Annotated in this window: 52 protein-coding genes (2 of these 52 cut by a window edge); 30 read left to right on the top strand and 22 right to left on the bottom strand. The window is 67.8% G+C overall.

Annotated features, from left to right (window positions below):
- Window positions 1-1,665 carry the 3' portion of an exo-alpha-sialidase gene (locus tag ACIBG5_RS38205; protein ID WP_396396702.1) on the top strand. 141 nt of this gene lie to the left of the window's left edge, so 1,665 of the gene's 1,806 nt are visible here — the last part of the coding sequence; its start codon lies beyond the left edge, outside the window; it ends in the stop codon at window positions 1,663-1,665.
- Between the two features lie 2 nt (window positions 1,666-1,667).
- Here the strand turns inward: ACIBG5_RS38205 and ACIBG5_RS38200 are convergent, their stop codons facing one another.
- The 4 genes from ACIBG5_RS38200 to ACIBG5_RS38185 are packed head-to-tail and all read right to left on the bottom strand — an operon-like array spanning window position 1,668 to window position 5,108.
- Window positions 1,668-2,483 carry a hypothetical protein gene (locus tag ACIBG5_RS38200; RefSeq protein WP_396396700.1) on the bottom strand — a complete coding sequence of 272 codons (816 nt, stop codon included), beginning with the start codon at window positions 2,481-2,483 and terminating at the stop codon, window positions 1,668-1,670.
- Window positions 2,477-3,622, bottom strand: a complete 1,146-nt coding sequence (dgoD, locus tag ACIBG5_RS38195) for a galactonate dehydratase (RefSeq protein WP_396396698.1) — start codon at window positions 3,620-3,622, stop codon at window positions 2,477-2,479. Before dgoD ends, ACIBG5_RS38200 begins: the two co-directional genes overlap by 7 nt.
- Entirely contained in the window at window positions 3,619-4,359 is a 741-nt protein-coding gene (locus ACIBG5_RS38190) for a FadR/GntR family transcriptional regulator (protein WP_396396696.1), read from the bottom strand. The genes dgoD and ACIBG5_RS38190 overlap by 4 nt, the downstream gene beginning before the upstream one ends.
- 11 nt (window positions 4,360-4,370) lie before the next feature.
- Window positions 4,371-5,108, bottom strand: a complete 738-nt coding sequence (locus tag ACIBG5_RS38185; RefSeq protein ID WP_396396695.1) for an SDR family NAD(P)-dependent oxidoreductase — start codon at window positions 5,106-5,108, stop codon at window positions 4,371-4,373.
- 205 nt (window positions 5,109-5,313) lie between these two features.
- Between ACIBG5_RS38185 and ACIBG5_RS38180 the strand changes: the two genes are divergently transcribed.
- The 7 genes from ACIBG5_RS38180 (at window position 5,314) to ACIBG5_RS38150 (ending at window position 16,146) form a co-directional block, all read left to right on the top strand.
- Window positions 5,314-6,597: an ABC transporter substrate-binding protein gene (locus ACIBG5_RS38180; protein WP_396396693.1), complete on the top strand. Its 1,284-nt coding sequence runs from the start codon at window positions 5,314-5,316 to the stop codon at window positions 6,595-6,597.
- The gene (locus tag ACIBG5_RS38175; protein ID WP_396396691.1) at window positions 6,594-7,544 is read left to right on the top strand and encodes a carbohydrate ABC transporter permease; all 951 of its coding nucleotides are present in this window, start codon (window positions 6,594-6,596) and stop codon (window positions 7,542-7,544) included. Before ACIBG5_RS38180 ends, ACIBG5_RS38175 begins: the two co-directional genes overlap by 4 nt.
- Window positions 7,541-8,362 carry a carbohydrate ABC transporter permease gene (locus tag ACIBG5_RS38170; protein ID WP_396396689.1) on the top strand — a complete coding sequence of 274 codons (822 nt, stop codon included), beginning with the start codon at window positions 7,541-7,543 and terminating at the stop codon, window positions 8,360-8,362. Before ACIBG5_RS38175 ends, ACIBG5_RS38170 begins: the two co-directional genes overlap by 4 nt.
- Before the next feature lie 2 nt (window positions 8,363-8,364).
- Window positions 8,365-10,398 (top strand): alpha-galactosidase, encoded by a 2,034-nt coding sequence (locus tag ACIBG5_RS38165; protein WP_396396733.1) that lies wholly within the window; start codon window positions 8,365-8,367, stop codon window positions 10,396-10,398.
- A gap of 32 nt (window positions 10,399-10,430) precedes the next feature.
- Window positions 10,431-12,506 (top strand): NPCBM/NEW2 domain-containing protein, encoded by a 2,076-nt coding sequence (locus ACIBG5_RS38160; RefSeq protein WP_396396688.1) that lies wholly within the window; start codon window positions 10,431-10,433, stop codon window positions 12,504-12,506.
- 291 nt (window positions 12,507-12,797) lie between these two features.
- Window positions 12,798-14,564 (top strand): bifunctional metallophosphatase/5'-nucleotidase, encoded by a 1,767-nt coding sequence (locus tag ACIBG5_RS38155; RefSeq protein WP_396396686.1) that lies wholly within the window; start codon window positions 12,798-12,800, stop codon window positions 14,562-14,564.
- A 43-nt stretch (window positions 14,565-14,607) separates the two neighbouring features.
- On the top strand, window positions 14,608-16,146 hold the full coding sequence (locus ACIBG5_RS38150) for an alpha/beta fold hydrolase (RefSeq protein ID WP_396396684.1): 1,539 nt from the start codon (window positions 14,608-14,610) through the stop codon (window positions 16,144-16,146).
- 20 nt (window positions 16,147-16,166) lie between these two features.
- Here ACIBG5_RS38150 and ACIBG5_RS38145 read toward each other — a convergent pair whose 3' ends face one another.
- From ACIBG5_RS38145 to ACIBG5_RS38105, 9 genes are all read right to left on the bottom strand, one after another.
- A complete protein-coding gene (locus ACIBG5_RS38145; protein WP_396396682.1) occupies window positions 16,167-16,736 on the bottom strand; it encodes an OsmC family protein in 570 nt (189 codons plus the stop codon).
- Between the two features lie 13 nt (window positions 16,737-16,749).
- A complete protein-coding gene (locus tag ACIBG5_RS38140) occupies window positions 16,750-17,919 on the bottom strand; it encodes an NAD(P)/FAD-dependent oxidoreductase (protein ID WP_396396681.1) in 1,170 nt (389 codons plus the stop codon).
- A 124-nt stretch (window positions 17,920-18,043) separates the two neighbouring features.
- Window positions 18,044-19,441 carry a GH1 family beta-glucosidase gene (locus ACIBG5_RS38135; protein ID WP_396396679.1) on the bottom strand — a complete coding sequence of 466 codons (1,398 nt, stop codon included), beginning with the start codon at window positions 19,439-19,441 and terminating at the stop codon, window positions 18,044-18,046.
- A gap of 25 nt (window positions 19,442-19,466) precedes the next feature.
- Window positions 19,467-20,471: an ABC transporter ATP-binding protein gene (locus ACIBG5_RS38130; protein WP_396396678.1), complete on the bottom strand. Its 1,005-nt coding sequence runs from the start codon at window positions 20,469-20,471 to the stop codon at window positions 19,467-19,469.
- The gene (locus tag ACIBG5_RS38125; RefSeq protein ID WP_396396676.1) at window positions 20,468-21,496 is read right to left on the bottom strand and encodes an ABC transporter permease; all 1,029 of its coding nucleotides are present in this window, start codon (window positions 21,494-21,496) and stop codon (window positions 20,468-20,470) included. The genes ACIBG5_RS38130 and ACIBG5_RS38125 overlap by 4 nt, the downstream gene beginning before the upstream one ends.
- 3 nt (window positions 21,497-21,499) lie before the next feature.
- A complete protein-coding gene (locus ACIBG5_RS38120; RefSeq protein WP_396396675.1) occupies window positions 21,500-22,480 on the bottom strand; it encodes an ABC transporter permease in 981 nt (326 codons plus the stop codon).
- Complete coding sequence (locus ACIBG5_RS38115; protein WP_396396673.1) at window positions 22,477-23,514, bottom strand: ABC transporter ATP-binding protein; 1,038 nt, start codon at window positions 23,512-23,514, stop codon at window positions 22,477-22,479. Before ACIBG5_RS38115 ends, ACIBG5_RS38120 begins: the two co-directional genes overlap by 4 nt.
- A 69-nt stretch (window positions 23,515-23,583) precedes the next feature.
- Window positions 23,584-25,266 (bottom strand): ABC transporter substrate-binding protein, encoded by a 1,683-nt coding sequence (locus ACIBG5_RS38110; RefSeq protein WP_396396671.1) that lies wholly within the window; start codon window positions 25,264-25,266, stop codon window positions 23,584-23,586.
- Between the two features lie 164 nt (window positions 25,267-25,430).
- Window positions 25,431-26,444 carry a LacI family DNA-binding transcriptional regulator gene (locus ACIBG5_RS38105; RefSeq protein ID WP_396396669.1) on the bottom strand — a complete coding sequence of 338 codons (1,014 nt, stop codon included), beginning with the start codon at window positions 26,442-26,444 and terminating at the stop codon, window positions 25,431-25,433.
- 231 nt (window positions 26,445-26,675) lie between these two features.
- Here ACIBG5_RS38105 and ACIBG5_RS38100 point away from each other — a divergent pair, with 231 nt between their 5' ends.
- The gene (locus ACIBG5_RS38100) at window positions 26,676-27,869 is read left to right on the top strand and encodes an ROK family protein (RefSeq protein WP_396396667.1); all 1,194 of its coding nucleotides are present in this window, start codon (window positions 26,676-26,678) and stop codon (window positions 27,867-27,869) included.
- On the opposite strand, the gene ACIBG5_RS38095 is transcribed toward ACIBG5_RS38100, so the two are convergent.
- Window positions 27,866-29,089 carry a ricin-type beta-trefoil lectin domain protein gene (locus tag ACIBG5_RS38095; RefSeq protein WP_396396666.1) on the bottom strand — a complete coding sequence of 408 codons (1,224 nt, stop codon included), beginning with the start codon at window positions 29,087-29,089 and terminating at the stop codon, window positions 27,866-27,868. The genes ACIBG5_RS38100 and ACIBG5_RS38095 overlap by 4 nt on opposite strands.
- Window positions 29,090-29,322: 233 nt before the next feature.
- Here ACIBG5_RS38095 and ACIBG5_RS38090 point away from each other — a divergent pair, with 233 nt between their 5' ends.
- The 4 genes from ACIBG5_RS38090 to ACIBG5_RS38075 all read left to right on the top strand — a co-directional run bounded on the left by ACIBG5_RS38090 (window position 29,323) and on the right by ACIBG5_RS38075 (window position 33,856).
- Window positions 29,323-31,209 (top strand): ricin-type beta-trefoil lectin domain protein, encoded by a 1,887-nt coding sequence (locus ACIBG5_RS38090; protein WP_396396664.1) that lies wholly within the window; start codon window positions 29,323-29,325, stop codon window positions 31,207-31,209.
- Entirely contained in the window at window positions 31,209-32,579 is a 1,371-nt protein-coding gene (locus tag ACIBG5_RS38085; protein WP_396396663.1) for a ricin-type beta-trefoil lectin domain protein, read from the top strand. The genes ACIBG5_RS38090 and ACIBG5_RS38085 overlap by 1 nt, the downstream gene beginning before the upstream one ends.
- A 92-nt stretch (window positions 32,580-32,671) precedes the next feature.
- Complete coding sequence (locus ACIBG5_RS38080) at window positions 32,672-33,502, top strand: MerR family transcriptional regulator (protein ID WP_396396662.1); 831 nt, start codon at window positions 32,672-32,674, stop codon at window positions 33,500-33,502.
- A gap of 3 nt (window positions 33,503-33,505) precedes the next feature.
- Window positions 33,506-33,856, top strand: a complete 351-nt coding sequence (locus ACIBG5_RS38075; RefSeq protein WP_360444649.1) for a VOC family protein — start codon at window positions 33,506-33,508, stop codon at window positions 33,854-33,856.
- On the opposite strand, the gene ACIBG5_RS38070 is transcribed toward ACIBG5_RS38075, so the two are convergent.
- Window positions 33,853-34,635, bottom strand: a complete 783-nt coding sequence (locus ACIBG5_RS38070) for a hypothetical protein (protein WP_396396661.1) — start codon at window positions 34,633-34,635, stop codon at window positions 33,853-33,855. The two genes, ACIBG5_RS38075 and ACIBG5_RS38070, sit on opposite strands and share 4 nt — an antisense overlap.
- Window positions 34,636-34,732: 97 nt before the next feature.
- On the opposite strand from ACIBG5_RS38070, the gene ACIBG5_RS38065 reads away from it, so the two are divergent.
- On the top strand, window positions 34,733-35,353 hold the full coding sequence (locus ACIBG5_RS38065; RefSeq protein ID WP_396396660.1) for a hypothetical protein: 621 nt from the start codon (window positions 34,733-34,735) through the stop codon (window positions 35,351-35,353).
- 1 nt (window position 35,354) lies between these two features.
- On the opposite strand, the gene ACIBG5_RS38060 is transcribed toward ACIBG5_RS38065, so the two are convergent.
- Entirely contained in the window at window positions 35,355-35,660 is a 306-nt protein-coding gene (locus ACIBG5_RS38060; RefSeq protein ID WP_360444641.1) for a metalloregulator ArsR/SmtB family transcription factor, read from the bottom strand.
- A 26-nt stretch (window positions 35,661-35,686) separates the two neighbouring features.
- Window positions 35,687-36,262 carry a TetR/AcrR family transcriptional regulator gene (locus ACIBG5_RS38055; protein WP_396396658.1) on the bottom strand — a complete coding sequence of 192 codons (576 nt, stop codon included), beginning with the start codon at window positions 36,260-36,262 and terminating at the stop codon, window positions 35,687-35,689.
- A 33-nt stretch (window positions 36,263-36,295) separates the two neighbouring features.
- Here ACIBG5_RS38055 and ACIBG5_RS38050 point away from each other — a divergent pair, with 33 nt between their 5' ends.
- From ACIBG5_RS38050 to ACIBG5_RS38035, 4 genes are all read left to right on the top strand, one after another.
- Window positions 36,296-37,045, top strand: coding sequence for an SDR family NAD(P)-dependent oxidoreductase (locus ACIBG5_RS38050; RefSeq protein WP_396396657.1), 750 nt, complete (start codon window positions 36,296-36,298; stop codon window positions 37,043-37,045).
- 102 nt (window positions 37,046-37,147) lie between these two features.
- Complete coding sequence (locus ACIBG5_RS38045) at window positions 37,148-37,825, top strand: DedA family protein (RefSeq protein ID WP_396396656.1); 678 nt, start codon at window positions 37,148-37,150, stop codon at window positions 37,823-37,825.
- 57 nt (window positions 37,826-37,882) lie between these two features.
- Window positions 37,883-38,497: an NADPH-dependent FMN reductase gene (locus ACIBG5_RS38040; protein WP_396396654.1), complete on the top strand. Its 615-nt coding sequence runs from the start codon at window positions 37,883-37,885 to the stop codon at window positions 38,495-38,497.
- A 28-nt stretch (window positions 38,498-38,525) separates the two neighbouring features.
- A complete protein-coding gene (locus tag ACIBG5_RS38035) occupies window positions 38,526-39,371 on the top strand; it encodes a class I SAM-dependent methyltransferase (RefSeq protein ID WP_396396653.1) in 846 nt (281 codons plus the stop codon).
- On the opposite strand, the gene ACIBG5_RS38030 is transcribed toward ACIBG5_RS38035, so the two are convergent.
- From ACIBG5_RS38030 to ACIBG5_RS38020, 3 genes are all read right to left on the bottom strand, one after another.
- Window positions 39,306-41,792 carry an ABC transporter permease gene (locus tag ACIBG5_RS38030; RefSeq protein ID WP_396396651.1) on the bottom strand — a complete coding sequence of 829 codons (2,487 nt, stop codon included), beginning with the start codon at window positions 41,790-41,792 and terminating at the stop codon, window positions 39,306-39,308. The two genes, ACIBG5_RS38035 and ACIBG5_RS38030, sit on opposite strands and share 66 nt — an antisense overlap.
- Window positions 41,789-42,592, bottom strand: coding sequence for an ABC transporter ATP-binding protein (locus tag ACIBG5_RS38025; protein ID WP_396396650.1), 804 nt, complete (start codon window positions 42,590-42,592; stop codon window positions 41,789-41,791). Before ACIBG5_RS38025 ends, ACIBG5_RS38030 begins: the two co-directional genes overlap by 4 nt.
- A gap of 79 nt (window positions 42,593-42,671) precedes the next feature.
- Window positions 42,672-43,268 carry a TetR/AcrR family transcriptional regulator gene (locus tag ACIBG5_RS38020; RefSeq protein WP_396396648.1) on the bottom strand — a complete coding sequence of 199 codons (597 nt, stop codon included), beginning with the start codon at window positions 43,266-43,268 and terminating at the stop codon, window positions 42,672-42,674.
- Window positions 43,269-43,374: 106 nt separating this feature from the next.
- Between ACIBG5_RS38020 and ACIBG5_RS38015 the strand changes: the two genes are divergently transcribed.
- From ACIBG5_RS38015 to ACIBG5_RS37995, 5 genes are all read left to right on the top strand, one after another.
- Window positions 43,375-44,370, top strand: coding sequence for a hypothetical protein (locus ACIBG5_RS38015; protein WP_396396647.1), 996 nt, complete (start codon window positions 43,375-43,377; stop codon window positions 44,368-44,370).
- 183 nt (window positions 44,371-44,553) lie between these two features.
- The gene (locus ACIBG5_RS38010; RefSeq protein ID WP_396396646.1) at window positions 44,554-45,942 is read left to right on the top strand and encodes an extracellular solute-binding protein; all 1,389 of its coding nucleotides are present in this window, start codon (window positions 44,554-44,556) and stop codon (window positions 45,940-45,942) included.
- A 27-nt stretch (window positions 45,943-45,969) separates the two neighbouring features.
- Window positions 45,970-46,911 carry a carbohydrate ABC transporter permease gene (locus ACIBG5_RS38005; protein ID WP_396396644.1) on the top strand — a complete coding sequence of 314 codons (942 nt, stop codon included), beginning with the start codon at window positions 45,970-45,972 and terminating at the stop codon, window positions 46,909-46,911.
- The gene (locus ACIBG5_RS38000) at window positions 46,908-47,735 is read left to right on the top strand and encodes a carbohydrate ABC transporter permease (RefSeq protein WP_360444606.1); all 828 of its coding nucleotides are present in this window, start codon (window positions 46,908-46,910) and stop codon (window positions 47,733-47,735) included. The genes ACIBG5_RS38005 and ACIBG5_RS38000 overlap by 4 nt, the downstream gene beginning before the upstream one ends.
- A 147-nt stretch (window positions 47,736-47,882) precedes the next feature.
- Window positions 47,883-49,391, top strand: a complete 1,509-nt coding sequence (locus ACIBG5_RS37995) for a carboxylesterase/lipase family protein (RefSeq protein ID WP_396396643.1) — start codon at window positions 47,883-47,885, stop codon at window positions 49,389-49,391.
- 12 nt (window positions 49,392-49,403) lie between these two features.
- On the opposite strand, the gene ACIBG5_RS37990 is transcribed toward ACIBG5_RS37995, so the two are convergent.
- Complete coding sequence (locus ACIBG5_RS37990; protein WP_396396642.1) at window positions 49,404-50,300, bottom strand: helix-turn-helix domain-containing protein; 897 nt, start codon at window positions 50,298-50,300, stop codon at window positions 49,404-49,406.
- Between the two features lie 150 nt (window positions 50,301-50,450).
- Between ACIBG5_RS37990 and ACIBG5_RS37985 the strand changes: the two genes are divergently transcribed.
- Window positions 50,451-51,446: an aldo/keto reductase gene (locus tag ACIBG5_RS37985; protein ID WP_396396640.1), complete on the top strand. Its 996-nt coding sequence runs from the start codon at window positions 50,451-50,453 to the stop codon at window positions 51,444-51,446.
- Between the two features lie 50 nt (window positions 51,447-51,496).
- Window positions 51,497-52,312, top strand: coding sequence for an aldo/keto reductase (locus ACIBG5_RS37980; protein ID WP_396396638.1), 816 nt, complete (start codon window positions 51,497-51,499; stop codon window positions 52,310-52,312).
- Here ACIBG5_RS37980 and ACIBG5_RS37975 read toward each other — a convergent pair.
- Window positions 52,302-53,309, bottom strand: a complete 1,008-nt coding sequence (locus ACIBG5_RS37975; RefSeq protein ID WP_396396637.1) for a hypothetical protein — start codon at window positions 53,307-53,309, stop codon at window positions 52,302-52,304. The genes ACIBG5_RS37980 and ACIBG5_RS37975 overlap by 11 nt on opposite strands.
- 145 nt (window positions 53,310-53,454) lie before the next feature.
- Between ACIBG5_RS37975 and ACIBG5_RS37970 the strand changes: the two genes are divergently transcribed.
- The 5 genes from ACIBG5_RS37970 to ACIBG5_RS37950 all read left to right on the top strand — a co-directional run.
- Window positions 53,455-54,033, top strand: coding sequence for a dihydrofolate reductase family protein (locus ACIBG5_RS37970; RefSeq protein ID WP_396396636.1), 579 nt, complete (start codon window positions 53,455-53,457; stop codon window positions 54,031-54,033).
- Window positions 54,034-54,166: 133 nt separating this feature from the next.
- On the top strand, window positions 54,167-54,592 hold the full coding sequence (locus ACIBG5_RS37965; protein ID WP_131516222.1) for a CBS domain-containing protein: 426 nt from the start codon (window positions 54,167-54,169) through the stop codon (window positions 54,590-54,592).
- Window positions 54,593-54,631: 39 nt separating this feature from the next.
- Window positions 54,632-55,519, top strand: coding sequence for a DUF4190 domain-containing protein (locus ACIBG5_RS37960; protein ID WP_396396634.1), 888 nt, complete (start codon window positions 54,632-54,634; stop codon window positions 55,517-55,519).
- 25 nt (window positions 55,520-55,544) lie between these two features.
- The gene (locus ACIBG5_RS37955; RefSeq protein ID WP_396396632.1) at window positions 55,545-56,255 is read left to right on the top strand and encodes a septum formation family protein; all 711 of its coding nucleotides are present in this window, start codon (window positions 55,545-55,547) and stop codon (window positions 56,253-56,255) included.
- 27 nt (window positions 56,256-56,282) lie between these two features.
- A protein-coding gene (locus tag ACIBG5_RS37950) for a hypothetical protein (RefSeq protein WP_396396631.1) crosses the window boundary here: on the top strand, window positions 56,283-56,680 show its 5' portion. Its footprint extends 280 nt past the window's final position; only the first 398 of its 678 coding nucleotides appear in the window; it begins with the start codon at window positions 56,283-56,285; its stop codon lies beyond the right edge, outside the window.

Genomic DNA, 56,680 nt, shown 5'->3' with positions numbered 1-56,680 from the left:
TACCGCATCCCCGCGATCGTGAAGACCAAGGCGGGCACACTGCTCGCGTTCGCCGAGGCCCGCCGGTCCTACTGTGCCGACTCCCAGGAGATCGACCTGGTCCTGCGCCGGTCCGAGGACGACGGCCGCACCTGGTCGGCGGCCCAGACCGTACTGGCCGGCACCGACTCCGACCCGAACGCGGTCGCCACCCGGGGCAACCCGGCGCCGATCGTCGACTACGAGACCGGCCGCATCGTCCTGCTCACCACGATGGACCCCGGTACGACGACGCGCCCGCGGACGCCGTACGTGCAGTTCAGTGACGACGACGGGAGGACGTGGAGCAAGGCCAGAAATATCGGTGATCAAATCGACGATCCGGCCTGGGGCTGGTACGCCACCGGGCCGGTGCACGGGATCCAGTTGACCCGCGGTGCGCACGCCGGACGGCTGGTCGCCGGGACCAACTACGACAACGGAGCCGGTAAGAACGCTGGCCAGTTGGTCTACAGCGACGACCACGGCGACACCTGGCACAAGGGCGCGACCGACCTGCGCTCCGACGCGACGCCGCAGGAGATCAGCGTTGTCGAGAAGGTTGATGGCGGCATCTATGCCGGTGCCCGGAACAACGCCGGCAGTGCGGGAGCCAGCCGAATGTTTGCGGTGAGCAACGACGGTGGTCAGACCTACGCGGCGCCGTACGCGACGATCCCCGGGCTGACCACGCCGACCGTGCAGGGCTCGCTGCAACGGTTGCGGGCGGTCGATCGCGGTGACAAGTACAACCGGATCCTGTTCGCCGCCCCGGCTGATCCGGAGCGCCGCCGGTACATGACGATCCGGTCCAGCTTCGACGAGGGCAAGACCTGGCAGTCCGTTGCCGACGGCACCAGGATCACCAGCGACTGGTCCGGGTACTCCGATATGGCGATCCTCGACACCGGCGAGATCGGCCTGCTGTACGAGGGCGGTGCGGTCGACGCCCGTGATCAGATCCGCTTCGCACGCTTCACCGAGAACGACATCGGTCACCCGGACGCGCCGCTCGGCACGACCACCCCGGACATCTCGGGTCTCGGCAACAACAGCTACCTGCGCGGCGGCACGACGTCGGTCGCCGGCAAGTTCGGCCAGGCCCTTGACCTGGACGGCGTCGACGACGCCATCCAGCTCCCGTTCGCCGAATCGCTCGCGGTCGGCGCCGGCGACTTCACCGCGATGGCGTGGATCAAGTACGGCGCCGGTACGGCGAACCGGGCGATCTTCTGGGGCTATGGGATCAACGAGTTCTCTCAGTTCTGGTTGCGCGCCGAGCCGGGGGACAACCGGATCCGCGGTTTGATCACCACCGGCGGCCAGACCGCGTCGGTCGCGACGACCAAGTCCTACAACGACAACACGTGGCACCACGTCGCCCTGCAACGCAAGGTCGGCACACTGTCCATCTGGGTCGATGGAACCCAGGCAGCGTCCGTCGCTGCGCCCACCGGTTCGGTTAGTCCGGGTCGGCCGTTCAAGATGTACGTCGGCCAGCGGCTCGACGGCGCGCATCACTTCGACGGCTCGCTGGACGAGGTTCGTATCTACAAGCGAGCCCTCACCACGACCGAGCTGAACAGCATCCGCACGACCAACAGCACCACGGTTCCGAACGCCGTACTCGATCTGCCGCTCGGGTGACATCAGACCGGCCTGGCGGAGGCGGTCAACCGCCAGGCCAGCTCACCGCTCGCGGGGACGACGGCAGCGTCGTCCGGCCCAGCCTCGGCCAGGTCGAAGACGCGACCCAGCATCGGCTCCACCCCCAGACTCCGGTACGGCGCTTCGTCGGGGAAGCCGGCGAGGTTGCGCCACAACGCGGTCGAGACCGGTTGCCCCGGGCAACTCAATGTCCAGGTGAGCTCGGAGCCGCGGTCCATGATGCTCACGGTCGGGCAGTCGACAAGGATGGCCCCGACAGCCGTTGCGTCGGATGGTCCGTAGGTGCCGAGGTCGATCCCGCCTGGCCGCGGCCAGGTCGCGGTGATCCACGGCGCGTTGGCCGGCCAAGGGGTTGGCAGCAGGCCGGCTGCTTCCGGGTACAGGCGACAGTCGGAGCCGGGCGGCGCTGAGATGGTGGCGCCGACAGCGCAGTCGAGAAGGGCGTGAGCCGCCCAGATGAAGCGGAAGCCTGGTGGGGCTTGCAACCTGTAGCCGACGGCAACAGTCTCCGCGTCACCCGTGAACGTTCGAGTCAGGGTGGTGCCGGCGTAGGTGACGGAGGTTTCCCAGGGCTGGTTCCACAGGCCGCCGTGGTCAGGGTTTCCACGGACGGTGGGGAAGCACTCGTCCAGCCCGCCGGCGTCGGTGAAGGCCTGGTGTCCTGTCCGGGGACCGGTCAGGAGGCCGGGGCCGGACCAGAGCCACTCGCGCCCGGCGAGCCGGAGCGAGGTCCAACGGCCGCCGTCGGCGCCGTCGACCGACACCGAACCGACGGAGTCGGTGTGCTCGCTCACCATTCGGCGAAGGAGCCGTCTGGGTGGGTCCAGACGGGGTTACGCCAGGCGTGGCCGGTCTGGTCAGCGGCGCGGACGGCGGCTTCGTCGACCGTGATTCCCAAGCCAGGCAAGGGATTCCACTCCGCATGACCGTTGACCCACGTGAACGGAGTCGGGTCCGTGACGTACGAGGTGAGGTCGCTAGCAACGTTGTAATGGATGCCCCGGCTCTGCTCCTGGATCAGGAAGTTCGGAGTCGCGAACGACACCTGCAGACTCGCCGCAAGCGAGATCGGCCCGAGCGGACAATGCGGCGCCAACAGAGCGCCATGCGCGTCGGCCAGCACCGCGATCCGGCGCAGTTCGGAGATCCCACCCGCGTGGGAGACGTCCGGCTGCACGACCGCGATCCCAGCGTTCAACGGTGCGACGAATTCGGACCGGTGATACAGCCGCTCGCCCAACGCCACCGGGACCGTCGAGCTGCCGACGACCTCCGCCAGATGCACCATGTGCTCCGGCAGCACCGGCTCCTCGACGAACATCGGCTGCAGTCCCTCGACCGCGTGCAGGATCCGCCGGGCCCCGGCCACCCCGACCCGGCCGTGCAGGTCGATCGCGACATCGCGCGAGTCGCCCAGGGCCTCCCGGGCAGCGGTCAGTCGAGTGACAATGCCGTTGATCTCGGCAACCGACGGCGACGGCTGGATCTGTCCACTGCCGTTCATCTTCACCGCGGTCATGCCGGCCGCGATCTGCTCGCCGATCTGATCGGCGATCGCGGACGGCTCATCGCCACCGACCCAGGCGTACACCCGGACCCGATCGCGCACCCGTCCACCGAGCAGCGATGCGACCGGAGCGCCGTACACCTTGCCGGCGATGTCCCACAGGGCGTGGTCGATGCCGGCAACCGCGCTGCTCAGCACCGGACCGCCGCGGTAGAAGCCGCCCTTGGTCAGCACCTGCCAATGCCGCTCGATCTGCAGCGGGTCCTGGCCGATCAGGTACTCCGACAGTGTCTCGATCGCGGTCCGGACGACCTCGGCGCGTCCCTCGACCACGGGTTCGCCCCAGCCGACCACGCCGTCGCTCGTCTCGATCCGGCAGAACAGCCAGCGCGGGGGGACCAGGAACGTCTCGATCCTCTCGATCTTCACGCGCGCCGCCCACGCGGCTTCGACCCACGCGGGGAGGATCCGCGGACCTCGGTGAGGTCCTCGGCCGCCTTCGCCAGCAGTTCGCGCATCGCCTGCTCGGCGGCGACCGGGTCGTGCGCGCGGACGGCGTCGACCACGCGGCGGTGGCTCGGCAACGGATCGTCGGACGGTTTCACCTTGTGCACCAACCGGTCGCGGTCAGCCAGGCCGGTCTCCATGATCACTTCCATCTTGGTCAGCAGTTCGTTCCCCGTCGCCGCCAGCAGCGCCCGGTGGAACGCGAGGTCGGCGATCGCCGCGGCGAGGTCGTCGGTCGCCGACGCCATCTCCTCGAGCGCGGCGTCCAGGGCGGTCAGGTGTGAGTCCTCGGCCCGCAGCGCGGCCAGCCGGGCGGCGGCCGGTTCCACGATGCCGCGAACCTCGTGCAGTTCCTCCAGCAGTTCGGGCCGTACGTCGTCGTCGAAGTGCCAGCGGATCATGTCCGCGTCGAGCAGGTTCCAGTCCGACCGCGGCCGGACGAACGTGCCGCGCTTCTGCCGCGCGTCGACGAGACCCTTGGCGGTCAGCACCTTCAGCGCTTCGCGGACCGCGGTCAGGCTGACACCGAGGTCGGCCTGTAGGTCCGGCACGTTGATGGTCGAGCCCTCCGGGATCTGCCCGGACAGGATGCGCTGCGCCATCACCTCGACGATCTGGCCGTGCAGTCCTCGCGTCACGCCGCGCTGAATCCCCGTCACACCGTTCTCCCTCACGCCGAGTCCTTCACCGCGGACCAGCCGCCGTCGACTACCAGCGTGGTGGCAGTCACGTACGACGCCTCCGACGACAGCAGGAACGCGACTGCCTGAGCTACTTCGTCCGGTTGCCCGAGCCGGCCGACCGCCGTCGCCTTCGCGCTGCGTGCGCGGCTCTCGGCGTCGACACGGTCCCACATCGCTGTCTCGACCGGGCCCGGAAGCACGGTGTTCACCCGGATCGAACCGCCGTACTCGACCGCGAGCTGCCGTCCGAGTGCGACCAGGGCACCCTTCGTCGCCGCGTACGCGGGATGGCCGGGGAGGCCGGCAAGTGCGTGCACTGAAGACATCAGTACGACGGACCCGCGGCCGGCCGCGAGGTCGTCGTACAAGGTTTGGAAGCCGAGGAAGGCGGCAGTCAGGTTCACGTCGAGCTGTCGTTGCCAGGACGGCGGCGACAGTTCGTGGGCGGGCTTCACGTCGACGAAGACGGCGTTGCTGACGAGGCCGTCGATCGGAGCGAGCTCGTCGCGGCCGCGGGACCGGACCTCGGCCCACGTGTCCGGCGACGAGACATCACCGATCACGGCGATCGCCTGGCCGGGCACCTCTTTGCACGGTTGTACGTCGACCTGGACCACGGACGCGCCCTCGGCGAGGAAGCGCTCCACGCAGGCCGCACCGATCCCGGACGCGGCACCGGTCACCACGATCACCCGCCCACCCAGCCGCACGTGCGCCTCCTCCACAGCCCAGCTCCACCCAAGCACGCCGGGCAGAGCTTTCCAACGATGAACGAGGCACCAGTTGACCGTGATGGCGATGCCAGGTCAAGCGATTTGCTCGTAATTTACGAATTAATATTGACACCTGCGACCGTCCGCCGCAAGATCGTCCGCAACACACCACTCACTCGACTGGCACGCTGGTCGAGCAGATCTCAGGAGTTTGGGTATGACGGGTCTGGCAGCAGATCGACGGACTTTCCTCAAGGGACTCGGACTGCTCGGGGCAGCTGCCCTGGTGCCCGGGTGCGCGACCTCGACGAACAGTCCGGGCAGCGGCAGCGCGGCCACTGGTGAGCTTTCGCTGCAGTCGAACCTCTCCAGCGAGCAGGCCAAGGCCGCGATGGAGAAGCTCGTTGCCACCTACAACAAAACTGGCGGGTCCCAGGTCAAGCTGAACACGGTCGCGGCGGAGATCTTCCGGACCCAGTTGCCGACGTACCTGACCTCGGCCAACCCGCCGGACGTCTACACCTGGTACGCCGGGTCGGTCGCGGACTCGTACGCGAAGAAGGACCTGCTGCTCGACGTGTCGAGCGTGTGGGACAGCATGACGAACTACCCGAAGTCGATGCAGACGCTGTCCACCAGCAGCGCCGGGCAGAAGATCTTCGTGCCGACCAGTTACTACTGGTGGGGCATGTTCTACCGCAAGTCGAACTTCGCCAAGTGGGGCGTCACGCCGCCGACCAACTGGGCCGAGTTCATCGCGGTCTGCAAGACGATCCAGAGCAAGGGCATCCCGCCGATCGGCATCGGCCTCGGCGACACTCCGTGGGTCGCGTCGGCCTGGTTCGACTACCTGAACATCCGGATCAACGGCGCGCCGTTCCACCGCCAGTTGCTGGCCGGCCAGGGCGACTTCACCGACCCGAAGGTGAAGGCGGTCTTCACCAAGTGGCGCGAGGTGCTGCCGTACTTCGACCCCAAGGGCAAGTCCTTCCCGTTCCAGGAGGCGACGTCGGCACTGCTGGCCGGCAAGACCGGGATGTTCCTGATCGGCACCTTCTTCGCGGACTCCGCGCCGAAGGACGCGCTGGACGACATCGACTTCTTCCAGTTCCCGATCATCGATCCCGCCGTACCGGTGGCCGAGGAGGCGCCGACGGACGGGTACTTCGCCTCGAAGAAGGCGAAGGATCCCGAGGGCGTGAAGAAGCTCATGACCTGGCTCGCGACCGCGGAGGCGCAGGAGATCTACGTGCAGAGCTCGTCCGGTACGGCGATCCCCGCGAACCCGGACGGCAAGTCCGCGGACACGCCGCTGGTGAAGAAGGGCAAGGCGATGATCGAGGGCGCGGCGGAGCTGACCCAGTTCTTCAACCGCGACTCCAGTGACGCACTCCAGCCGACGGCCGACGCCGCCCTGACCAAGTTCCTGGACAAGCCGGACCAGATCGACCAGATCCTCAAGACCTGGCAGACCGCCGCCGAGAAGGTCTTCAAAGCGTGACTTCCACCCTGGCAGAGACGGCTCCCGGCCGGTCCGCACCACGGGCCGGCGGGGGCGCGTCCCGCCGTACCAAGCGCTCTGGCCCGCGCCGGGTGTCGCCGTTGATCCTCGCGTTCGTGCTGGTGCCGTTCGCGATCGAGGCGGTGTGGGTGTTCTGGCCCGCGCTGCAAGGGTTCTGGTTGGCGCTGACGAACTGGGACGGGTTGTCGGCGCCGTCGTTCGTCGGGTTCGGCAACTTCAGCGACATGGTGTCGGACCCGATCTTCCGAACCGCGCTGAAGAACACTGCGATCTGGCTGGTGCTGTTCGGTGGGCTCAGCGTGATCGGTGGCTTCGGGATGGCGTTGCTGCTGCAGCGCGAACGCCGTGGCGTCGGCATCTACCGGGCCGCGCTGTTCACCCCGGTGGTCTTCTCACTGGTCGTCACCGCACTGATCTGGCGGGTCTTCTACCAACCCGATGGCTTGGTCGACACCGTCTTCCGGACTGTTGGCCTGGGCAACTTCGTCCGGCCGTGGCTGGCTGACCCGGACACCGCCCTGTACGCCGTGATCGTCCCGGCACTGTGGCGGCAGATCGGGTACGTGATGGTGCTGTACCTGGCCGGCCTGAAGGCCGTCGACCCCGCGCTGTACGAGGCGGCAAAGGTGGACGGTGCCTCGGCCTGGCAGCGGACCCGATTCGTGACGATCCCACAGCTCAAGGGTGTGAACTCGGTCGTGCTGTCGGTCATCGTGATCGACTCGCTCAGATCGTTCGACATCGTCTGGTCGATGACGAAGGGCGGCCCGTACCACTCGTCCGAGCTGCTCAGCACCTACATGTACTCGACCGCCTTTCAGTCCACCCAACTCGGCTACGCGTCCGCCCTGGCCGTGGTGATCTTCCTGCTCGCCCTGGCCGTGATCCTCGGCTACCTCATCCGTGCCTTCCGGGAGGAGACATGAACCGCCTGAAGACCTCGGGCTACCACGTGGCGATGGGGCTTGTTTCCATTCTGTGGGTTGCGCCGATTCTCTGGGTGATCGTGATCTCGTTCCGCAGCTTCGACGATGTGGCGGCGAACGGGCTGGGGTCGTTGCCGCACTCGTTCACGTTCTCGACGTACAAGTCGGCGTGGGAGGACGCGGACGAGTTCCGGGCCTTGATCAACAGCCTGCTGGTGACGATCCCGGCGGTGCTCCTGAGTCTTGGGTTGGCGTCGATCGCGGCGTACGGGCTGGCGCGGTACAACATCCCGTTCCGGCGGACGATCCTGTTGCTCATGTTGATGGGCAACCTGCTGCCGCCGCAGATCCTGCTGATCCCGATCTCGCGGTTCGTCGAACTGATCGGGTACTACGACACGCTGATCGCGCTGATCGCCGTTCATGTCGGGTTCGGGCTCGGGTTCTACACGTTCGTGCTGCACGGGTTCATGCGGGATCTGCCGCGGGAGATCCAGGAGGCGGCGACGATCGACGGTGCCGGGCCGGGCAAGATCTACTCGAGCGTGATCCTGCCACTGACTCGGCCCGCGCTGGCTGCACTTGGCGCTCTGTCGTTCACCTGGATCTTCAACGACCTGTTGTGGTCGATCACCGTGATCCGGTCCGGCGAGAAGATGCCGGTCACCCCGGCGCTGCTCGGTCTCCAAGGCTTGTTCGTCTCGTCCTGGAACGTGATCGCCGCCGGCACCGTGATCGCCGCGGTCCCCACGGTCGCGGTCTTCCTCCGCTTCCAGAAGCACTTCGTCGGCGGGCTCGCCATCGGAGCCGTCAAGTGAAGATGTGGACGTTGCGCGGCGCAACCACGTCGTACGTCGTCGGCGTCCCCGACCACAACCAGTGGGCCCAGTTGATTGCCTGGGGCCCCCACGCAGTCACCGAAGGCCCGTCGGTCGTAGCGCCGGTAGGCACCGAGCACTTCCTTCCACGAGCCGACGTAGAACCTCTGGAGTACGCCGTCCGAGGTGTGCGCTACGCATCCCCGGTGGATCTGGTGATCTCCGGCCCGGACGGTTCCGACGAACTCCGCCTGGTCTTCTCGGGTGCGACGACTGGCGACCCCCTCCACCCCGCGGCGGGGGCGGGAGCGGCGGAGGAGCAGTTGGAGCTCACGTTCCGCGATGAGCTGCGAGCGGTGCGCGTTGTGCTGCACTACAAAGTGGTCGCGGACGCGGTGGAGCGGTGGGTTGCCGTGCACAACGACGGCAACGACGAGCTGCGGTTGCATCGGCACGACTCGGCGGGTTTCACCGTGCCCACGACCGGTGGCGCGACGGTGAGGTACTTGTGGGGTGAGTGGAACAGCGAGTTCCAGCAGGCCGAGGTCACGCTCGAGCGCGGCCGGCTCACGATCGGCAGTGCGCAGGGGATCACCGGGCACTCCTACTCACCGTTCCTGTCCGTCAAGGACGGAGGTACGGCGTACGGCGTCCAGCTCGCGTGGAGTGGGTCGTGGGAGATGAGCGCCGACGTAGACACCACCGGGCAGCTGCGGATCCAGGCCGGACGAGTGTCACCGAGCCTCGGGATCACGCTGAGGCCGGGGGAGACGTGGGTTTCGCCGAAGGCCGTCGGGGTGTGTAGTGCGGAAGGTGCCGACGGACTCGCTCGCGTTTTCCATGCGTACGAGCGGTCGCTGTCGAGGAAGCGCACGCCGAAGGTGCTGTACAACTCCTGGTTCGCGACCGAGTTCGACATCCGCGCCGACCACCAGCTCGAGCTCGCCCGACGCGCCAAGACCATCGGCGTCGAGACGTTCGTGGTCGACGACGGCTGGTTCGTCGGACGTTCCGACGACACCGGTGGCCTCGGCGACTGGGAGGTCGACCGGGCCAAGTTCCCGAACGGCCTCGACGGATTCATTGCCGGCCTGAACGACATCGGCCTCGACTTCGGTCTGTGGGTCGAGCCCGAGTCGGTCAGCCCGAAGTCCGAGCTCGCCGCGAACCACCCCGAATGGATCCTCCGCACTCCCGGCCGCGACCCGGTCCTGATCCGCAACCAGCTCCTCCTCGATCTGAGTCGCGACGACGTCGCCGACTTCGTCTGGACCACGCTCGACCGCCTGCTGTCGACGTACCAGATCAAGTATCTGAAGTGGGACGCCAACCGCCCCCGGCTCGACTCCGGCGACCAGCGGCGAGACCTCGACGGTCGCGTCGTCACCAACCTCTACGCGATCCTCGACCGCCTTCGCGTCGAACACCCCGAGGTGTACGTCGAGGGATGCGCGGGCGGCGGCGCCCGGGTCGACCTCGGGATGGCCGCGCGGGTCGACACGCTCTGGCCGAGTGACAACACGGCCCCGCTGGATCGGCTCAGGATCCAGCAAGGCTTCCGCACCGGTTTCGCGCCGCACCTGATGAGCTCGTGGGTGACCGATGCCGTCGGCACCCATGACGGACGCGAACGATCCCTCGACTTCCGGTTCCGTGTCGCCATGGCCGGCGTACTCGGGATCGGCGCCGACCTGTCGCGATGGAACGGCGAGCAACTGGCCACCGCGGCGCAGTACATCGAGCAATACAAGGGCATCCGCGAGCTGGTTGCCGACAGCAAGGTCTACGGACTGTCCGCCGGCGTGCAGTACGTCGGCGCCACCCGGTCCGTGGTGTTTCTGTGGGAGACCGGCGACGGCAACGTGCGAGGCACCTTGCCGACCCGGCCGCGGCGAGTGCCGCTCGCCGGCCTCGATCCCGCGAAGAACTACCGGGTGGGCGACGAGGTCCACCCGGGCAGCTATCTGCTGCAGGTCGGCGTCCGGTGGGACGACTCGACCGACTCGAACTGCCTGGTCGTCGAAGCCCTCGACTGACCGTTCCGCTCAACGGCAGCAAAGGACAACAGATGAAGCGACTACTTGGTGGGGTGATCGCTGCGGCCCTGGTGGCCGGAGCGTTCGCGATCACCACGACAACCCAGGCTGTGGCGGCTCAGGCCACAGCTCAGGCCCCAGCTCCGGTGCTCAGCCCGACGCCGTACATGGGCTGGAACACCTACTACGGACTCGGTGGTGACTTCACCGAGGACACGATCAAGTCGGTCGCCGACTCGCTGGTGAGTCGTGGGCTGGCCAAGGCCGGCTACGACATCGTCTGGCTGGACGGTGGCTGGCAGGCCGATCAGTCGCGCAGCGACGCCGGCGACCTGGTCCCGAACCCGGCGAAGTTCCCGAACGGGCTGAAGCCGCTCGTCGACTACATCCACAGCAAGGGCCTGAAGGCCGGCATCTACACCGACGCCGGACCTTACATTCCGGGCAGGTGTGGGCTCGGTAGCGGCGGCTACTACCAGCGCGACGCGGACCAGTTCGCCGCATGGGGCTTCGACGCGGTCAAGGTCGACTACCTGTGCGGCATCGCGGCGAACCTGGACCCGAAGACGGTCTTCACCGAGTTCGCCCAGGCGTTGCGCAACAACACCAGCCACCGGCCGATGATCTTCAACCTCTGCAACCCGGTCACCTCACCGGACTGGGGCAACTATCCCGAGTCGCAGCAGTCGATCTTCTCCTGGTCGTACGCACCAGGAATCGCCCAGTCGTGGCGGACGTACACCGACGTCGGCTTCCAGGGCGACATCAAGTTCAAGGACGTACTGCGCAACTACGACGCGAACGCGCGGCATCCTGAGGTGGTCAAGCCGGGTGCGTTCAGCGACCCCGACTACCTCGCGCCCGAGCTCGGCATGACCGATGAGGAGTTCCGCTCCCAGCTCACGTTGTGGGCCGTGGCCGCGGCGCCGCTCGTGGTCGGCAGCGACATCCGCAAGCTGAGCGCGACGACGATCTCGATGCTGACCGATCCCGACGTACTCGCGATCAACCAGGATCGGGCGGCGGTTCAGGCCGTCCGGGTCGGTGCCGCAGGAACGACGGAGACATGGGTCAAGCGACTCGCTGACGGCAGCCGTGCCGTGGTGCTGCTCAACCGTGGCGACAGTGCGAAGACGATCACGACGACGGCCTCGGCGGTCGGTCTGCAAGGGGCGCGGTTCACCCTGAAGAACGCGTGGACCAACAAGGTCACCGAGAGCGCAGGCACGATCAGCGCGGCGGTTCCGGCGCACGGTACGGCGCTCTTCCGGGTCGAGCCGGCTCTTGGTGTACCGGGGATCCCGCATGTGACTGCCGGTATTCCGCAGGTGACGAACGTCGGCACCGACGTGCAGCCCGACGGAGTCGCTCCGGTTGTTGCCGGTGGCGACGAACTGACGGTGCAGGTTGCCGTCCGCAACGACGGTCTGCTCCCGGTGCTCAAGCCGGCGGTGACGGTTGCCGGTGGCACCGGGTGGACCGTCAAGTCGTTGACCAAGGCTCCGGACCTCCTTGCCGGTGGACAGCAGGCGACGTACCGCTTCACCGTGAAACTGCCCGCCGGTGCCGCCCCCGGATCCGCGAGCCTCACCGCGTCGACGTCGTACGACACGATCGGGTACGGCGTACAGCGGCAGTCGACTGTGTCGCCGGTGGTGGTGGCTCCGGCTCCGCCAACGGGCACGGTGCCGCTCTCGCATCACGAGTGGATCAGCGCGACCAGCGGCTGGATGTCGCCGACCGTCGACGAGAGTGTCGGTGGCGGATCCCCGATCAGCCTGGTCGGTACGACGTACCCGACTGGCCTTGGTGTGGCTTCGCCTTCGACGGTTCGCTACTACCTGGGCAAGGCGTGCTCCCACCTGACCGCGACGGTCGGCATCGACGACGCGGTCCGCAACGTCGGGCCGGAAGGCGGCACCGCGACCTTCCAGGTCATCGGCGATGGCAAGGTGCTGTACGACAGCGGCGTCGTGGACCGGGACCACCCGAAGCCGGTCGACGTCGACCTCACCGGAGTCCGCGTCCTCGACCTCTTCGTCGGCGACGCCGGAGACGGCGGCTACAACGACCGCGCCGACTGGGCCGCTCCCACCGCAACCTGCTGAGGCTCGTCCATCGAGTCGTGGATCGTTGCTCGGGAATCGTCCAGATGACTGCGCAAATCCACGACTCGATGGGCTATGGACAGGCGAGGTGGTGGCCGGAGGCTTCGCGGGACCACCGGCCACCACGTTGGTATTGGATCAGATCTTGTGGGTGGCGGGCAGGGGGTGTCGGGCGGGCGGGTGGATTCCTTCGGGGTTCGGAGACTCGCCGTTTGATGGTGACATCCCGTTCATGGTGAGGCAGTCTCCTTCTGTCGGGAAGTGCTCGTTTCGACATTTGAGGAGACAATTGTGCGCAGAGTACGCCGCCCACGCGCCCTCGCCGCCGGACTCGCGGTCCTGCTGACCGCCGGCCTCGCCCCACCGGCCGCCCAGGCCGTTACCACATCGGTACCGGTGCAACTGGTCTCGATCACCGATTTCCACGGCTACCTGCGGCCTCCGTCGCCGGCCGACGGCGGGACCATCGCCGGCCCCGGCGGGACGACCCAGGTCGTCGGCGGAGCGGCGTACCTGGCCACGCATCTGAACAGCATCCAGGACGGCCACCCGAACTCGATCTTCTTCGCCGACGGGGACAACTTCTCCGGCTGGCCGTTCGAGGTGGACGCGCACGCGGACGAGCCGACGATCGAGGTGCTGAACGCGCTCGGCGTCGAGTTCTCCAGCGTCGGCAACCACGAACTCGACATCTCGAAGAGCTTCCTGGTCGACCACATGACCAAGGGCACGTGCTTCGGCAAGGTCGGTGTCGACAGTTGCTTCACCGACTCCACCGGCCGCCGGTTCCACGGCGCGGACTTCGAGTTCCAGTCGGCCAACATCGTCGACGCCAAGGGCCGGACGATCGTCGCGCCGTACACGATCCGCTGGGTGCGTGACCACGGCCGCAGCTACCCGATCGGCTTCATCGGGATGACGGTCCCGGACACTCCCGTCGGCTCCACGTCGTACCAGCCGGATCTGACCGCACTCGACCCGGTCGAGTCGGCGAACCGTGCCGCCGCGGAGCTGACCCGCCAGGGCGTGAAGGCGATCGTGCTCAACATGCACGACGGCGGTACCGACGCGTCCGCGACGTACGACGACTGCGTGAATCCGACCGGTCCGGCGGTCGAACTCGCGCGCACGGTGACGCCGCAGATCGACGCGATCGTCACCGGTCACTGGCATGCCGCGTTCAACTGCAGCATCCCGGACCCGGACGGCAACCCGCGCCCGGTCGTCGAGGCCGCGAACCACGGCCGGCTGATCAACGAGATCAACCTCCAGCTGGACGGCCGCACCGGTGAGGTACTCCGCGACAAGACCACGTCGGCCAACCACGCCGTCACCCGCGACGTCACGCCCGACCCGAAGATCCAGAAGATCGTCGACTACTGGGCCGCCGCCGGTGATCGCAAGTACGCCGAACCGGTCGCGACCATCACCGGCGACTTCACCCGCACCGCGAACTCCGCCGGCGAGAGCACCCTGGCCGACCTGGCCGCCGACGTCCACCTGTGGACCGCCCGGCAGAACGGCCGTGCCGACCTCGGCATGATCGCCGCCAAGCCCGCCATCGGCAGTACGGCGTTGCGGGCCGACCTCCTGGTTGCCAACAGCAACAAGCCGGGCGATGCCGACGGCCGGGTGATGCTCGGTGAGTCGTGGGACGCGTACGGGTACGGCAACCCGGTCCTGACCGTGAGCCTCACCGGTGCGCAGCTGGACGCCGTACTCGAGCAGCAGTGGCAGACGCAGATCGACGGCACGGTGAAGTTCGCGCCGCTCGCGGTGTCGGGCAACGTCAGCTACTCGTTCGACGGGAGCCGACCGGTCGGTGACCGTGTCGATCCTGCCGACGTGAAGATCGACGGCGCCGCACTCGACGCGGCCAAGACCTACCGGGTGGCCGCACTCGCCTACACGGTGATCGGCGCCGACGGGTACGCGGCGTTCAAGAGCTACACCGACCCGGTCCGCAACAACACCGACCACGAAACCTTCGCGGCGTATCTCAAGGCCCACAAGACCTTGACCCCGGCGCCACTGACACGAATGACCCAGAAGAACTAGTCCGCCCGACGACGCGTGCGGTTTCCGGTGCCATAGTCGGTATGTGGTGCTCACGTTCGATGGGGATCTGGAGTTCGACCCGGCGTTGTTCGAGATTCGCCGGGCCGGAGTGCCGGTGCCACTGGAGCCGCAAGCGTTCGACGTTCTGGCCTATCTCGTCTCGCACCGTGACCGGGTGGTTGCGAAAGAGGAGTTGATGGACAGGGTCTGGGGCGGCCGCTTCGTCACCGAGGCGGCCGTCACCAGCCGGATCAAGCAGGTACGGCGCGCGCTCGGCGACGACGGTCACAGTCAGCGGATGATCCGGACCCTGCACGGCCGGGGCTACCGTTTCGTCGCGCCGGCCGAGACCCGGACCGAGCCGCGGCCGATCGAGCCGGTCCGCTACACCGTCAGCGATGGTCTCCACATCGCGTATCAGGTGACCGGCGGCGGTGACCTCGACATCGTGCTGATCTCCGGGTTCGTCTCGCACCTCGAGCAGGACTGGGGCGATCCACGGCACGCCCACTTCCTGCATCGGCTGGGGTCGTTCGGCCGGCTGATCCGGTTCGACAAGCGTGGCACCGGGATGTCGGACCGGCCGTCAGGTCTGCCGGACGTCGAGACGCGGATGCACGACGTCCTCGCCGTGATGGATGCGGTCGGCTCGCAGCGAGCTGTGCTGATGGGGTACTCCGAAGGCGGGCCGATGGCGATCCTGTGCGCTGCCACTCACCCGGAGCGGGTCGTGGGCCTGGTCCTGTACGGCGCCTACGCCAAGCGGTTCTCGGCAACGGGCTATCCATGGGCGCAGACCAGGGAAGAGTGGAGCCTCTACACCGATCAGCTGGTGAACAGGTGGGACTGGGAGGCGGACATGCGGTTGCGCTGCCCGTCGGCCGACGTGCCGATGCAGCGGTGGTGGGCAGAGCGCATGCGAGCGTCCGCGACACCGTCCACCGTGCGGGCGCTGCTGGACATGAACTCCCTCGTGGACGTGCGAGACGCGTTGCCGGCGGTGCGGGTGCCGACGCTGGTGCTGCACCGGGTCGGCGACGCGCTCATCGATGTCGGCGGCTCGCGGTACATCGCCGAGCGCATTTCCGGCGCGCGGCTGGAACTGCTCGACGGCTCCGACCACTTCGTCTCCGGGAACCCCGACCAGATCCTCGACCCGATCGAGCGGTTCCTGCGGGAGCTCCCGGATCCGGCGGGGCACGCGCCGGCGTTGGCGGCGGTGATCGCGCCGGCCGGATCGGGTGCCGATGATCTTGCCGCGAGCCTGGCGGGCGCGGGCGGCCGTCGGTGCGCGGGTCCGGGCGGCCGGGCGGTGGTGCTGTTCGACGGTCCCGCCACCGCGGTGCGTGCCGGACTCGCCAACCTGCATGACGGCGGCAAGCTCGGTGTCGCGATCGCCGAGGTACCGCGGGACGAGACTGAGCTCGACGCGTACGGCGTACAGGTCGCCATCGAACTCGCCGACCAGGCACCTCCGGGGTCGGTGTGGCTGACTCCCGGGGTGCGTGATCTGCTCGCTGGTTCGGGTATCGCGACCGAGCCGGTCGAGGACGGGATGTACCGCGCGGCCCGATGTAACTAGTGTCCGTCCGACTCAGGACACTAGGCTGTGGCGACGTCGATCGACACCGGGACGCCGTGCGTGATCACGTCGTACACCGCCGAGCGGTTCTTCGACTGCTCGACCAGTGCCCGCAGCTTCTCGGCCTCGGCGTCGCCCTTGACGTGGAAGACGACGCGGATCGCCTCGTAGCCGTTGCGTACCTCGGGGTCGAGTCCGAGGATGCCGAGCAGGTTGATGTCGCCCTCGACCGTCGAGGTGACCTCCTCGAGGTCGATGCCCCGGGCCGCGGCGATGTTCGCCAGGCCGGACGTGAGGCAGGCGGCCAGTGCGTGCAGCAGGTGCTCGGCCGGTGTGGGGCCGTTGTCGTTGCCGACCAGCACCGGCGGGTGGTCCGCGTCGAACGTGAAGTCCACGGGCCGGGTGTTCTCCTGCCCGGCGCCGTAGAACGCGTTGATCGTGCCGCGGTTGTGCGTGCCGCTGATCCACCGATTGGTGGCGCGGAACTGGAAGCGGGCGATCTCGGGCTGTGCCTTGACGGCGTCGAGCGTCGCGAACAACGTGGCGGTGTCGACTCCGTTGCGGCGGCTGTCTGTCGTGGCTGCGGTCATGATGCTGTTCCTTTCAAGCGGCCAGATGCGCTGTGAATCCGGGAAACGAGGCGAGCTCGTCGGCCTCGCGTTCGAGCGCCTCACTGAGTTGGAGTTGCAGCTCGACGAAGCGGTCCGGTGGTGGGAAGGCGGTCAGGGCGCGGGTCAGGTCGAACACCTCGCGCAGCATGGCGTCCCGCGTCCGCTGGTACGACGTCATCGCGGCCTGTTCGAGCGTGGGGTCGTCGAGGCTGCGGTCGATCGCGGTCGCCAGCAGCTCCGCGTCACGGAACGCATCGGTGATGCCGTGCCCGGTGATCGGATCCCGGTGGTACCCGGCGTCGCCGACGAGCGCCCACCCCGGGCCGTGGGACTGGCGAAGGTAGTTCGGGAGATTCGCGATTCCACGCAGCCGTGCGGTGACACGTCCGGCGCGGACTCGGTGGCCGAGGTCGGGCACCAGCAGTTCGAGCTGCTGGACGAACGCGGCGGTCCGTGTGGAGCCCGCCGTACGGATCGGTTCGAGCAGCGGAGTCGGCCGGATCAACCAGACACATGCCGCGCCGTCATGCGTCGGGAACACGCCGGCGAACGTGTCCGGCGCGATGTGGAACTCGTACGTGTCCGATCTGAGCCCGGTCACGTAGGTGTAGAAGACCGCGCACGGCGACGTGGACTGCTCGTAGGTCTCGGCGCCGAAGTACCCGGCCATCCGGGAGCCACGGCCGTCCGCTCCGACGACCATGCGGGCCGGCAGCTCGACGCGGTCACCGTCCGCGGACCGACCGACGATGCCGGCGACCCGGCCGTCGTCCGATCGCAGCAGCCCGGTCGCGGTCACCTCGGTCCGAAGCTCCGCGCCCGCTTCCATCGCTGCGTCGACCAGCAGACCGTCGAGGATCCGGCGACGTGGCGCGACCAGGACGTCGACGCCGGCGCGCTCCTTGATCCGCCGTACCTTCGGCTCCCCGTCGATGCCGAACAGAACGTGCGTGATCGCCGGAGCACCGCCGGCCAGAACGCGATCGAGAAGTCCCCACCGGGCGAGCTGGACAACGCCGCCGCGAATGAGTCCGTGCGTCGACAACGTGTCACTCGGCAGCCGCGTCTTGTCGACCATGAGGACGTCGTGCCCCATCCCAGCCACCAACCGAGCAGTCGCCGCCCCCGCACATCGAGCCCCAACCACCACAACGTCGTACATCTCGCGCCCCCATCTCCGATGAGACGACTCTGCGCGGGGTACGCCGCCGGAAACTTGGAGACCAGGTGGAGGATCCGATCGTCACGAATCCTCCACAATTGCCCGGGCCGCAGTGCGGCGCGCGTCAGCGGGAGCGGTGCCGCTCCGCGAGGTCCTTCAGGTAGAGGGCGCTGGCTTTGGGGATGCGGGACTGGGTCTCGTAGTCGACCCGGACGATGCCGAAGCGTTTCGCGTAACCGTAGGCCCATTCGAAGTTGTCCATCAGGGACCAGGCCAGGTACCCGCGGATGTCGGCGCCCTGGTTGATCGCGGAAGCGACAGCGGCCAGGTGGGACGTGAAGTACGCCGTCCGGTCCGCGTCGGCGACGAAGCCGGTGGAGTCGGGTACGTCGTCGAAGGCGGAGCCGTTCTCGGTGACGACCATCGGCAGACCCGGGTAGTCGCGGCTGATGCCGACCAGCAGATCAGTGAAGCCTTCGGGCACGATCTCCCAGTCCATCGCCGTGCGCGGCTTGTTCAACGGAAGCGTCCGGCTGACCGGCAGGCCGCTGGAGTCGACAGTGCCGCCGTCCTCGGCGTACCCGGTGAACTTCTGGCTGAAGTAGTAGTTCACCCCCAGTACGTCGATCGGCGCCGCGATGATCTCGAGGTCACCATCCTCGACCGGCAGCTCGACACCCTCAGCAGCCAGGTCAGCCACCACGTCCGCCGGGTAGTGACCGTGCACCAGCGGATCGAGGTAGATCCGCCGGCCCATTCCGTCCGCCCGCCGGGCCGCGTCGACGTCCGGCTGGGCGTCCGAGGCCGGGTACGCCGTAGCAACGTTCAGCGTGATGCCGATGTCGAGCTTGCGTGGTGACGCCTCACGCATCCGGCCCGTTGCGAGACCATGCGCGAGCAGCAAATGATGCACAGCAGCCAATGCGGCCGGGTATTCACGCCGCCCCGGAGCATGTGCGCCGTACGCGTAGCCCAGCATCGCCGAACACCACGGCTCGTTGAGCGTGGTCCAGGTGTTCACCCGGTCGCTCAAGGCCTCGAACACCAGCATCGCGTAGTCGGCGAACCGGTACGCCGTGTCGCGCACCGGCCAGCCGCCCGCGTCTTCGAGCTCCTGCGGGAGATCCCAGTGGTACAAGGTCACCCACGGATCGATGCCCTGCGTCAGCAGCTCGTCGACGAGCCGGTCGTAGAACGCGAGCCCGGCCCGGTTCACCGGGCCCTTGCCGCGCGGCTGGACCCGCGGCCACGCCACCGAGAACCGGTAGGTGTCCAGGCCGAGATCCTTGATCAGGGCAACGTCCGCCGGCATCCGGTGGTAGTGGTCGCAGGCGATGTCACCGGTGTCGTCGTTGTCGATGGCACCGGGCACCCGGCAGTACGTGTCCCAGATCGACGGCGTTCGGCCGTCGACGTCCACCGCACCCTCGATCTGGTACGCCGACGTCGCGACACCCCACCGGAAGCCGGCCGGAAGTCCCGCGATCAGGTCGGCGTCCCCCGAGACAGAAGTTGTGCTCATTGTGGCCTTTCGGATGTCGGAGAGATCAGGCGACCGGCACGCGGCCGGGGAGCCAGCAGGCAACGGAACGGCTGGGATCGTTGCGCGACGACGGGACACCGAGGATCGGGATCTCCGCCGAGCAACGGTCGAACGCGTGCGGACAGCGCGGATGGAACGAACAACCCGACGGCATCCCGCGCAGGTCGGGTGGCGAGCCCGGGATCCCGGCGAGTTCCCGGCGCGGGCCGCGCAGCGCCGGGAACGACTTCAGCAGTCCCTCGCTGTACGGGTGCAGGGAGTCGGTGTACAGGTCGGCGGAGCGGGCCTCCTCGACGATCCGGCCGCCGTACATGATCGCGATCCGGTCCGAGAACTCGACCAGCAGCGACAGGTCGTGGGTGATGAACAGCACCGAGAACCCGAGCCGCTCGCGCAGTTCGACCAACTGGGCCAGGATCTGCCGCTGCATCACCACGTCGAGTGCGGTGGTCGGCTCGTCCATGATGACGATCTGCGGTTCGAGCACGAGCGCCATCCCGATCATCACCCGCTGCCGCATACCGCCGGACAGTTGGTGCGGGTACGCGTCCATCCGGTCGGCGGAGATGCCGACCAGCTTCAGCATCTCGTGTGCCCGGCTGGTCCGCGCGGACGGCGATAAGCCGGGCTCGTGCGCCCTGATCACGTCGAGCATCTGGGTCGAGACCTTGTGCACCGGGTTGAGCGAGTTCATCGCGCCCTGGAACACGATCGACGTCTCGGCCCAGCGGAAGGCCCGCAACTCCGGGTCGGTCAGCGCCATCACGTCGTACGCATCGCCGTTCGGCGGGTGGTAGACGACCGAGCCGCCGCTGATCACGCCGGGTGGTGGCAGCAGCCGAGTGACGCCGTATGCGAGGGTCGACTTGCCGCTCCCGCTCTCGCCGGCCAGTCCGAGTACTTCGCCGCGGTGCAACGTCAGCGTGACGTCGCGAACCGCCTGGACCGCCTGGTCACCGAGGCCGTAGTCGACGTGGAAGTTCTTGATCTCCAGCACCGGCTCTTTCATGCGGCCTCCTCCTTACGCCGTACGACGGGAGTCGCGGGGGCGTCCTTGGCACCCAGGACCGGCGTGAAGCCGACCCGCATCCGGACCGAGTGACCGTCCTTGGTCTTCACCTTGGTGTGGCCGCTGCTGCGCAAGCGCGGACTGACGAACTCGTCGATGCCGAAGTTGATCAGCGACAGCGCCGTACCGAGGATGGCGATCGCCAGGCCGGCCGGGACGAACCACCACCACGCGCCCTGCGCCAGTGCCTGTTGGCTCTGGGCCCAGAACAGGATGGTGCCCCAGTTCCACTCGGAGATCGTCGAGATGCCGATGAACGCGAGGGTGATCTCCGACATCACCGCGAAGATCACCGTGCCGACGAAGCCGGAGGCGATGATCGCGGTCAGGTTCGGCATGATCTCGGCGGTGATGATCCGCCAGGTGGTCTCACCGGTCGCCCGGGCCGCCTCGACGTAGTCGCGCCGACGCAGCGACAGGGTCTGCGCCCGCAGCACCCGGGCGCCCCAGGCCCACGACGTCAAACCGATGACCAGGGCAACCATCAGGTCGCCTGCGGCGGGGATGGTCGACGCGACGATGATGATCAGCGGCAGTGCGGGGATGACCAGGAACACGTTCGACAGCGCGGACAGGCTCTCGTCCGCGGCGCCGCCGAGGAAGCCGGCGCTGACGCCGATCAGGATCGACAGCGCGGTCGCGACGATGCCCGCCAGCAGGCCGACGAACATCACGCCGCGGGTGCCGACCAGGACCTGGCTGAAGATGTCCTGCCCGAGATGCGTCGTACCGAACCAGTGCTTGCCGGACGGCGCCTGGATCAGGTCACTGCTGCGGGCGGACGGATCGTACGGCGCGATCCAGTGTCCGATGATCGCGATCAGGCAGAAGAACCCGAGCACGATCAGACCGGTCGCGGCCTTCGGATTGGCGACGAACCGCAGCCGGCGGCGCTTGGCCGGCGTGGCCGCGACCTCCGGGCCCCCGGGCGTGACCGCGGTGATGGTGGTGGCTGGTGCGGACACGGGTCAGCCTTCCTTCCGGGTACGCGGGTCGAGGAGCAGGTAGGCGATGTCGGCCATCAGGTTCGCGACCAGCACCGACAGCGTGATCACCAGGAACACGCCTTGCATCAGCGGATAGTCCTTGGAACCGACGGCCTGGAACAGGTTGTAGCCGATGCCTGGGTAGGAGAAGACGATCTCGACCAGCAGCGTGCCACCGACGATGAAGCCGAGCGCCAGCGCGAAGCCGGACACGTTCGGCAGCAGGGCGTTGCGGGCCGCGTAGCTGACCATCACCCGGCGCTCGGTCAGGCCCTTGGCATGCGCGACGGTGATGTAGTCCTCGGACGCGACCGTGACCATCATGTTGCGCATGCTGAGGATCCAGCCGCTGACCGACGAGATGAGGATGGTGAGGGCCGGCAGCAGGCTGTGCTGGATCGCGCTGCCGATGAACTCGCTGTTCCAGGACGGCACCAGGCCGGGCTGGTAACCGCCCGACGACGGGAAGATACTGTCCGGTCCGGCCAGCAGCGTGATGGCCAGCAGGCCGAGCCAGAAGTACGGGATCGACGACAGGAACGTTGTCACTGGCAACAGTCCGTCCAGCCACGAACCGCGCCGCCAGCCGGCCAGTACGCCGAGCGACGTACCGATCATGAAGCTGGCGAAGGTCGTGATGCCGACCAGCGCGATCGTCCACGGCAGGCTCTGCCGCAGGATCTCCGAGACCGGCGTCGGGAAGAAGGTGAACGACAGCCCGAGGTCACCGTGGAAGATCTGGCCCCAGTAGTCGACGTACTGACTCCACAGACTGGCGTTCTTGTCCAGGCCGAACAGCACGTAGAGCGACTGGATCGCGTCCGTGCTCAGCTGGCCCTGGTACTTGTTGATCAGCGAGGTGACCGGATCGCCCGGGATCAGCCGCGGGATGAAGAAGTTGATGGTGAGCGCGGCCCACGCGGTGAACAGGTAGAAGGCGATCCGCTGCAGCAGGTACTTCACTTCGCGACCCCCTCCTCGTAGAGCCAGCACGCCGCCCAATGCCCGTCGTTGGCAGGCAGTTCGAAGCGGGGCGGAAGATCGGTCGAGCACTTCGGCATCGCGTGCACGCAGCGCGGGTGGAAGCGGCAGCCGCTGGGCGGTGCGATCAGGCTCGGCGGCTCACCGCTGCCCTGGTCCTCCGGGGCGCGCGGATCGCCGACGCGGTCGAGGCGATCAGGGTCCGGCGCGCTCTCGATCAGCAGCCGCGTGTACGGGTGAGCCGGGTTCTGGGTGACGGTTTCGGAGTCGCCGCCCTCGACCATGCGTCCGGCGTACATCACCAGGGTCTCGTCGGCGAAGTACCGGGCCGAGGCGATGTCGTGGGTGATGTAGAGGATGGCGAGGTTGAGCCGTTCCTTCAGGTCACGCAGGAGATTCAGTACGCCGAGCCGGATCGACACGTCGAGCATCGACACCGGCTCGTCCGCGAGCAGCGCCTCCGGGTCGGCACCGAGGGCACGGGCGATCGAGACGCGCTGGCGCTGGCCGCCGGACAGCTCGTGCGGGAACTTGTCCAGGTAGCGCTCCGGGGGAGTGAGCTGGACCCGGAGCAGCAGGTCGCGCAGGTTCTCCTCGAGCTCGGCCGCGTTGGTGCCGGCCCGGCCGTGGATCCGCAGCGCGCGGGTCAGGTGGTACCGCACGGTGTGCGTCGGATTCAGCGAGGCGAACGGGTCCTGGAAGATCATCTGGACCTGGCGGCAGTACGCCCGGAACTTGCGGCCGCCCTTCACCGTGACGGACTCGCCGTGCAGCCGGATGTCACCCGACGTACGGCCGTACAGCTGGGCGAGCAGCCGGGCAACGGTCGACTTGCCCGAGCCGGACTCGCCGACGAGTGCGGTGACCCGTCCCCGGCGCAACGTGAGCCTGATGTCGTCCACGGCATGGACTGCCTGGCGATCCCGGGTGAGCAGGTCGCGGATCCGCCGCCGTACCGGGAAGTGCTTGGTGAGGCCCTCGGCCTCGAGGACCACCTCGGTGTCGGTCACCGTCATGGAATCGGGACTCCTCGGTTCATGGCACCGCGGCGCCAGGCGGTCAGGCCTGGCGCCGCGGGCCGCGCCTCACTGGGCGCCGGCGGGCTTCAGGTTCAGGACGATCTGCAGAGCGTTCTGCTGGGTCGGCTGGGCCGGCCCGTACTGGTTCTGCTCGTCGGGCCAGCCGACCCAGTTCTTCGTGCTGTAGAGACCGCCGACGTTCGAGGCCGAGGTGGGGATCACCGGCATCTGCTCGACCATGATCTTCTGCAGCGTGTTCAGCGCGGTGGTCCTGGTGGCGTCGTCGGTCGCGTTGGCGTACTGGTCCAGCGCCGTGGTCGCCTCCGGGCTGTTGAACCGCCCGTAGTTGCCACTGACGCCGCCCTTGCCGACCGGCTTCAGGATCTTGCCGTCCATGATGTTCTGGTAGATGTCGTACGGCGTCGCGCCGCCGTTGGTCCAGTGCATCGCGGCGTCGAAGTTGCCCTCGTCGATGTTCTTGAACCAGGCGTCCTGGTTGGCCTTGTCGACGGTTGCCTTGATCCCGATCGTGGACAGGTTGTCCTTGATGATCTCCAGATCGGTGATGTAGTCCGACCAGCCGGCCGGGTCGGTCAGCGTGATCGTCACCGGCTTGCCGGTCGGGTCCTTGAGGACGTCGCCCTCGAGCTTGAAGCCGGCGTCGGTCAGCTCCTTCTTCGCGGCCTCGACATCGACCGAGTGCTTCTTGTCCTTGAAGTCGGGGGCGATGAACGACTCACCGGCCGGCGTCGGGATGCCGGTGACGGACTCGACCTTCGGATAGAAGTAGCCGGCCTCACCCTGCATGAAGATGTCGTCGCGGTTGATCACCTTGTCCATCGCCCGCCGCAGCGCCGGGTTGTCGAACGGCTTGCGGGTGGTGTTGATCCACAAGCCGTGGATGCCGAGGTTCGCCGGGAACCAGAGCTTGTGGTTCTTCTCGTCCTTGGCCTGGTAGACGGCCTTCACGTTCGGGACGAAGACGAAGCTCCACTCCGACGCGCCGTTGGCCAGCGCGGTGGTCTGCGCGTTGTTGTCGTTGTACGACGTGTACCGCAACTCCTTGACCTTCGGCAGGTCCTGCCAGTACGAGTCACGCAGCACCAGCGTGGTGGTCTGCGGGGTGAACGACTTGACCGTGTACGGGCCGGTGCCGATGGGGCTCTTCAGCGTGTCCTGGGTCGGGTCCTTGAGCGTGGACCACTGGTGCTTCGGGACCACGAAAGCGGTCAGGATCTTGTTCTGGTTGACGAACTGGGACCGGGTGAAGGTCAGGTCGACCTTGTTGCCGGAGGTGGTGATGGTCCCGTACGGGATCGCCTCCGGGTTCAGGGCCTCGTTGTCCTTGCGGATCTGGAAGGAGTACGCGACGTCCTCGGCGGTCATCGGCTGGCCGTCGGACCACTTCACGCCGTCGCGGACGGTCAGCGACAACTTGGTGTAGTTCGCGTCGAACTTCCACTCGGTGGCCAGCCAGGGTTTGCCCGCCTCGGTCGGCTTGATGCCGTTGATCATCACCAGCGGCTCGAAGATCATCCAGCGGTAGCCCAGCGAGGCGCCCGAGGAGGAGCCGAGGAACGGGTTGTGGTTCTCGGTCTGCGGGCCGTTCGGCATACCGACATTCAGGACGGTGGCGGTACTGCCGGAAGCGCTGCTGTTGGTCTTCCCGTCCCCGTTACTACAGGCAGCCAGTACGGCTGCCGCGAGCAAGCCCGACAGGGCCAGCGCGACAGTGCGTCGTGCTCGCATCGGTTCCTCCTGTGCATCTGTTGGCGGATGGCCCACCCTGAGCCGGTGGGCCAGTGCATGGTGGCGTGAAAGCGCTCTCATGGGAAGAGCTCACACCCTGTCGTTCGATGTGTGGGGAGTACGCCGGCGGCGGGACAGGGGCAGCTGCCCCGCCACCGGAGCTTCTAGTGGGACCGGGCTTTCGGGGCGGTTGAGCTGCGGACGATCAGCGTCGTCGGCAGCACTTGGGGTTCGTCCGGCAGCGGGGTGCCGCCGAAGTAGCCCATCAGCATCCGGGCGGCCGCCTGGCCCATCTGGCGCATCGGCTGATGCACCGTGGTCAACGGCGGTTCGGTGTGTTCGGCGTACGGGATGTCGTCGAAGCCGATCACCGACACGTCGTTCGGCACGTTCCGCCCGGTCTCGCGGACGGCCTGGATGGCGCCGCCGGCGGACAGGTCGTTGTGGGCGAAGACGGCGTCGAACTCGAGGCGCTGGTCGAACGCGTGCTGGATGCCGCGGCGTCCGCTCTCGTGGGTGAAATCGCCTTCGAACACGAGTCCCGGATCGAGCTCGATACCGGCTTCGGCGTAGGTGTCGCGGAAACCGTCCAGGCGTTCGTGGGTGCAGCCGAACCGCTCGACACCGGTGATCACCAGCGGCCGGTGGCGGCCGAGCTCCAGCAGGTGCTGCGCGGCGCACTCACCGCCGGCGTAGTTGGTGGTGGCGACGGACGGGAACTGCGGGCGCTTGGCACGGTCGTCGATCAGGACCACCGGGAGGCCGCGCGCGTGCAACTGCTCGATGTAGGTGAGGGTGCCTTCCGGCTCGATCACCAGCAGGCCGTCGAACGACTGGGCCGAGACCTGCGAGGCGAACTGGTGCATCGACTCCTCACCCCGGTTGAAGGTGAACAGCAGCAGTCCGTAGCCCTCGCTCTCGACCACGTCGACGGCGCCCTGCAGCACCTCGCCCATCCAGGGCCAGGTGAGCGACGGGACCAGCATGCCGACGATCCGGGTCCGGCCGCGGGCCAGGCCGACCGCGCGGGCGCTCGGCACGTAGCCGAGCTCGGCGATCACCTGGCGGACTCGCTCCGCGGTCCGCAGATCGAGCTCGCCCTTGCCGTTGAGCACGCGCGACACGGTGGTCTTGCTGACACCGGCACGCGCCGCGACATCGGCGATGGTGATCGACATGCTGACTCCCCTCGGGCGGTCGGGGTCCAGTCCGGGACCGGTGTCGGAACCGGTTTCGGAAGCGGTTCCGTAGAGTGAAGCGGAGACGACGAGGGGTCGTCAATCACAGGGTGGTAACGAATCGCGGCTTAATTCACAACTTGGAGGAAGGCGCCTCTTCCGGGCCGCCGTACGACGTGATGGACTCGGGGCGAGCGGCCTGCCTGGGGCCGGACCAGGTAGGGGCAGGGCATGGACGTTCGGCGGACCACTGTGCGCGACATGCGCCGGTCCAACCGGTCGGTGATCCTCACCGGCATCTTCCGCGACGGCCCGCTCAGCCGTCAGGAGCTGAGTACCCGAACGTCGTTGAGCGCGGCCAGTGTCAGCAACCTGGTCTCCGAACTGATCGCCGAAGGCGTGGTCGAGGAGGCCGGCTCGGTCGAGTCCGAAGGCGGTCGGCCACGCGTCCTGCTGCGGGTGTCACCGACGTTCCGGTACGTCGTCGGCGCCGAGGTCGGCGAGACCCGCGTACGGGTCGAGCTGTTCGACCTCGCGATGCGGGTACTCGCCCGCGCCGACCACCCGATCCACTCGCCGACACCGGCGATGGTAGTGAAACACGTGCTGGCGGGCCTCGGTGCGGTGCTTGCCGAGGCCGGTGTCCGGCCGGAGCAGGTGCTCGGTCTCGGTGTCGCGGCGGCCGGGATCGTCGAGGGTGACGCCGTCGTCCATGCGCAGACGCTCGGGTGGGACGCCGTACCGCTCGGCCAGATGCTTGCCGAGGGCACCGATATTCCGATCCAGGTGGACAACGGCGCGAACACGCTCGGCCAGGCGGAGATGTGGTTCGGGGCCGGCCGGGGCGCGACGGACGCCGTGGTGGCGCTGGTCGGATCCGGCGTCGGCGCGGCCCTGGTCGCGGACGGGTCGAGCTACCGCGGAACACGCAGCAGCGCGGGCGAATGGGGCCACATGACGATCGCGTACGGCGGTCGAAGGTGCCGCTGTGGTGCGGACGGATGTCTGGAGGCGTACGTCGGCGCGGAGGGCGTGCTCGGCCGCTACCGTGAGCTCGGCGGGCGGGGCCTGTCCGGCGACGAGGAAGCGGCCTTCGTCGGCCTACTCGATGCCGTGAGCACCTCGGAGGCCGCGGCAACGGTCGTGACGGACACCATCGGCTACCTCGCCGCTGGGTTCGCCAACCTGGTCAACCTGGTCAACCCCGAGCGCATCGTCCTCGGGGGCTGGGCCGGATTGCTGCTGGGGGAGCGCTATCTGCCGCAACTGCGGGAGGAGGTCGGCCGGCACGCGTTGCAACAGCCGTACTCGCAGGTCTCGATCGTCCTGTGCGAGTTGGGCCGCGACGCCGTAGCTCTCGGCGCCGCGACCCTTCCCGTACTGCGGCTACTCCGCGACGGAGGCGTCGTACCTGGCCGTCGCTAGACCGTCCACTTCTGGTTGGCGGCGCCGGTGCAGGTCCAGGTCTGGACCGGAGTGGCGTTGGCCGAGTTGTTGCCGGTGACATCGAGACACTTGTTGGCCTGCGGGTTCGCCAGGTCGTGCGCAGCGGAGTACGTCCATTGCTGGGCGCCGGAGCCGTTGCAGGTCCAGAGCTGGACTTTGGCGCCGTCGGCAACCGATCCGGCGTTGACGTCGAGGCACTTGCCCAGGGCGCGGATCGTGCCGTCGCCGGGACGGGTCCACTGCTGCGCCCCGGTCCCGTTGCAGTCGTAGAGCTGAACCGGCGTACCGTCGGCGGAGTTGGCGGCGGCGACGTCCAGGCACTTGCCGGCCAGGCCGGTGATCCGCGAACCGCCGGAGCTGCTGCCGACGTCGGAGACGCGGACGTAGTCGACCGTCATCGTCTGCGGCATCACAGTCGAACCGTCGGGGTAGCCCGGCCAGTAGCCGCCGACCGCGACGTTCATGATCATGAAGAACGGGTGGTTGTAGACCCAGGTCTTACCGTTCAGGTCGGCCGGTGTGCGGCGTTGGTACTGGACGCCGTCGACGTACCAGGTGATCGAGTTCGGCTCCCAGTCGACCCGGTAGGTGTGGAACCCGTTGCGGAACGGCTGTCCGTCCGGAGAGTTGTACGCCGCGCCGATGCCGTCGGCACCGGAGTAGCCCGGCCCGTGGATCGTGCCGTGCACGATGTTCGGCTCGCGGCCGATGTTCTCCATGATGTCGATCTCACCGTCGTTCGGCCAGTTGCCGCCACCCAGCATCCAGAACGCGGGCCAAACCCCTTGTGTGCCAGGGATCTTGATCCTGGCCTCGAAGCGGCCGTACGTCTGGGTGAAGGTCTGGGCGGTGAGCAACCGGGCCGACGTGTACTGGCACGGGCCGTAGTGACACTGGAAGCCGGCGTTCTCCTGGCGGGCCGTGATCACCAGGTTGCCCTGGCCGTCGAGCGCGGAGTTCCGGGTGCTGTTGGTGTAGTACTGCCGTTCGTCGTTGCCCCAGCCGGAGCCACCGATGTCGTAGCGCCACTTGCCGGGATCGGGGGCCTGGCCGGCCGGGCCGTCGAAGTTGTCCTCCCAGATCGTCGCCGTGGGCGCGGCGGCGGCCTGCGGACGGGCCTCGGCAGGTGCTTGGAGCAGTGTGGTGCCGACCAGAGCGGCACCGATCGCGACGAACGCAGCCATGCGGGAACGCTTCATGGACGCCTCATTTCTCGCGGGGGCGGTCGGAGAAGAGATGGCCGCAGCTTGGTGTGGGAACGCTCTCACGTCAAGGCCGGGACTAAATAAAAGACCTGAAAAAAGTCTCGGCATCCCGTTGACACCGGCATGCACCGATGGTTACCTCGTGGTGACCACCTGTTGCGGCGCGGGCAGACGCCGACAACTCCCCGATGTCTCCAGAACCCTTCTGAACAAGGGAGAACCGCCCCATGCCCGCGAACGGGAAACCTCGTCGCGCCCTTCGCCTGCTGCCACTGGCCGTGGCCGTGGTGTGCGTGGCCGCGACCGGACTCGGATTCGGCACCGCCCCACCCGCCCAGGCCGCCGGTGAGCAGGTCAACATCTGGCTGACCACCACGAACGACTCGGCCGGCCGCAACGTCACCCGCGGTCTGCAGCAGCAGGCGCCGGTGAACTTCGGCCCGGCCGGCGGCTCGGCCAACCAGACGATCACGGTCAACGAGAACACGACGTACCAGTCGTTCGAAGGTGGTGGCGCGTCGTTCACCGACAGCGCCGCCTGGCTGCTGAACAGCAGCAACACGATCAGCGCGGCCACCCGCGACCAGGTGATGAAGGACCTGTTCGACCCGGTCAACGGGATCGGCCTGGCTTTCACCCGCAACCCGATGGGCGCCTCGGACCTGGCCCGCTTCAACTATTCGTACGACGACACCTGCTGCGATCTCAACGACTTCAGCATCCAGCACGACCTCGCGGACGTCGTACCGCTGACCAAGCAGGCCAAGCAGCTGAACCCGGCGCTGAAGGTGAAGGGTGCGCCGTGGAGCGCGCCGGCCTGGATGAAGGACAACAACAAGTTCACCAACCGCGGCTGGCTGAAGGCCGAGTACTACCCGCTGTACGCGCAGTACTTCGTCAAGTACATCCAGCAGAACGAGGCCCAGGGCAACCACATCGACTACGTCTCGGTGCAGAACGAGCCGACCTGCTGCGGCACCGACGACACCGGCTACGCGTCGATGAACTGGAACGGCGCCGGCCTGCTGAACTTCACCAAGAACCACCTGTTCCCGGCGTTCCGCGCGGCCGGGATCACCACCAAGGTGCTGGTCCTGGACTACAACTGGGGCAACTACAACGACCTCGGTTCGGTCCCGCTGGCCGACGCCGGCCTGCGCAACGACCCGCTGTTCGGTGGCATCGCCTGGCACGGGTACGGCGGTGACGTGAACCTGCAGACGCAGATCCACAACCAGTACCCGACCGTGAACGCGTACATGACCGAGCACTCCGGCGGAACCTGGATCCCGAACCAGCAGGTCGAGGACATGAACAACCTGATCGACTACACCCGCAACTGGGACAAGTCGTGGGTGAAGTGGAGCCTCGCGCAGGACGAGAACATGCTTCCGTACGTCGGTGCCGGGTGCAACGTCTGCACCGGCCTCGTCACCGTGCACCGCAACGACAGCCAGCGCGGTCAGGTCACCAAGACCGTCGAGTACTACACGATGGGTCACCTGACCAAGTTCGTGAAGCCGGGTGCGCTGCGGATCGACTCGAGTGCCAGCAACTCGGTGAAGAACGTGGCGTGGAAGAACCCGGACGGCTCGAAGGCGCTGATCGCGTTCAACACCACCGGTAGCTCGCAGTCGGTGCGGGTGAACTGGGGCAGCCAGTCCTTCGTCTACACGCTGCCGACCAAGACCTCGGCAACCTTCACCTGGTCCGGCACACAGGGTGGCGGTGGCGGCACCGGTTCCGCGATCACCGGTTTGGCCGGCAAGTGCATCGACGTCGCCGGTGCCAACTCGGCGGACGGTACGACGGTGCAGCTCTACGACTGCAACGGGTCGGCGGCGCAGCAGTGGGAGCGCCCGGGTGACGGGACGATCCGTGCCCTCGGCAAGTGCCTCGACGTGAACGCCGGCTCGGTCGCCAACGGAGCGAAGGTTCAGCTCTATTCGTGCAACGGAAGTGCCGCCCAGCAATGGACTTATACAAGCGGGAGAGATCTGGTGAATCCCCAGGCGAACAAGTGTCTTGATGTCACTGGCAACAATTCGGCGAACGCCACACCGCTGCAGCTGTGGAGCTGCACCGGCGCCGCAAATCAGAAGTGGAACGTCTGATGCGCCGGGTGGCGGCGGTCGCCGCGACTCTGGTGCTGGGTGCCGGTCTACTGATGTCGGCCGCGCCTGCACAGGCGGCGACCGGGACGATCACCGGCCTGGCCGGCAAGTGCGCGGACATCGCTGCGGCGAGCAGCGCGGACGGCACTCAGGTCCAGCTCTACGACTGCAACGGCACCAGTGCGCAGAGCTGGAGTCGGAACTCGAACGGGACGCTGACGGCATTGGGCAAGTGTCTGGATGTCAGCGGTGGGTCGGTTGCCAACGGTGCCAAGGTGCAGCTGTGGACCTGCAACGGCAGTGCCGCCCAGCAGTGGTCGTACACGTCTGGCCGTGACCTGGTGAACCCGCAGGCGAACAAGTGCCTCGATGTCACGGGCAACAACTCTGCCAACGGCACTCCGCTGCAGCTGTGGACGTGCACCGGTGCGGCGAACCAGAAGTGGAACGTCCCGGCGGCAGACGATGGTCCGCCACCGGCGGACGGTGCTCCGATGGCGGCAGCGCCGTACCTCTACCAGGGCTGGGGTAGTCCGCCCAGCCCGGCGACCGTGATGAACGCGACCGGCGTCAAGTGGTTCACGATGGCGTTCATCCTGTCCAACGGCTACTGCAACCCTCAGTGGGACGGGAACCGGCCGCTGACGGGCGGAGTCGACCAGCAGGCGCTCACCGCGATCCGGTCCAACGGTGGCGATGCTGTCGTGTCGATCGGTGGCTGGTCCGGCAACAAGCTCGGGCAGAGCTGTGGGTCGGCGAGTGAGCTGGCGGGCGCGTACCAGAAGGTGATCAACGCGCTGTCGCTGAAGGCGATCGACATCGACATCGAGGACCAGGAGATCGCCGGCGCCGCGGTGCGGCAGAAGGTGATCGACGCGCTGAAGATCGTCGAGCAGAACAACCCCGGCATCGCGACGTACCTGACCTTCGGTACGACGACGTCCGGGCCGGACGGCAACGGCCAGGACCTGATCCGGCGTGGTGCGGCCTCCGGGCTGAACCTCGACGGCTGGGTGATCATGCCGTTCGACTTCGGCGGTGGCTCGAGCAACATGGGCACGCTGACCCGGCAAGCGGCTGACGGGCTGAAGAACCAGGTCAAGTCGGCGTACGGCCTGAGCGACGACGCGGCGTACCGGAAGATCGGCATCTCGTCGATGAACGGGATCACCGATGTTGCCGGTGAGCGGGTCAACCTGTCCGACTTCGAGTCGATGCTGTCGTACGCGAGCGAGCACCACCTGGCCCGGTTCACGTTCTGGTCGGTCAACCGCGACCGGCCGTGCAACGGCGGTGGCGCGGACACCTGCTCCGGCGTGCCGCAGCAGGCCTGGGACTACACCAAGGTGATCGGTCGCTACCGCGGCTGATCCGCACCAACCCTGAGCCGGCGTCGCCTTGTTCCCGGGCGGCGCCGGCTTCGGTTTGACTCTCCGGTTACCGGAGGGTGGATGGTGGGGTCATGACGGCAACGGTGACGGTCGGCGAGTTCTCCCGCTTGACCCATCTGAGTGTGAAGACCCTGCATCACTACCACGAGATCGGCCTGCTCGCGCCGGCGTCGGTCGACCCGTCGTCCGGCTACCGGCGGTACGAGACGACTCAGGTCGAAGTCGCCCAGCTGATCCGGCGACTGCGCGAGCTGCGGATGCCGCTGCCGGAGGTCCGGTCGGTCGTCGACGCGGCCGACGGCGGCACCCGGGAGGAGACGCTCCGCGCGCACCTGGACCGGATGGAGCGGGAGCTCGCACACACCCGTGACGTGGTCACGTCGCTACGCGAGATGCTGACCCTCGAGCCGGCCGAGCTCGCCGTCGAGTATCGGTTCATCCCCGCGTTCCGCGCGTACGGCGTCTCCGGTCACGTCGAGCGGGAGGGGATCGGGGAGTGGTGCGAGTTCGCGTTCGGGCGGCTCGGCGCGATCGCCGCCCGCGACGGCATCCTCGCGACGTCCGGAGCGACGTACAGCGATGAGTTCTTCACCGAGGATTCCGGTCAGGTGGTCGCGTTCCTGCCGGTCGCGCCGGATCAGGCGCCGGCCGAAGGTGTCGAACTGGTCGACCTTCCCGGCGGGTTCTTCGCGATCGCCGTCCACAGCGGGCCGCTCACCGACTTCGACCTCAGCTACGGAGCGCTCGGCAGCCATGTCGCGGAGCACTGCGAGGTCGCGCCGGGCCCGATCCGTGAGTTGTACGCCGTCGGCCCGGGGGACGGCCCCGACCCGGCGAGCTACCGCACCGAGATCTGCTGGCCGATCCGCCAGATCCCCACATCCCCTGTCACGAAAGGCTGATCCATGTCCATCGCTCTCGAGAACGTCGTCTTCGACAGCTCCGACGCCACCGCGCTCGCCACCTTCTGGGCCGGCGTGCTGTCGTCGGAGGTCGATGCTGGCGGCAACGAGTTCTTCGCCACCGTGAACAAGGCCGCGGACGGCCCGACGCTGATGTTCCTCCAGGTCCCCGAGCCGCGCGTCGGCAAGAACCGGCTGCACCTCGACCTGGCCACTGCCGACTGGTCCGCCGAGGTCGACCGCCTGATCGCACTCGGCGCGAAGCGTCACGACGAACACGACGAGTACGGCGCCCACTGGATCACGCTCGCCGACCCCGAGGGCAACGTCTTCGACCTGGCCGAGGTCCGCTAACCGGCCACGTAGCGGACGCCGTCGAAGGTCGCCCGGCCGGCGTCGACCTGCTCTTCCAGGCGGGCTCGCGCCTGCGCCACCGGCCACCGGAAGGCGCGGGCGAGCTCGCCTGGCGTGGTGGCGACCATGGTGTCGAGGAATCGTCCGGTGGCGAGCGTGTGATCAGTGGCGCCACCGACGTCGAACTGATGACAGGTGAGCGCGATCAGCGCCGCCGGCCAGCCGGATCCGGTCTCGTGGACACCTGCCGTGGTCACCAGCAGATTGCGCTGCAGCTCGGTGATCGCCCGTTGATAGCGGCTCTTGTTGCCGATCAGGGCCCGTAGGGTGGCACTCGGCAACGGCTCGGCCGCGATCGCGTCGGCGATCTCATGTGCAGTCGGCGACAGTTCCAGGAACAGGTGGTCGCTGGGGTCGCCCGGCGCTGGGTAGAGCGCCCTCAGCAGCTCCGGCGACAGGAAGGACCCGCGGCTGCCGAGGTAGGCGCCGTACCAGGCGAGGCCGCGCCGGGGGAGTTCGTCCTTCCAGGTCCAGACGCGTTGCTCGTTCGTGCCCATGCCGCTGCCGAACGGCTCCTCGTCCTCCCCGGCAACCGCCTCCCACAAGGAGGGTACGACGGTGTGCGGCGCCGGGAAGAGCAGCGCGAAACCGACGTCGTCGACGAACTTCGCGGCCCGCTCGATCGATCCGATCCGTCGTCCGCGGACCCACCAGCGGGTGGCGCGCGCCTGGCCGAGCTCGGCGTCGGAGGTGCCGGGGATTCCCATCGGGCCAGTCAACCATCCCTCCCTTGTGCTGGTGGTGCAGGCGGAGGACTGTGGGATCAGACCGGTGGCACTGCCCGGGGGTGCCGCCCTGACGGTAAGGGGGTGGAGCATGTACGCGCGTTCCACCACGATCAACGCGATGCTGATGTCGATCGACGCGGGCGTCGCACAGGTGCGCGACGACGTGATGCCCACTCTCATGGAGATGGAGGGCTGTATCGGCCTGTCGATGATGGCCGACCGGGAGTCCGGTCAGTGCATCACCACCACCGCGTGGCGGTCGGAGCAGGCGATGCGTGCGACCGACGAAGAGTTGCGGCCGGTCCGGGAGCGGCTCGCGCGGACGCTCGGTGGCAGTCCGCAGGTTCAGGAGTGGGAGATCGCCGTACTGCATCGGGATCACCGCTCGGTCGCCGGTGCGTGCATCCGGGCGACATGGGTGAAGGTCGACCCGGCGACGCTGGAGCGGGCGATCGACGTCTACCGGTTGGCCTCACTGCCGCGGCTCGAGGACCTGGCCGGATTCTGCAGCGCCAGCCTGCTGGTCGACCGCGCGTCCGGCCGGGCCGTCTCGTCGGTGACCTATGACAGCCGGGAGGCGATGGACGCCAACGGCGAGGCCGCCGCCTCGATGCGCGCCGCCACCAGCAAGGACGCCGGCGCACAGGTCCTCGACACCGGTGAGTTCGAGCTTGTGATCGCCCACCTGCGCGTCCCCGAGCTGACCTGACTCAGTCCATCCGGTCGAGGTGGGCCTCAAGGGCGTCGAGGCGGTGGTGCCACAGGTCGCGGTACGGCTCGAGCCAGGCGTCGATCTCGGCGAGCGGCGCGGGGCGGAGGCGGTACCAGCGGCGTTGCGCGTCCTGTCGGACCTCCACCAGCCCGGCGTCGCGCAGGACCTTCAGATGCTTCGACACCGCGGGCTGGCTCAGCTCCAGTTGCTCCACGAGTTCCCCGACCGGTCGCTCGCCGGTCCGCAACAGGTCGAGGATGTCCCGCCGCCGCGGTTCCGCCAGCACCTCGAACGTAGTTGCCATATGAGGAATATACGTCGGCGGTCCGCTCAGAGCGATTGCCCGAAGGTGCTGGTGAAGGCCTCGCGGAAGAGTTCGGGCAGGCTGCTCTCGCCGTCCTCGGCCGCCCAGCGGAGCAAGGCGGTGTAGGCGACGCCGAGGACGGCTCCGGCGGCCGCGCGGGTCTGGAACTCGGCGGTGGGGTCGTCGGAGCCGGCGCCGATCCCGGTGACGAAGGCCTCCTGGAGGCGGTACTGGCTGTCCAGGTGGCGGGCCTGGAGGGCTGGTGTCGAGATCATCAGCCGGAGCCGGTCGAGCAGGATCTCCCGATCGTGCGTGTCGGCCAGGTCGAACGTCGCCAGCACCGTGCGGCCGATCCGGTCCGCCAGTGAGCCGGTCGCGGGAAGTTCGCTGATCGTCGCCGCGGCCAGTTGGTCGAAGTCGTCGTACAGGACGAGGTCCTCCTTGGTGGGGAAATGCCGGTAGACCGTCATCGCGGAGACGCCGGCCGCGGCGGCGACGTCGTTCACCGTGGTCGCGTCGTACCCGCGGTCGACGAACAACCTGATCGCCTGCCGCTGGATCCGGTGCCTGGTCTCGGCTCGCTGGCGGTCCCTCAGACTCATGTGGTAGATACTAACAACATGATAGTTTCTAACATGAACCAGAGGGTGGCGTTGGTGACCGGCGCCTCGCGCGGGATCGGTCGTGCGATCGCGGAGCGGCTGGCTGCGGTGGGTACCGAGGTGGCGGTGCACTATCACCGCGACAAGGCGGGCGCTGAGGAAACGCTTGAACGGATCGGGGGTCGTGGCTTTCTGATCGGGGCCGAGCTCGGCGTCCCCGGTGATGTCGACGAGGTGTTCGGGCAGCTCTCGGACGGCCTGGCCGGCCGGTCCCTGGATGTGCTGGTCAACAACGCGGCGGCGCCTCCGGCCGGTCCGATCGAGACCGACACCGAGGCTGGGTTCGATGCGCTCTTCGCTGTCAACGTCAGAGCGCCGTACTTCCTGATCCAGCGGCTGCTTCCGGTACTGCGTGATGGTGGCCGGATCATCTCGCTCTCGTCGGGTGCCACTCGCTTCGCGAACCCGATCCAGACGTCGTTCGCGATGACGAAGGGTGCGGTGGAGACGATGACCATGACGCTCGCGCACGCGCTCGGTCCCCGGAACATCACTGTCAACGCGGTGTCGCCGGGCGCGACCCGGACCGAGGCGAACGGCGCGTCCTTCGAGACGCCGGGGCTCGTCGACTTCGTCACTCAGAACACGTCGCTCGGCCGGCTCGGTCGCGGCGAGGACGTCGCCGAGGTGGTCGCGTTCCTCGCCTCCGACGATGCTCGCTGGATCACCGGGCAGACCGTGGACGCCACCGGCGGGCTGTTCCTCGGGCCACGGTTCGGCTGAGCGGGGTGGGGTTTTCCCCCGGTCGGTACGGTGGAAAACCCGGCCCGGGACGGTGGTTGGCCCCAGTGTGGGGAGGGTGTTCGCGCACCTACCGTCGTCCGCATGTTCACGACGAATCAGGTGATGATGACCGCGCTGCAGGCGACGCAGGAGCCGACCGGAGGAGTGGCCGGCTGGGCCATCGACCTGATGGAGCGGCTCGGTGCACCAGGTGCCGGACTTGCGGTGGCGCTGGAGAGTCTCTTTCCACCGTTGCCGAGTGAGGTCATCCTGCCGCTGGCGGGGTTCGCCGCCAGCCGCGGCGATCTCGGGCTGGTGAGCGCGATCGTGTTCACCACGCTCGGCTCGATCGTCGGCGCGCTCGCCCTGTACGGCGTGGGTGCGGGGCTCGGCCGTGATCGCACCAGAGCGGTGGCGCGGAAGTTGCCGCTGATGAAGATCGAGGACGTGGACAAGGCCGAGACCTGGTTCACCCGGCACGGGTCGAAGGCGGTTCTGATCGGTCGATTGGTGCCGGTGGTGCGCAGCCTGATCTCGGTGCCGGCCGGCGTGGAGCGGATGCCGGTGGCGTTGTTCCTGGTGCTGACCGCACTGGGGAGCCTGATCTGGAACTCGTTGCTGATCGTCGCCGGTTACCAACTCGGTGAGCGGTGGCAGGTCGTGGAGTCGTCGGTGGGCGTCTTCCAGTGGGTCGTGATCGCTGCTGCGGTCGTGGCGGTGGTTTGGTTCGTGGTGGCGAAGCTCCGCGGCCGGCGTTCGGTATCTGAGAAAGTCAAGTAGCGCGCTCGACTTTGATTAGGCTCGATCCATCACCACCGAGTTCAGGAGCTGGATCAGATGCCTTCAGTCGCGTTCGAACCGCAGGTCGTTCCGGATCCACCGGTCTGGCCGCAGTCAGTCGTCACCGTGGTCGGCAACCCGAGACCGGGCTCGCGGACGGCCGCGGCCGCGGCGTCGGTTGCGGAGTTGCTCGCCTCCGAGCTTGGTACGCCGTACCGGATCGACGAACTGGTCGACCTGGTGACGTTCGCGCCGGCGATCTTCCAGGGAGAGAACGCCGGCGAGCAGCAGCGGGCGGCGTTGGAGAGCGCGATCGACCTCGTGTCTTCGGCGTCCGTGATCGTGATCGCGACCCCGGTCTACAAGGGCAGTTACACCGGACTGCTGAAGAGCTTCCTGGATGTGTTGCGGCCACAGGCGCTGGCGGGCGCGGTGGTGGTGCCGGTCACAGTATCCGCGGCGCCCAGCCACAAGTTGCTGGCGGATCAGCACTTGCGGCCGGTGCTGGCCGAGTTGGCGGCGAGTGTGCCGGTGCCTGGCGTGATCCTGGAGGAGCGCGATCTCGAGGATCTCCAGGTGGTGCTGTCGGGCTGGATCCGCGACAACGCCGGCATCATCCAGGCCACCACGATCGCCCTCCAACCAGTCGCGGAGCCCACACCTGCCCAATGACGCAGGAGGTCGGTCTTACAGTCGGGACGTGGACGACCAGGAGCGGTTGGAGCGGAACCGGGAGGCGTGGGATCTGCGCGTTGGGGCGCACCTCGGGTCGGAGTTCTACGACCTCGAGGGATTCAAGGCGGGCGGGAGTTCGCTGCGGTCGTTCGAGGTCGAGGCGCTGGGCGAGGTGCGCGGCAAGAGGCTGCTTCATCTGATGTGTCACTTCGGGTTGGACACGTTGTCCTGGGCCCGGATGGGTGCAGAGGTGACCGGCGTGGACTTCTCGGGAGAGGCAGTGGCGGCCGCCCGGCGGCTGGCGGACGAAGTGGGGCTGCCGGCACGCTTCGTTCAGGCGGATGTGTACGACGTGGCCGACATACTCGAGGCCGAGTCGTACGACGTGGTGGTGGCGACGTACGGGGTGTTGGTCTGGCTGCCGGATCTTGCCGAGTGGGCTCGGGTGGTGGCGCGGCTGCTGCGTCCCGGCGGCGTGCTGTTCGTCGCCGAGTTCCATCCGATGCAGAGTCTCGTCGACGGCGAGTTGCGGATCAGTACGTCGTACTTCCGGACCGGGGCGGCCGATCGGGATGTGGCGGCGAGCTACACCGGGCAAGAGCTTCCGGCGCACGTGCAGAGCACCTGGCCGTGGACGGTGGGTGGGCTGGTGACGGCGCTCGCCGGTGCTGGGTTGCGGATCGAGCGGTTGGACGAACTGCCGGTGGACCTGCGCCAGCGCCATCCGCGGATGGCGCTGGGCGACGACGGTCTGTGGCGACTGCCGGGCGATCCGATTCCTCTCCTGCTGACCTGTCTGGCTCGATCAGTCGGCGTGGGTGGGTTGGGTGGGGGAGTGGCGGAGGGCGGCGGTGGCCGGGAGCAGCGTTGAGCCAAAGGTGAGTACGGCGGCGGCGCCGACGATCACCAGGAAGATCCACAGCGGTCCGGTGGGGATGGCGCTGGTGGAGACGGCGGCCGAGAACGGGAGCAGGCAGGCCAGGGCGACCAGGGTGCCGAGGGTGATGCCGGCCAGGGTGACCAGCGTGCTCTCGGTGGTGAGCATGCGCAGGACCTGCATGCGGGTCGAACCGGTGAGCCGCTGCAGAGCGAACTCGCGGCGGCGCCGCAACGTGGTGGAGACCAGCGTGTTGACGACCGAGACCGCGGTGTACGCGATCAGCATGCCGACCAGCATGTAGTTGACCCACGCCTGTGTCTGCAGGTCCTCGGCGTTCGCGGCGACCAGAGTGTCCCGATCGGCGACCTGTACGCCGGGATGCGTGGCAGCCACCTTCGCGAGCGCCGGCCGTACGTCGGCACCTGGTGTGGAGCGAACCAGGATCTGCTTGGTCAGACCGTCGGTGGTGTGCGCGGCGACCAGCGTGGCCGGCAGGATGATGCTCTCGTAGCCGCGCTCGGCCGCGAATGTGGCGACCACCCGCAGCTTCACCGAGGTCCCGTCGCCGAGCGTCATGGTGATGTCCGAACCGACTCCACGGTCCATCTTCCCCGCGACGTAGTCGGGCAGCGCCACGGTCGATCCGGTCAGGCCGGCAAGCGATCCACTGGTCACCTGCACCGGAGCCGTACCGTCCTTGCCTTGGGCATCCACGCCGAGCAGAGGCGCGCCGTCCTCGTCGAACGGAGCGTTGCGAGGCTCGTCGATCACGCCGGTACTGCGGACGAACGCCGAGGCACTCGCCACACCGGGAACCGCACGGACCTGGTCGACCAGCGCGGGCGACATACCGGCCTCGGAGACCAGTACGGTGTCGGCTTTCAGATCACGGGTGAAGGCCTCGGACGCCGCATCCATCTGAGTGGTCTGCATATAGAGGTTGGCGGTCGAGATGCCGACGGCAAGCATCACGGGCATGACCGCGGCCGACATCGCGACCGATCGTGCCGTGACGTTGCGGATCGCCAGCCGCCCGTTCACCCGGGTCAGCAGTTGCACGGGCCAGCGCCAGATCGCAAGCACAGCCTTGGTCCAGAAGGGGCCGAGCAGAGCGACGCCGATCGCCCAGCAGAGTACGGACGGTCCGGCGGTAGCACCGGCGAGCGGACCGGTCATCACGGCTGCGGTGACGATCAGCAGCGCCAGTCCACCGCCGAGGGCCAGCAGGCCGAAGAGCAGACGGATCCAGCCGAACCACTTCCGCTGCAACGACGCCTCGACCAGCGCCTCGACCGGCTTGATCTTCGCCGACTTGCGGGCCGCGATCAGGGCCGCACCGATGGCCGCGAGAACAGCGGCGCCCGCGCCGGCCGCGAACGGGATCATGCCCTGGGAGAACTCGACCACCGGCGACGCGACGCCGTGCGAGCCCAACTCCTCGAACAGGAACCGGCCCAGGAAGACGCCAGGCACCACGCCGACCAGGACCGCCGGGATCGACACCAGCATGGACTCGCCAAGGATCATCCGGCGAACCTGGCCGGGCGTCGTACCGATACCGCGCAGCAGGGCGAACTCGCGCTCGCGGTGCTGTGCCGACAGCGCCAGCGTGGACGCGACCACGAACATCATCGTCATCGCCGCGATGCCGCCGAAGGAGCCGGCGATGGAGATCAGCGCGACACGCTGCGCCTCGGTGCCAGGGTGCTCGGCCAGACCACGGTCGATGCCGGTGCTGACGGTGATGCCACCGTCGATCGCCTTGATCCGGTCCTTCACCTTGTCGACATCGGTGCCAGGATCAAGCAGTACGCCGACGTCCGCGAACCGCGCGGGATTGCCGGCCAGCTGGCGGGCCTCATGGTCGGAGAAGAACGCATGCCCGGCAGGGCCCTGCGCGATGCCGCTGACCGTGAAGGTCTCAGGATTGCCGTCGATGACATAGGTGACCCGGTCACCGACCTTCGTGCCCGCTGTCGTGCTGACGACCTGACCGGTGGTCGGCGCACGACCGGAGGTCAGTTTGTACGGCGCCAGTGTGGCGGACGACCAGTTGTGGCCTTCAGCAACCGTGAGACCACTGGAGCGGAGGACCGAAGCAGGGAAGGTCAGGTCGCCGATCGCGTCCGAAACCCCTTCGACAGAACGAATCCTGGAAACAAGGTCGGTCGGAACGCCGACACGCTCGGGCAGCGCTGTCGCGTCCTCGGCGCCCGGCCGCAGGTGCGACTGCTTGCCGGTGACAACGATAGGGGCGGCGGCGAGGCGTTCGGGGGAGACGTTGGAGCGGATCCCGGTCTCCATCAGACCGCCGCAGGCCATCACGATCGCGGTACCGAACACGACCGCCACGAAAGTGGCGATGAAGCCGCCCTTGCGGAATCGCAGAGTGCGGACGGCCAGGCGCATCATCGGGCCACGACCTGCAGGTTGGACCGCGCGCCGAGGTGGGTCATCCGGTCCGCCACGGCCTCGGCCGTCGGCGCGAACAGACTGCCGGCCAGTACGCCGTCGGCCAGGAACACGACCTGGTCGGCGTACGAGGCGGCGACCGGGTCGTGGGTGACCATCACCACCGTCTGGCCCTGCGTGCGGACCGGCTCGCGCAGCAGTTGAAGGACGTCGGCCGCGGTCTGGGTGTCCAGGGCGCCGGTCGGCTCGTCGGCGAAGATCACCGCCGGGCGGGCGACCAGTGCGCGGGCGATCGCGACGCGCTGCTGCTGACCACCGGACAGCTCGCCGGGGCGGTGCTTGTGGCGATCACCGAGGCCGACGCGGTCGAGGACCTGACGGACCGCGGCGCGGTTCGGGCGGCGGCCGTCCAGTTCCAGCGGCAGGCAGACGTTCTGCCAGACCGTCAGCGCGGGCAGCAGGTTGAACGACTGGAACACGAAGCCGATCCGGTCGCGGCGCAGCTCGGTGAGCTTGCGCTCGTTCAGGTCGGCCAACGGCTGGCCGTCGATCAGCACGCTGCCCGACGTCGGCCGGTCGAGACCGGCGGCGCAGTGCAGGAACGTGCTCTTGCCGGAGCCGGACGGTCCCATCACCGCGGTGAAGGTGCCGCGCGCGAAACCGATGGAGATGCCGTTGAGGGCGGTGACCGCGTTGCCGCCGCGACCGTAGACCCGTCGTACGTCCTGCAGGAGCACCGAGTGCTCGCTCATGGCGGCCGCTTCCTGCGCGCGCCTCATCCGTCGCGTCGTCTTCGTCATGCCGTTGACGCTACGGAGCCGGAACCGGTCCCCCCAGGGTGCTGGACCGCCGCTCAGGGTGGATGAAAGTCCACCCCCGTCAGGGGCGGAACAGGGCCTTCAGCCCGGCGGTGTAGGTGTCCGGGGTGACGTCGCCGATGAGCAGGCGCTGGAGCACGAAGCCCGGCAGCATGCCGAACATGACCTGGGCGATGTACTTGGGGTCGGTGTCCGGGTCGACGGTGCCGTCGGCCTGGGCCCGGCGTACGACGTCCTCGAAGTGCTCCCGGAGCAGCAGGTACTTGCCGCCGGCGATGTCCAGGATGGCGGGGTTGTGCAGCGCCTCGGCCCACGCCTGGACCGCGACCCTGGTGACGTCGCCGCCGGGCCGTTCGGCGATGGAGACCGCGTGGTTGAGCGCCGCCTCCAGTGCGGCCAGCGGCGTCAGCGGTTGCTCGGTCGTGAGGATCTTCTCGAAAAGTTCGTCGACGGTGCCGAGGGCTTCCTCGGCGATGGCCGCGACGATCTCCTCCTTGCTCTTGAAGTAGCCGTAGACCGCGCCGGCGGACAGGCCGGACGCACGGATCACGTCGGCCATCGTCGTCTTGTGGAAACCCTGCTCGACCACGCAGGTACGGGCCGCGGCGACGATCTGCGCCCGGCGCGCCACGCGGTGTTCCTCCGTGACCTTCGGCATAGCGCGAACATAAAACGAATGTCCGTTCTTGACAAGTTGCCCTTCGATGTTCCAGGCTCGAATCAATAAAGAACGATCATTCGGTTTTAACGAAGGAGTCCTCCTCATGTCCGCTGAGGTGCAGGGCGACCGCCGTCGGCCGCCTGTGGTCGCGGTCGTACTCATGCTGACCGCACTGCTCACTGTCCTGCTGATCGCGTTCGCCTGGCCGGCCGCACGGTCCGAACCGCGCAACGTCCCGCTCGCCGTGGCCGGTCCCGCGCCGGCCGTCGCCCAGGTCGAGAACGGTCTCGAGCAGGCGATGCCCGGTGGTTTCGAGGTCACCGCCGTACCGGATCGGGCCACCGCGGTGCAGAAGATCCAGGATCGGGACGTGTACGGCGCGATCGTGCTCGACCCGCAGCAGCCCGAGCTGCTGACCGCGTCGGCCGGCGCTCCCGCGGTCGCGCAGATCCTCACGCAGCTGTCGAGCCGGTTGTCGCCGGACAACCCGCCCAAGCTCACCGACGTCGTACCACTGCCGAAAGACGATCCGCGGGGTGCCGGTCTGGCCGCGGGTGCGTTGCCGCTCGTGCTCGGTGGGATCATCGCGGCCGGCGCGCTGACCCAGTTGGTGCGGTCGGGTCGGCGGCGCATGGTCGGTGCCATCGTGTTCTCGATCACGGGCGGTCTCGCGCTGGCCGCCGTACTGCAGTACTGGCTCGGCTCGTTCGCGGGCAGCTACCTGGCCAACTCCGGCGTGATCGCGTTGTCGATCGCGGCCGTGAGCCTGACGCTGCTCGGTCTGGAGTGGCTGCTCGGTACGGCGGGGCTCGCGCTCGGAGCCGCAGTGATGATGTTGCTCGGCAACCCGCTGTCAGGTCTGACGAGTGCACCAGAAATGCTGCCGAGCGGTTGGGGTGCTCTGGGCCAGCTGTTGCCGCCAGGCGCCGCGGGTACGGCGCTACGTTCGGTGAGCTTCTTCGACGGCGCGGGAGTCGGGCGTCCGCTGCTCGTCCTCGGGTGCTGGCTGGTCGCCGGGCTGCTGTTCTGTTCACTCGGCGCGATGAGGTCGCAGCGCGTCGTACACGCCCGCCACGAGGCGAAGCCCGTTACTGTCTGAACAAAGTTCCGGCGCGGTGATCGGATTGTTACGCTCCGGTGGCCGCGTCGAGGCGTACCGGCCGCGACAACGTTGTCTGTCAAGCATTGACTTCCCGGCCCCGGGCCTCCTACCGTCGCGACATTGACCGCTGGATTTCGGTCGGGGTACCGGGATGACAACGATTGCCCGAAGGTGGACGTGATGACAAGGAAACGTTTCAAGGCAGCGGCCGCCGTGAGCGCGTTGCTTTTGCTGGCGGTCTCGGCCTGCAGCCAGGGTTCGACGACCAAGCAGCCGGAGGCGGGCAGCTCGCAGAGCGCCGGCCCGGCGAACATCAAGATCGCCTACCAGCAGTGGGGCCCGGGCGTCGTGATGAAGAACTTCCTGACCGGTGTGAAGACCGAGTACGAGGCGGCCAACCCCGGGTCGAAGGTCGAGATCCTGCCGATCGTCGCCAGTGAGAACGACTACTACACCAAGCTCCAGCTGATGATGCGGTCGCCGAACACCGCCCCGGACGTGGTGTACGAAGACACGTTCCTGATCAACTCCGACATCACCGCGGGCTACCTGCGGCCGCTCGACGACTACATCAAGAACTGGGACCAGTGGGGCCAGTTCGAGGAGACCGCCAAGGGCGCGGCGAAGGCGCTGGACGGCAAGACGTACGGCATCCCGGACGGCACCGACACTCGCGCACTGTGGTACAACAAACAGCTCTTCGCGAAGGCCGGGCTTCCCGCCGACTGGCAGCCGAAGTCGTGGGACGACGTACTGTCCGCCGCTCGGACCATCAAGCAGAAGGTCCCCGGCGTCATCCCGATGAACGTGTACTCCGGCAAGCCGATGGGTGAAGCCTCGGCCATGCAGGGCTTCGAGATGCTGCTGTACGGCACCAAGGACACGCTGTACAACAACGACCAGCAGAAGTGGGTCGTCGGCAGCCAGGGCTTCAAGGACGCGCTGAACTTCGTCAAGACCGTCTACTCCGAGGGCCTCGGCCCGTCGCCGAAGCAGGCGCTCGACCCGAACATGGGCAGCAAGGTCGGCACCGAACTGCTGCCGGGCGGCAAGCTCGCGATCGCGCTGGACGGCTCCTGGATCTACGGCAACTGGCAGAAGACCGGTGCGAAGCCGTGGCCGCAGTGGACCGACGTAATGGGCCAGACCGCGATGCCGACCCAGGACGGCAGCGGCAAGGGCAAGGTCAGCCTCTCCGGTGGCTGGACCTGGGCGATCCCGGCCAAGTCGAAGAATCCCGACGCGGCCTGGAACCTCATCAAGACCCTGCAGACCCAGAAGAACGCGGCCAAGTACGCCACCGACGGCGCGCAGATCGCGGTCCGCAAGGACGTCGCCAGCGACGCCGGGTACAAGAGCTCCTCGAAGAGCACCCAGTTCTTCACCGACCTGGTCTCCGTCACCGTGTACCGGCCGGCGTACGCCGAGTACCCGAAGGTCTCCAACGAGATCATCACCGCGATGGAGGCGGTGATGACCGGCCAGTCCTCGCCGGATGATGCCGCGAAGACGTACGACGAAGCGGTCGAAGGCATCGTCGGCAAGGACAAGACCACTCAGGGCCAGTAACCCCGGCCCGGCGAAGGAATCTCCCACGTGACGACGACTGTCGCTCCCACTTCGGCCGCGTCCGCTCCTCCCGGCAAGTCCGCCGGGAAGAGCGGGCGGCCGAAGGCGGCGAAGCTGTTCCGGATGTTGCCGTTGAGCCCGGCGATCGGGTTGATGCTGGTCTTCCTGGCCGGCCCGATCATCTACTGCGTGTACGCCGCGTTCACCAACATGGCGTTGACTGGCACAGGTGCGGCGAACGTGAAGTTCGTTGGCCTGGACAACTTCCGTAAGGCCTTCGGCAGCGGCGCGTTCACCAACGCGATCTGGCTGACCCTGGTGTTCACGCTGATCTCCGCGATCATCGGCCAGAACACTCTCGGGCTCGGCCTCTCGCTGCTGATGCGCCGGTCCACGAAGGTGGTCCGCAACTTCGTCGGGACCGCGGTCATCGGTGCGTGGGTGCTGCCCGAGGTGGTGGCGGCGTACCTGCTCAGCGCGTTCTTCAACGACGAGGGCACGCTGAACGTGATGCTGCACGCGGTCGGCCTGCCCGGCCAGGACTGGTTGTACGCGGCACCGATCATCGCGGTGTCGCTGGCCAACATCTGGCGCGGTACGGCGTTCTCGATGCTCGTGTACTCCGCCGCGTTGAGCGAAGTACCCAAGGAGATCGAGGAGTCGGCCGAGATGGACGGCGCCTCCGGCTGGCGGCGGCTGCTGTTCGTGACGCTGCCGATGATCAGCCGGGCGGTCATGACCAACCTGATGCTGATCACGCTGCAGACGCTGAGCGTCTTCGGCCTGATCTACGCGATGACCCGCGGCGGCCCGGGCACGAAGAGCCAGACGTTGCCGCTGTACATGTACGAGCAGGCGTTCAGCTTCTCCCAGATCGGCTACGGTACGGCGATCGCCCTGGTGATGCTGGCGATCGGCGCGGTCTTCTCGCTGATCTACCTGCGTGGACTCAACTCGGAGGCAGCGTGATAGCCCGCGACCGGATCAGCAAGGTGGCCGGCAACCTGGTGTTGCTGGCGATCGGCGTGCTGTTCGTGCTGCCGTTGCTGTGGGTGCTGTTCGCGTCGATCAACCGGACCGCGGGTCTGCGGGTCGAGTTCCCGACGCATCCGACGCTCGGCAACTTCAAGGCGGTGCTGAACACCGACACGACGTACCGGCCGGTGCTCAACGGCATCGTGCTGTGCGGTGGTGCGGCCCTGCTGACGATGATTTGTGCGGTGCTGGCGGCGTACCCGCTGTCCCGCTTCAAGTCGAAGTTCAACCGGCCGTTCCTGCTGACCGTCCTGTTCTGCACCGGGCTGCCGATCACCGCCGTCATGGTGCCGGTCTACGGCCTGTTCGTTCAGCTGAACCTGGTGGACACGCTCGGCGGCACGATCATGTTCATGGCGACCGCCTCGCTGCCGTTTGCGATCTGGCTGACCAAGACGTTCATGGACGGCGTACCGATCTCGCTCGAGGAAGCGGCCTGGGTGGACGGTGCCGGCAACATGCAGGCGCTGGCACGGATCGTGCTGCCGCTGATGTGGCCCGGGATCGCCGTGGTGCTGATCTTCACCTTCATCGGCATGTGGGGGAACTTCTTCGTCCCGTTCATGTTGTTGCTGTCGCCCGAACGCTTGCCTGCCTCGGTCAGCATCTTCACGTTCTTCGGCCAGTACGGCGAGCCGAACTACGGGCAACTGGCGGCGTACTCCCTCATCTACACCATGCCCGTCCTCCTCCTCTACCTCCTCCTCAGCAAGAAACTAGGCGGCGCCTTCGCCCTCGGCGGAGCCATCAAGGGCTAAGGACACCGCTCGCGAAAGGACACCGCTCCGCGGCGGCTGTCCTTCGGCCGCCTCCGGCTTTAGTGGCTGGCTGCGGTTTCGACGTGGTGGGACGATCCGCGGGGCGGGGCGTTGGTTGTTCTCGCCCATTCGTGGAGGGAGGCGGTGATGGCCGTCAGCGCGGAGCCTGAGGTTCGTACGGGGGCTGGGGTGTTGCGTGGGGGGTGGGCGGCGGGGGTGGCGGTCTTTCGGGGTGTGCCGTATGCCGAGTCGCCGGTTGGTGCGCTGCGGTTTGCGGCGCCGCGGGCTGTGGGTGGTTGGACTGGGGTGCGGGCGGCGGATTCGTACGGGCCGCCGCCTCCGCAGGCGGGCGTGCTTGCGACGGGTGCGCGCAAGGAGGAGGGTGCGGGCGACGACTGGCTTTCGGTGAACGTGTGGTCGCCCGATCCGGCGCCGGGGGCCGGTTTGCCTGTGCTGGTGTGGATTCCGGGCGGCGGGTATGCGGTTGGGACGTCCAGTCTTCCGGAGTTCGATGGTGGTCGGCTGGCTGCTGGTGGTGTGGTCGTGGTGACGCTCAACTATCGGCTGGGCGTGGAGGGGTTCGTGCAGATCGACGGCGCCCCTGCCAACCGGGGGCTGCTCGACCAGGTTGCCGCGCTGGAGTGGGTGCGCGACAACATCCGGGGCTTCGGCGGTGACCCGGATCGGGTGACGGTTTTCGGGCAGTCGGCGGGTGGCGGATCGGTCGCCGCGCTCCTGGCCATGCCACGGGCGGCCGGGCTGTTCCGTCGGGCCGTCGCACAGAGCGTGCCGGGGACGTTCTTCTCGCCGGAGCTTGCCGCCGACATCGCCGCCGCCTGCGCTGCCGAATTGGGGGTGCGGCCAACGATGGCCGATCTGTCCGCCGTGGAGCCGGCTCTGTTGTCCGCCGCGGGCGACGCCGTGTTCGCGAAGATGGATGAGTGGAAGGACCGTTGGGGCCCGATCACCTACCGGCGGATCCCGTACGCTCCCGTGGTCGACGGCGACGTACTCCCGGCGACGCCGTGGGAGGCCTTGGCCGACGGAGCAGGCCGGGACGTCGATCTGCTGATCGGGCATGTCCGTGACGAGCACCGGCTGTTCAGCCTGATCGAGGGCGTGCTGGGCCAGGTGACCGAGGAGCAGGCCGAGACTGCGTTGCGGACCCTCGCCCCGGACGGCGGCCGCGGCTACCGCGAGGCGTTCCCGGCCGCCGGTCCGGAGGAGCTCTATGAATTGGTCAACTCTGACTGGCTGTTCCGCATGCCGACGCTCCACCTCGCCCAGGTGCACGCCGCCTCGGGCGGACGTACCCACTTCTACGAGCTGACCTGGCCCGCCCCGGGCTTGGGCGGAGGACTCGGTGCCTGCCACGGCCTCGACGTACCCCTCGTCTTCGGCAACCTGAGCAGCGGCCAGCCCGCCTTACTGATCGGCGATCCCCCGTCCGCGGAGGCGGAGGCGCTGTCCGCACGGATCCGCACCGCCTGGACGTCCTTCGCCACCAACGGCGACCCCGGCTGGCCGACGTACGACGACCAACGCCTCGTCCAACTCCTCGACTCCCAATCCACCGTCACCACCTACCCAGAGGAAGCCTCCCGCCTCCTGTGGCAGCACCACACCTTCCCAGCCCTCCCACTGATCGACCGGTAACGATCGAAGGCTTCACGCAGTACCGGAAGTCGGTTGCTCTCTTGCAGTAGCGCTCGAAATCCAGCTGCCGAGGAGGTTGAGGGCGTCGGCGGATGGTGAGGCTGGCTCGGGGGTGTACGCGGTGAGGGTGAGGCCGGCGTCGGCGGACAGTTCCAGGGCTTCGAAGTCCAGGGTGAGTTCGCCGACGACGGGGTGGCGGAAGCTCTTGGTACCGGTGCGGTGCAGGCGGACGTTCTGGTCGGCCCAGCGGGTGCGGAAGTCGTCGCTGCGGGTGCTGAGTTCGCCGATCAACTCGGTGAGGTCGTTGTTGTACGGATCGCGGCCGGCCTCGGTGCGCAGGATGGCGACGTTGGTGTTGGCGGACAGAGCCCAGTCGGGGTAGAAATCGCGGGCGTTGGGGTCGAGGAAGCCGAATCGGGCGAAGTTCGGTGCTCGGCCGGGAGCGGTGACAGCGCTGTCGAAGATCGGTGCGAACAGAGCCCGGCCGAGCGCGTTGGCGGCGAGGATGTCGAGGCGGCCGTTGCGGACGAGCGCGGGTGTGGCCGCCATTCCGTCGAGGATCCGCTGAACGGCGGGCCGGACTCGCCGTGCGGGTTCCCGGCGAGGAGTTCGGCTGCTGGAATTCGCGGTGCGGGCGAGATCGAACAGGTACGTGCGCTCGGCCTCGTCGAGCTGAAGAGCGTCGGAGATGCCGTGCAGTACGGTCTCGGAGACGCCGGAGATGTTGCCCTTCTCGATCCGCGCGTAGTAGTCGACGCTGAGTCCGGCCAGCATCGCGACTTCCTCGCGGCGCAGGCCCGGTACGCGCCGATTACCCCCGTAGTGCTGCAGCCCAGCCTGCTCCGGGGTGACCTTTCCCCGCCGGCTGACGAGGAAGTCGCGCACCTGCTTCCGGTTCTCGGTGCCCATGCCTTCCAGCGTACGAACCCGGTTGCCGGCGAGGGGGGTTCTGTCAGAACCCGGTTCAGCCCGACCTCCCGCGCATCGATCGATCCGCGTTGACTGGACGCCGTACGGCGAAGGTCCCGGGCAGCCACCAGCGAATCAGGAGAACAGACCATGCACGAACGCACCCTTGGCACTGGCGGCCTGACGGTCTCGGCCGTTGGGCTCGGTTGTATGACGATGACCGGTGGCTACGGCGGTCGACCCGACCGGCCGGAGATGATCAGGCTGCTGCACGCCGCCGTGGATCTCGGTGTCACCTTCTTCGACACCGCGGAGATCTACGGCCCGCACGCGAACGAAGAGCTTGTCGGCGAGGCGCTCGCGCCGTACCTGGACCGCGTGACCATCGCGACGAAGTTCGCGTCCGACATCGATCCGGTGGAACGCAAGCCGCGAGGCCGGATGCTGCGCCCCGACCAACTCGCCGGCGTCGTCGAGGGCTCGCTGCGGCGGCTCGGAGTCGACGCGATCGACCTCTACTACCAGCATCGGGTCAACCCGGACGTTGCGATCGAGGAGTTCGCCGGGGCGGTGAAGGAACTGATCGAGGCCGGCAAGGTCAAGCGCTACGGGATGTCCGAGGCAGCGGCCGGTACGATCCGTCGCGCCCACGCCGTACAGCCGGTGACAGCGATCCAGAGCGAGTACTCACTGTGGTGGCGACGTCCTGAGCAGGAGGTCCTGGCCACCTGCGAAGAACTCGGCATCGGGTTCGTCCCTTACAGCCCACTCGGCAAGGGATTCCTCACCGGAACTGTCAGTACGTCGAGCAGTTTCGACAAGGACAACGACCTGCGGGCACGCATTCCGCGCTTCGGCGCCGACGCCCTGCAGCACAACATCGCCATGGTCGAGCTGGTGCAATCCTTCGCGACCGCGAAGGAGGTCACGCCGGCGCAGATCGCGCTCGCGTGGCTGCTCGCCCAGGAGCCGTGGATCGTCCCGATTCCCGGCACGACCAAGCTGCACCGGATCGAAGAGAACATCGCCGCCGCCGACGTCACACTGTCCACCGACGAGGTGGCTCAGCTCACCGAGGCGTCGGCGCAGATCGAGATCGAGGGTGGCCGCTACCCGGACGAACTCGAGGCCCAGACCAACCTGTAGCCGATCCGTCGTACTGTCGCTCTCGGCAGAGGACTTGGTTGGTTGGAGGCGTGGTGGTGGAGCTTGTCGGGCGGGTTGGGCTTGGGGTTGCTGGGCTGTCGATGGTGCCTCGGGATCGGGCTGCTGATCTGGCGATGATCCGGGCCGGAATCGCTGCGGGTACGGCGATTCTCGACACTGCGCGGGCGTATGCCCAGGTCGATGCGCCGTTGTACGGCGAGGAGCTTGCGGCGGAAGCGGCTCGCGGTACGGGCGTGATCGTCGGGACGAAGGGCGGCCATTCGCGGACGGGCGCGACCACGTGGGACGCGGACATCAGCGCCGGCCGGATCCGGGCGGACGTGGAGACAAGTCTGCGGGTGTTCGGAGGCGAGCGGCTCGAGCTGTACTACCTGCACCGGGTCGACCTCGCCGAACAACCTGTCGAAGAGGGCATCTCGGCCCTGGCGGCTCTCCGCGACGAAGGCAAGCTGGCCCGGATCGGTTTGTCGAACGTCACCGTGGCCGATCTCGAACGCGCGACCGCGATCACTCGAGTTGACGCCGTACAGAATCTGCACAGTGCGATGGGACGCGAGTCAGCTGAGGTCCTCGCGTGGTGCGAAGCAGGCCAGGTCCCGTTCTTCGCCTACTCGCCGCTGCGTTCGTCGGCCACTGCGCCACGGCTGGCGGCGATGGCAGCCGCACGCGGCGTCTCCCGGCAACGCCTGCAACTGCGCGCCCTCCTCGCGTCGTCTCCCGTCCTGTCGGTGATCTCGGGCGCAACCCGCCCCGAGACCGTCCTCGATTCGCTCGCCGCCGAGTCCGAGCCTTGGGACGAAGACCTCCAGACCGCCTACGAAGAAGACGTTGCGATCACGGCTTAGGCGGTGTGAGTGCTTCCAGGCGTTGGTGGAGGGTCCGGAGAGTGTCGGCGGAGTCGGTGCGGATCGCTTCCGGGATTTCGTCGAGCACCTGCCAGTACTCGAGTTTCTCGGTGAAGGTCCATTCCAGTTGGAAGCACGCGACCCAGGCGCGGGCCGAACACACGAGGATCCGGAAGGCCCAGACTGTGCGCTCGTTGTCGTCGGTGGGCGCCGCGTCCGCGAGCGCCTTGAGGACACCCTTGTGGGCTTCGGCTGCGACCGTGGCGGGCTCGCGTTCGTGCCACGCGTCGCGGAGCGCCGCCGTTGAGCGTTCGAGCGCGAACGCGACCAGCGCGCCGACCCCGGTCTGAATCATCGCGTCCAGTTGCGGGTCGCCCGCGACCAACTCGGAGACCGACTGCGACCCGACCGCGGTGCCGAGCACCAGGAAGAGTCTGACGATGAAGCTGAACAGCCGGCTGAGGCGCGAGTGGTCCTTGGTGATCTCGATGTGCTGCAGCTGCGCGCGGAGCTGTTTGATGGCTCGCAGCGCCGTACGGCGATCCGCGCGCGACCGGCGGGTGGCGAGCGCGAGGATGTCGTCGATCTCGTCGGCCGGGATGCCGAGCAGATCCGCCACGTCCGCGAACGGCAGCTCTGCCAGCAACGCGGCCGCGGCCGTCCCCTGAGTGGACTTCTTGGTCTGACGCCGGGACCGCTTCGGCTCTCCGGCGTGGACCCGTTCGGCGACGAGGTCGAGCAGGTCGTCCAGCCCGCGTACGACGTCCTGCAGCGCGGTGTCCGCGGTCTTCCAGCGGTAGCTGGCGAGCGCGCTCGTACGCCGGAAGTCGTCCTGCACCACCTGCTGCAGCTCCTCCGGCCACCCGGCAACCGCAACCTCCGGCGGCTCCTCGAACGCCGGCAAGTCCGTCGCCCCAGGAGTAAAAGGCGGAGCACCGGCCTCGGAGCGCGCTACCTCTTCGTTCCTCTTCCCCTGGCCCGGCACGATGAAGCTCACCCCCCAACCTTACGTGCGACCGCCGGTCACGCTTCGTCAGCTGGATGGAGAAACTCGGAAGGTGATGTCGGATGGGGGCCGGGGTGTTCGTGGGAGGGGTGAGCGGCTGCCTATCAGGGGCGCCACCGTACTCGAGGAGAGCATCATGAGCGCGACTTACACCTTCGACGTCTTTGCCAGCCTTGACGGCTTTGGCGCCCACAGTGGCGACTGGGGTGGTTACTGGGGCAAGCAAGGCCCGGAGTTGCTCGAGCACCGGTTCGCCTCGTACGGCGGGGAACAGCGGATGGTGTTCGGGGCCACCACGTATCGGGCCTTCGCGGAGATGCTGGCCTCGAGCACCGAGGAGTCCGAAGTACGTGACGCCTGGGTCACCCGGATGAGGCACCTCCCGGCAACGGTGGTGTCGAGCACGCTCCGAGGACCGCTCGACTGGCCGGACGCGACGGTCGCGAACGGCGACGCCCTCGACATCGTTGCCCGGCTCAAGGAGGAGTCCGACGTACCGCTGCGCTCGCACGGCAGTCTGTCGATGAACCGGGCCTTGATGGCCGCCGGTCTCGTCGACCGCGTGCAGGTGACGATCTTCCCGGTGATCGCCGGTCAGACCGGAGCGGACCCGATCTTCCAGGGGGCGTCCGACTTCGACCTCGAGCTACTCGAGCACCGGACGCTGGACGGTCACACCCAAGAGCTCATCTACCGGCCAACCTTGCACGTTTGAGTCCGTCCGATGCCCCACGAAATCCTGTGACTGGTTGTCCATCGTTGTCACGGGGGGTGACAGGCGAGGGCTGCCGGATTGGGGTGGATTTCGCTACCTTGGTGTATTGGTCCTTCGATCTGCAGGAGGCTCCGTGAAGATCAACGACGTACTGCGCGGCAAGGGCAACCAGGTCGTCACCATCTCCCCAGAAGCCACTGTCACCGAACTGCTCGCACTGCTGGCCGAACACAACATCGGCGCGGTCGTGGTCAGCCCGGACGGGTCGTCGGTGGCCGGCATCGTCTCCGAGCGCGACATCGTCCGGCTGTGGAACGGCACCCCGGAGGCGGGCGACGTCCGGGTCAGCGCGATCATGACCGCCGAGGTTCGCACCTGTACGCCGGACGAACTGATCGACAACCTGATGCGGCTGATGACCGAGCACCGGATCCGGCACGTGCCGGTCGTGGTCGACGGGGCCCTGTCCGGACTGGTCAGCATCGGTGACGTGGTGAAGTCCCGGATCGGCGAGCTCGAGTTCGAGCGGGAGCAGCTGTCCAACTACATCTCCAGCTGATCGACCCGGAAGCCCCTGGCGGGGGACTACAGTCCGTGCATGGATCCGACACATCCCACGGACGGTGACTCCGGTACGCCGTCTTCCGGGCAGCCCCCGTACGGCGGCACACCGCAACAACCTCCGTACGGCGGATCACCGCAGCAGAACCCGTACGGCGCACCGCAGCAGCCCGGGCAGCCGGGGCCGGGCCAAGCAGGTCCCGGGCAACCCGGGTACCCGGGACAACCGCCGTACCAGGGCCAGCAGTACCAGGGGCAGCAGTACCAGGGCCAGCCGTACCCGGGGCAGCAATACCCCGGACCGCAGTACGGCGGGCAGGCGCCGTACCCCGGAATGCCCGGTCCCGGGCCGTACCCGGGGCAGCCGCAGAAGACGAGCGTGCCGGCGATCCTGTCGCTGATCTTCGGGGTGCTCGGCGGCATCCTGATCAGCATCATTCTCGGCATCGTCGCGCTGACCCAGATCCCGAAGAAGGGCCAGAAGGGCAAAGGCCTGGCCATCGCCGGGCTGGCGGTCTCCGGTCTCTGGCTGGTCGGCATCGTGGTCGCGATCGCCGTGTTCGGTGACGGTGAGCCGGATCGGGACGCCTCCGGACAGGTCACCACGACGCAGAACACCCGGCCGGACAAGCTCCGGGTCGGCGACTGCGTGAGCGAGATCAACGAGGGCGAGGTCGCGAACATCAAGGTCGTCCCGTGCGATCAGCCCAATGGCGGCAAGGTGTTCGCTGTGTTCGACCTGCCGGCGGGGGACTGGCCGGGACTGACCGCGGTCCAGACGTCGGCCGAGAAGGGCTGCACCGACCGCTGGAAGGCGTCGAAGCAGCAGGCTTCCGCGGACTCCAGCATCTTCTACCTGCACCCGACCGAGGACGGCTGGAGCCTGGGCGACCGCGGCACGACCTGCCTGCTCACACCGAAGTAGGAACAACACGCTCCTGGGGGGAGACATGAGTTATCCGCGAGAGCCGAAGTTCCCGGAGTACGCCGCTCGCCCGCCGGCGGAGACCGGCGGCGCGAAGCGGGACCGCGGCGCGCGGCGGAAGCGCGGCGGCGACGGACCGCTCCCGAACATGCGGCCGATCGAAGGGCTGCCACCGGGTGGAAGCAGCTCGTTGGCGATGGTGGCGCTGGTCCTCGGATGCCTCGGCGCTGTCCTGCTCAGCATCCCGATGGCGATCGCCGCGCTGGTCCGGATCGCGGACCACAATCAGACCGGCAAGGGAAAGGCGTTCACCGCCTTGGCGGTGTCCGGGCTGTGGATCGTGGGCATTGTGGTGTGGGTTGCCGAAACCGACAGCGAGTCGCCGGATCGGGACGTGGCGTCAGGGCAGGTGACGGCGGCCACGACCACGCGACCGCAAGACCTCAAGGTCGGCGACTGCGTGGCGAACCTGGAGGAAGGGTCCGTCAAGCAGGTCACCGTGACGCCCTGCGACCAGCCGAACGGCGGCAGGGTGTTCGCCGTGTTCACCTTCCCGCCTGGCAGCTGGCCGGGACGCGAGACCGTGAACGAGAAGATGGACGACGGCTGCTGGGAGCGTTGGTCTGCGTCGAACGAGCAGGCGGCCGATCCGTCGGACATCTTCATCCTCGGGCCGACCGTGGACAGCTGGCGGCTCGGTGACCGCGGTGTCACCTGCCTGCTCACACCGAGGTAGGAAAAACACACACTTCTGGGGGAGAACATGAATCATCCGCGAGAGCCGAAGTTCCCGGAATACAGTGCCCGGCCGCCGGCCGGGAACCCGGAACCGGAACCCGGCCCGCCACAGCCGTTCCCGAACATGCCGCTGGTCTCGGCGGGGCTCAGGCCGACCAACAGGAAGGCGGTGCTGTCGCTCGTCCTCGCCGTCCTCGGGCTTGTCCCGGTCAGCATCCCGCTCGGGATCAAGGGGATGGACCAGGCGAAGAAGAGAGGCGAGCAGGGCGCGCGGATCGCGATCACCGGGTTCGTGATCGCTGCCGTCTGGATCTCTGTCGACCTGAGGATCCTCAATCATTTCCTGGGCCGGATCGATCCGGACTCAGCGGCGCACACGGCGCGAGAGCCGGTTGGGCCGGGGAGCAAACTCGAGGTCGGTGA

It is taken from the genome of Kribbella sp. NPDC050241, from assembly GCF_044459685.1.
Taxonomy (GTDB): Bacteria; Actinomycetota; Actinomycetes; order Propionibacteriales; family Kribbellaceae; genus Kribbella.
This window is presented reverse-complemented; position numbering and strand designations above follow the sequence as displayed.

Excerpts from the sequence above, each read along its gene's own strand:
- ACIBG5_RS38115 (WP_396396673.1), bottom strand. The coding sequence starts at position 23,514 with ATGACGGTGACCGACACCGAGGTGGTCCTCGAGGCCGAGGGCCTCACC.
- ACIBG5_RS37955 (WP_396396632.1), top strand. The coding sequence starts at position 55,545 with ATGAGTTATCCGCGAGAGCCGAAGTTCCCGGAGTACGCCGCTCGCCCG.
- ACIBG5_RS38160 (WP_396396688.1), top strand. The coding sequence starts at position 10,431 with ATGAAGCGACTACTTGGTGGGGTGATCGCTGCGGCCCTGGTGGCCGGA.
- ACIBG5_RS38050 (WP_396396657.1), top strand. The coding sequence starts at position 36,296 with ATGAACCAGAGGGTGGCGTTGGTGACCGGCGCCTCGCGCGGGATCGGT.
- ACIBG5_RS38040 (WP_396396654.1), top strand. The coding sequence starts at position 37,883 with ATGCCTTCAGTCGCGTTCGAACCGCAGGTCGTTCCGGATCCACCGGTC.
- ACIBG5_RS38060 (WP_360444641.1), bottom strand. The coding sequence starts at position 35,660 with ATGGCAACTACGTTCGAGGTGCTGGCGGAACCGCGGCGGCGGGACATC.
- ACIBG5_RS38110 (WP_396396671.1), bottom strand. The coding sequence starts at position 25,266 with ATGCGAGCACGACGCACTGTCGCGCTGGCCCTGTCGGGCTTGCTCGCG.
- ACIBG5_RS38010 (WP_396396646.1), top strand. The coding sequence starts at position 44,554 with ATGACAAGGAAACGTTTCAAGGCAGCGGCCGCCGTGAGCGCGTTGCTT.
- ACIBG5_RS38095 (WP_396396666.1), bottom strand. The coding sequence starts at position 29,089 with ATGAAGCGTTCCCGCATGGCTGCGTTCGTCGCGATCGGTGCCGCTCTG.
- ACIBG5_RS38180 (WP_396396693.1), top strand. The coding sequence starts at position 5,314 with ATGACGGGTCTGGCAGCAGATCGACGGACTTTCCTCAAGGGACTCGGA.
- ACIBG5_RS38030 (WP_396396651.1), bottom strand. The coding sequence starts at position 41,792 with ATGATGCGCCTGGCCGTCCGCACTCTGCGATTCCGCAAGGGCGGCTTC.
- ACIBG5_RS38090 (WP_396396664.1), top strand. The coding sequence starts at position 29,323 with ATGCCCGCGAACGGGAAACCTCGTCGCGCCCTTCGCCTGCTGCCACTG.
- ACIBG5_RS38100 (WP_396396667.1), top strand. The coding sequence starts at position 26,676 with ATGGACGTTCGGCGGACCACTGTGCGCGACATGCGCCGGTCCAACCGG.
- ACIBG5_RS38165 (WP_396396733.1), top strand. The coding sequence starts at position 8,365 with ATGTGGACGTTGCGCGGCGCAACCACGTCGTACGTCGTCGGCGTCCCC.
- ACIBG5_RS38140 (WP_396396681.1), bottom strand. The coding sequence starts at position 17,919 with ATGTACGACGTTGTGGTGGTTGGGGCTCGATGTGCGGGGGCGGCGACT.
- ACIBG5_RS38075 (WP_360444649.1), top strand. The coding sequence starts at position 33,506 with ATGTCCATCGCTCTCGAGAACGTCGTCTTCGACAGCTCCGACGCCACC.
- ACIBG5_RS38085 (WP_396396663.1), top strand. The coding sequence starts at position 31,209 with ATGCGCCGGGTGGCGGCGGTCGCCGCGACTCTGGTGCTGGGTGCCGGT.
- ACIBG5_RS38200 (WP_396396700.1), bottom strand. The coding sequence starts at position 2,483 with ATGGTGAGCGAGCACACCGACTCCGTCGGTTCGGTGTCGGTCGACGGC.
- ACIBG5_RS38015 (WP_396396647.1), top strand. The coding sequence starts at position 43,375 with ATGTCCGCTGAGGTGCAGGGCGACCGCCGTCGGCCGCCTGTGGTCGCG.
- ACIBG5_RS38145 (WP_396396682.1), bottom strand. The coding sequence starts at position 16,736 with ATGACCGCAGCCACGACAGACAGCCGCCGCAACGGAGTCGACACCGCC.
- ACIBG5_RS38130 (WP_396396678.1), bottom strand. The coding sequence starts at position 20,471 with ATGAAAGAGCCGGTGCTGGAGATCAAGAACTTCCACGTCGACTACGGC.
- ACIBG5_RS38025 (WP_396396650.1), bottom strand. The coding sequence starts at position 42,592 with ATGACGAAGACGACGCGACGGATGAGGCGCGCGCAGGAAGCGGCCGCC.
- ACIBG5_RS37970 (WP_396396636.1), top strand. The coding sequence starts at position 53,455 with ATGAGCGCGACTTACACCTTCGACGTCTTTGCCAGCCTTGACGGCTTT.
- ACIBG5_RS37960 (WP_396396634.1), top strand. The coding sequence starts at position 54,632 with ATGGATCCGACACATCCCACGGACGGTGACTCCGGTACGCCGTCTTCC.
- ACIBG5_RS38170 (WP_396396689.1), top strand. The coding sequence starts at position 7,541 with ATGAACCGCCTGAAGACCTCGGGCTACCACGTGGCGATGGGGCTTGTT.
- ACIBG5_RS38135 (WP_396396679.1), bottom strand. The coding sequence starts at position 19,441 with ATGAGCACAACTTCTGTCTCGGGGGACGCCGACCTGATCGCGGGACTT.
- ACIBG5_RS38080 (WP_396396662.1), top strand. The coding sequence starts at position 32,672 with ATGACGGCAACGGTGACGGTCGGCGAGTTCTCCCGCTTGACCCATCTG.
- ACIBG5_RS37985 (WP_396396640.1), top strand. The coding sequence starts at position 50,451 with ATGCACGAACGCACCCTTGGCACTGGCGGCCTGACGGTCTCGGCCGTT.
- ACIBG5_RS38105 (WP_396396669.1), bottom strand. The coding sequence starts at position 26,444 with ATGTCGATCACCATCGCCGATGTCGCGGCGCGTGCCGGTGTCAGCAAG.
- ACIBG5_RS38020 (WP_396396648.1), bottom strand. The coding sequence starts at position 43,268 with ATGCCGAAGGTCACGGAGGAACACCGCGTGGCGCGCCGGGCGCAGATC.
- ACIBG5_RS37990 (WP_396396642.1), bottom strand. The coding sequence starts at position 50,300 with ATGGGCACCGAGAACCGGAAGCAGGTGCGCGACTTCCTCGTCAGCCGG.
- ACIBG5_RS38065 (WP_396396660.1), top strand. The coding sequence starts at position 34,733 with ATGTACGCGCGTTCCACCACGATCAACGCGATGCTGATGTCGATCGAC.
- ACIBG5_RS38055 (WP_396396658.1), bottom strand. The coding sequence starts at position 36,262 with ATGAGTCTGAGGGACCGCCAGCGAGCCGAGACCAGGCACCGGATCCAG.
- ACIBG5_RS37995 (WP_396396643.1), top strand. The coding sequence starts at position 47,883 with ATGGCCGTCAGCGCGGAGCCTGAGGTTCGTACGGGGGCTGGGGTGTTG.
- ACIBG5_RS38045 (WP_396396656.1), top strand. The coding sequence starts at position 37,148 with ATGTTCACGACGAATCAGGTGATGATGACCGCGCTGCAGGCGACGCAG.